Here is a 51,799-nt window from a genome sequence, read left to right on the forward strand (position 1 = left end):
CACCGGCGGCATGACGAAGAAGGGCGAGATGATCATGATGCGCACGATGCCCTGGCCGAAAATGTCATTGTCGAGCAGAAGCGCAATGGCGATGCCGCCAACCACCGTGATCAGCAGCACGCCGCCGACGATCAAAAGCGTGTTCCAGATCGACTGGAAGAAGGCCGGGTCGGTGTAGAAATACTGGTAATTGAACAGACCGGCGAAGCTGACATTGGCCGGGTTGAGGAGATTGTAGTTCTGGAACGAGAACCAGAGCGTCATCGCCAGAGGCACGATCATCCACACCAGCAACAACAGTACCGATGGCGCAAGCATGACCCGCGCTAATCCGCTCGTGTTTCGGGTTGCCATTGCACTCACCTCCCCTTGGGCCGGGGCGTCACGACATGCGCCCGGCATATCCGGAAGAACCGGCTCATTCTTGTGTCGATTTGAAAGGCTTAAACGCCACCGTACAGACCGGCGGCTTTCCATCCCAAGGTTCGCTGCCCGGCATTGGCGCCGGGCAGCGATCTTCGGGAGGATTACTTGATGTAGCCGGCGCGGGTCATTTCACGCGTCGCGGTCGACTGGGCGCCCGCAAGCGCATCGTCAACGCTGGACTGACCGGCAACGACCGCCGAGAACAGCTGACCGACCGTGGTGCCGAGCGCCTGGAATTCAGGGATCGCCACGAACTGACCGCCGGTGTAAGGCACGGGCTTTACGGTCGGCTTGGTGATGTCGGCGGCATCCATTGCGGCAAGCGTCGGCTTGGCGAAGGCGGCGGCCTTTTCATACTCGGCATTCTTGTAAAGCGAGGTGCGGGTGCCCGGAGGCACGTTTGCCCAGCCTTCCTTGGAGGCGACGAGCTCGGTATATTCCTTGCTGGTTGCCCAGGAAATGAATTTCTCGGCCGCTTCCGCCTTCTGCGAGCTCTTCGGGATCGCGAGGTTCCAGGACCACAGCCAGTTGCCGTGGTTCTTCAGCTCGCCATGCGTCGGGAAGATGGCATAACCGACCTTGTCGGCAACGGTGGAATCCTTCGGGTTGGAGACGAAGGAAGCAGCGACCGTGGCGTCGATCCACATGCCGCATTTGCCCTGCTGGAACAGCGTCAGGTTTTCATTGAAGCCGTTGGAGGATGCACCGGAAGGGCCGGCATCTTTCATCAGATCGACGTAGAACTGCAGCGAGCTCTTCCATTCAGGCTGATCGAACTGCGGTTTCCAGTTTTCATCGAACCAGCGGCCGCCGAAGGAGTTGGTCAGCGCGCTGATAAAGGCCATGTTTTCGCCCCAGCCGGCCTTGCCGCGCAGGCAGATGCCGTTGATATCGGCCTTGCGGTCGGTAATCTTGCGGGCGGCGTCGCCGATGAATTCCCAGGTCGGGTTATCGGGCATCTTCAGGCCGGCTTTTTCGAACAGGTCCTTGCGATACATGATCATGGCGGATTCGCCATAGAAGGGCGCGGCGTAAAGCTTGCCTTCGCTGGAGAGGCCACCGCGGATCGCCGGCAGCAGATCGTCGACGTCATATTTGTCGCCGAGCTTCTCGAGCGGCAGCAGCCAGCCCTGCTTGGCCCAGATCGGCACTTCGTAATTGCCGATGGTCATGATGTCGTATTGGCCGCCATTGGTGGCGATATCGGTCGTCACGCGCTCACGCAGGACGTTTTCTTCAAGCGTCACCCACTCGACCTTGATGTCGGGGTTCTTGGTGGTGAAGTCCGAGGTCAGACCCTGCATGCGGATCATATCGCCGTTGTTCACGGTCGCGATGGTCAGCGTCTCGGCGGAAGCAAGGGTCGAAAAGGCGAGTGCCGAGCATGCGCCCAGCAAAATGGTCTTCAATGTCATATCTTCCTCCCAGAAGAAAAATGATGAGCATTCGCTTTGCTCTAGGGCATTTACTCACCTCATCAGCAAAAAAGTCAAGCGACATCCTGTGCTGCGACGCACATGGAAAAACCAAGCCATTGATTTTATGTGTTTAATTTTTGCTCAATGCGTGAGCAAATATTCGCTTGTGACTTCATCGGTGATGAGGCCGTTCAGCAGACCACCCCTCAACGCCGCCAGAATCGAGGCGTTCTTGCGTGCGCCCTGCGCCATGCCGATGACTGTGCAGGTCTCTCTTGAAGGGATGGGAACGGAGGCGACGCGCTCGTTGACGGAATGCTCGAGAATGCGGCCATTGGCATCATACATCCAGCCGCAAATCTCGCCGACGGCACCGCTTGCCATCAGCGCCTTCATCTCATCCACGCCGAGGAAACCATCAACGCAGAGCGGTGCGTTTTCGCCAAGTTCGCCAACACCGACGAAGGTGACATTGGCGGCAGAACCCAGCGCCAGCGTGGAACGCACCATGGACTGGTCGTGCAGCAGTTCCCGCTCTTCCGCAGAAGAACATAGAACCGGCAGCGGCATCGGAAAATGCCGTGCCTTGATGGCATCGGCCATGCTGAAGATGACATTATAATAGGCGGCCGAGCCATCCGGCCCGATATTGCCCGTCAGCGACACGATGCGATGCTGGGGGCATTCCATCGGCGGCAGCTGGTCGACAGCGGCCTTCAATGTACGGCCGGTGCCGATGGCGAGCACGATGGGATCGGCATTCTTCAGCCAGCGCTCGATTTCCGCCGCCCCGGCCTCGGCAATGCCGACAGTGGAGGAGACGCCGGCCGGATCGCTCGGCACCACTTCGATATATCTAAGGTCGAATTTTTCCTTGAGACGTTCAGCTTTTTCGAGACAGGCGGCGATGGGGTGATCGAGCCGGACCTTGATCAGCCGTTCGGCAACAGCAAGCGATACCAGCCGCTGCGCCGATTGCCGGGAAATGCCCATGGCGGCGGCGATCTCATCCTGCGTGCGGCCCGCGACATAATAAAGCCAGCCGGCACGGGCCGCATCGTCCAGCCGTCCATGTGCGTCGTTTCGTCTGGCCATGCCGCTGCCCTTTGAGAATTATGCTTGCGCATTTGCTGGCATTTTTTTGCGTCGGCTGTCAAACGGCGGATGCAGAAGAGAGCACTCAGTGGGCCAAAATCATCTGGCGTGACGGTGCGGCAAATTTCTTCTCCCCGCCGGGGAGAAGGTGGCCCGAAGGGTCGGATGAGGGGGCAACGTTAGCGATATACGGAGAACTTGCCCCCTCATCCCGTTGCCGCGACCTTCTCCCCCACGGGGAGAAGAAATGCGCGGCGACCGCTCGGTTCCTTACCAGCTCTCCGCCCATACCCTCAATCAAGCCGCTTCCTGCACCAGATGCCCGGCGGAAACCTCGCGGTAATGGCGCTGCGGCGGCACATAGTCCACCGGCCGGATCGGGCTTTTGATCTCGTCGGTCGCCATGTTGCGCCGGATCTGCCGCCGCGCCGGGTCCGGCACCGGAACGGCGGACATGAGCTTTTTCGTATAGGGATGCTGCGGATTGTCGAAAACCGCCGCACGCGGGCCGATTTCGACGATCTCGCCGAGATACATCACCGCCACACGATGGCTGACGCGCTCCACCACCGCCATGTCATGGCTGATGAACAGGAAAGCGAGGTTGAGGCTCTGTTGCAGGTCGAGCAGCAGGTTGCAGACCTGCGCCTTGATCGAGACATCGAGCGCGGACACCGCCTCGTCGGCGACGATGACCTTGGGGTCGAGCATCAGCGAGCGGGCGATGGCGATACGCTGGCGCTGTCCGCCGGAAAATTCATGCGGGAAACGCCGCATCATATCCGGGCTGAGGCCCACCTTTTCCAGAAGATCGGCCGCCTTTTCGCGAGCCTGCTGCTTGGTTCCAAGGCGATGCTCGATAAAGGGCTCCATGATCGCCGTGCCGATGCTCATGCGCGGATCGAGCGAGGCGAAGGGGTCCTGGAAGATCATCTGCACGCTGCGGCGCATGGTGCGCAGCGTCGTCTTGTCGAGCTTCAACACCTCGTAACCATCGAGCATGACATTGCCGGATGTCGGCTCGATCAGCCGGGTGATGGAGCGGCCCGTGGTGGACTTGCCGCAGCCCGATTCACCCACGAGAGACAGGGTTTCGCCCTCGGCGAGATCGAAGGAGACCTTTTCCACCGCATGCACGGCGCCGGATTTGCGGCCGAAAAGGCCGGTGCGGATATCGAAACGGGTGGTGAGGTCCTTGACCGAAAGAATGGGCGTGCGGCCGCCGGAGACCGTATCCTTCACCTCCGCGACGGGCTGGCTTTCGCCGGTCTTGATATCGATGATCGGGAAACGGGCCGGCAGCACCCTCTCCTTCATCGAGCCGAGCTTCGGCACCGCCGAAAGCAGCGCCCGCGTATAAGGATGGCGGCCACGATGGAAGATGTCGTCGGTGGTGCCGGTTTCCACCACATCGCCGCGGAACATGACGATGGTGCGGTCCGAGACTTCCGCCACCACGCCCATATCATGGGTGATGAACAGGACCGACATGCCCTCCTCTTCCTGCAGCGTCTTGATGAGGTCGAGAATCTGGCCCTGAATGGTGACGTCGAGCGCCGTTGTCGGCTCGTCGGCGATCAGCAGCTTCGGTTTGGAGGCGAGCGCCATGGCGATCATCACGCGCTGGCGCATGCCGCCGGAAAACTGGTGCGGGTAATCATCGAAACGGTTCTTCGCATTGGGAATACGGACCTTCTCAAGCAGGCGGATGACCTCGGCGCGCGCGGCGGAAGAGGAAATATCCTGATGCACGGTCAGCGCCTCGGCGATCTGCTTGCCGATCGGGAAGATCGGGTTGAGGCTGGTCATCGGCTCCTGGAAGATCATCGAAATGTCCTTGCCGCGAACCTTGCGCATCTCTTCTTCCGGCAGCGCCAGCAGGTCGCGCCCGCCGAGCATGACCTTGCCCTCGATGCGGCTCGTCTTTTTATCGAGGAGCCGCATGATTGAGAGCGAGGTAACGCTTTTGCCCGAGCCGCTTTCGCCGACGATCGCCACCGTTTCGCGCGGCGCGATCTCGAAACTCATATTGCGGACCACGGATTTCCAGCCGCCATCGACGCGGAAGGATGTGGTGAGATTTTGAACCGATAAAACCGGGCTTACCGAACCGCCGGTCTGTTCCATGGACGTTGCCGCCAAAAGCATGCCGATCTCCTGAAAAGCAAAAGGCGGCCATGAAGGCCGCCGGATGTCTTACGCAGCAAGTGCGGTTTCGGCCATCGAAACCCAGTAGCTGATGCCGTAAGGCAGCGCATCGTCGTTGAAATCATAGGCCGCATTGTGCAGCCCGGCGGTATCGCCATTGCCGATGAAGATGAAGGCGCCGGGGCGCGCTTCCAGCATGTAGGAGAAATCTTCCGCCCCCATATGCGGGTTCGGATTGGTGTTGACGGCGTTCGCACCGGCCACGCCCATCGCCACGCCGGTCGCGAATTCGGTCTCGTCACTGTGGTTGAAGGTGACGGGATAACCGCGATGATAATTCACCTCCACGGTGGCGCCATGCGCCATGGCGGTGGCGGTCGCCACTTCCTTCAGGCGCTTTTCGGCGAAATCGCGGGTTTCCGGCAGCAGCGTGCGCACCGTTCCCGTCAGCGTCACCGCACCGGGAATGACATTGACGGCCGTGCCGCCATGGGTGGTGGCGACGGTGACGACCAGCGATTTCAGCGGGTCCGTCTCCCGCGAGACGATGGATTGCAGGGCGATGATGATATGCGCCGAGGTCAGCACCGGATCGATGGAAAGATGTGGGGCGGCCGCATGGCTGCCCTTGCCGGTGATGACGATTTCGAAACTATCCGCCGCCGCCATGGTCGATCCCTTGCGGATGGCGAAATTGCCGACCGGAATGCCCGGCTCGTTATGCATGCCATAGACCTGCGAAATGCCGAATTTCTCCATCATGCCATCGTTCAGCATGGCGAGCGCGCCAGCGCCGCCCTCTTCCGCCGGCTGGAAGATCACCGCCACGGAGCCCTTGAAATTGCGGGTCTCGGCCAGATATTGCGCCGCACCCAAAAGCATGGCGGTGTGCCCGTCATGACCGCAGGAATGGGCCTTGCCCGGCGTCTTCGAAGCCCAGGGCTTGCCGCTTGTCTCAAGGATCGGCAGCGCGTCCATGTCGGAACGGAAACCGATGGTTGGGCCATCCCCGTGCCGGCCCTTTATGATGCCGACTACGCCGGTCTTGCCGATGCCGGTCTCGACGACGTCGCAGCCGAAGGATTTCAGTTTTTCGGCCACGAATTTCGATGTTTCGAAGACATCGTAGAGCAGTTCCGGGTGTTCATGCAGATGGCGCCTCCAGCCGGCAACTTCTTCCTGCATTTCAGCCACACGGTTCAATATCGGCATTCTCTTTTTCCCTTTTTTTGTTCCCCGCCGGGTTGTCGGACGCCATATTGCGTTTGGAATTTCTCGTTTTGCAAGCATGAAATTTGCTGCATGAGCGAAAAATAGGCCCAAAACTGAATGGCTCAATTTTTGTTCATCAAAGGAACATTGGGACTTGCTTTTCAAAAAAACTGACAATAGCATCATCGGGAATGGAGGAATATTCCTTAGCAAAGTCAAATACTTAGAATAAGAGACCTTGCACATGACGACGGGAAAAGCGTCAAACATTCAAACAGATAAAATCCAAAAAGGGGAAAACTACAATGAAGAAGCGCAGCGTTCTCTTTGCCAGCACGGTGGCGGCCATGGCCCTGGCAGGCTCTGCCGCCCATGCCGAGCGTGGCAGTGACGGCGAACTGAAAATCCTGTTCTGGCAGGCTGTATCGACACTTAATCCTTATCTTTCCGGTGGCACGAAGGAAGTCTACAGCTCGTCCATGGTGATTGAGCCGCTGGCGCGCTACGACGAAAAGGGCGAGCTGGTGCCGATGCTGGTCACCGAAATTCCGACGATCGACAATGGCGGCGTCGCGAAGGATTTGCTCAGCATGACCTGGAAGCTGAAAAGCGACGTGAAGTGGTCGGATGGCACGCCGTTCACCGCCGAGGACGTTATTTTCACCTGGAAATATTGCACCGCACCGGATGGCGGCTGCGCGCAGGCGGCGCAATATGAGGGCGTGAAGAATGTCGAGGCCGTCGACGCCCACACCGTCAAGGTCAGCTTCACCGAACCGAAACCTTACCCCTATTCCGCATTCGTCGGCGCACAGTCGCCGGTCATCCAGAAGAAGCAGTTTGAAAAATGCGTCGGCGCTGCCGCGCCCGGCTGCACATCCGCCAATTTCGGCCCCATCGGCACCGGCCCCTTCGTGGTCAAGGATTTCAAGCCGAATGACGTGATCAGCTTCGTCGCCAACACCAATTACCGCGACCCCGCCAAGCCCGCCTTCGCGACGGCGACCCTGAAGGGCGGCGGTGATGCCGCCTCCGCCGCACGCGCCGTGCTGGAAACCGGCGAATTCGACTATGCCTGGAACATGCAGGTGGAGCCGGAAATCCTCGCCACCATGGTGGCCGCAGGTAAAGGCAAGCTTGAGACAGCCTTCGGCACCCAGGTCGAGCGTATCAATCTCAACTGGTACAATGCCGATCCTTCGCTGGGCGACAAGCGCTCCACCAAGCAGGCCGGCCCGCACCCGGCCCTTTCCGATCCCGCCGTGCGCCGTGCATTGTCGCTCGCCATCGACCGCGATGTCATCGACGAAGCGGGTTATGGCGAAGCGGGCAAACCGACCTGCAACATCGTGCCGGCTCCGGAAGCCGTCGCTTCCACCAAGAATGACAGCTGGTGCCTGAAGCAGGATGTGGAAGGCGCAAACAAGCTGCTCGACGATGCCGGCTGGGTGAAGGGCGCCGATGGCATCCGCGCCAAGAATGGCGTAAAGCTCTCCTTCCTCTACCAGACCTCCACCAACTCGGTTCGCCAGGCCACGCAGGAACTGGTGAAGGACATGTGGTCGCAAATTGGCGTTGCCTCCGAACTGCGCAATGTCAGCGCCTCGGTCTTCTTCGGCGGCGACCCGGCAAGCCCGGATACCTTCCAGAAATTTTATGCCGACGTCGAAATGTACACCAACAATTTCGACGGCACGGACCCGGAAAAATATCTGGCGGAATGGCTGTGCGACAAGATTCCGGCCCCGGAAAACGGCTGGCAGGGCCAGAATATTCCGCGTTATTGCAACCCGGAATTCGACAAGCTGGTGGGTGAACTCTCCAAGACCGCCGAGCTTGCCAAGCGCGCGGAAATTTCCAAGCAGCTGAACGACATGCTGACGGAGGAAGGCGCGCATATTCCGCTCATCCACCGCGGCAGCGTTTCCTCGCATTCGCTGACGCTGGAAGGCGTTCGCATGAATGCCTGGGATTCGGAACTCTGGAACGTCGCGGACTGGTCCCGCAAGAAGTAACACGCGGATGCGCCGGCTTCTCCCCCCGGAGAGGCCGGCCTTCTGCATGCCCCTGGACCATGATCTGAAGACACATTTGCCGCGTTAAGGCGAAAACGCTCCCAATTTTCGTCCTGTCGCGCTCTGGGTCTGGAGAGTTTCAGATGTTTACCTTTACGCTCCGGCGGCTTACCTTTGCCGTACCGACGCTGCTTGTCATCAGCTTCGTCATCTTCGCGCTGCTCGATCTTGCGCCGAACGACCCGACCGGCGACCTGCCGCTCACCATCCCGCCGGAAGTGCGCGAGCAAATCCGCGCCTCGCTTGGCCTCGACCAGCCCTTCTTCATCCGCTACCTGATGTGGCTGCAGCAATTCTTCATCAACGAACCGCTGAACCTCATTGAAAGGCTGACCGGCTGGCAGATCGGCGATGGCAGCCGCATGCGGGTGCTTTCCTGGGCGACACGCAGCCCGGTGGTCGATCTCGTCATTCAGCGCATGCCGCAGACATTGTGGGTGGTGGGCCTCGCCTATCTCTTCGGCGCGCTGCTGGCGATCCCGATCGGCGTCATCTCCGCCTATAAACAATATTCGATCTTCGACCAGATCGGCACCTTCGTTTCGATGGTCGGTTATTCGGTGCCGACCTTCTTTACCGGCGTGCTGCTGGTCGTCATCTTCAGCTCCTACCTGCAATGGTTCCCGTCCGTTTACGACACCAACCTTCAGGTGACCGACTGGGGAAGTTTCGTGGCGCAGGTGAAGCAGATGTTCCTGCCGGTACTGGTGCTAACGCTCTACAATGTCTCGCAGATCAGCCGCTTCGTGCGCGCCTCCATGCTCGACAATCTGCATCAGGATTATGTGCGCACCGCGCGCGCCAAGGGCGTGAAGGAAAAATCCGTGCTGCTCATCCACGTGCTGCGCAACAGCCTGATCCCGGTCGTGACCGTGATTGCGCTCGGCGTGCCGACGATCTTTTCCGGCGCCATCATCACCGAGCAAATCTTCCGCGTGAACGGGCTTGGCCAATTGCTGATCACCGCCGTTCAGGGCGCGGATATTCCGCTTGTACAGACGCTGACCTTCATTTTCGCGGTGCTTATCGTGCTCTTCAACCTGATTGCCGACGTGCTGTACGGCATTCTCGACCCGAGGATCCGCTATGACTGACGCCACCATCGCAGCGCCGACGGTTGCGGCCACCCCCACGCAATCCGCCCTTGCCGATATCTGGAAACAGTTCCGCGTTCACAAGGGCGGCGTGGCGGGCCTCATCGTCTTCGTCTTCATCCTGCTGGCGGTCTATGTCGGCCCCTATATCCACACCGTTGCACCCAACGCCATCAATGTGAAGGCGCGCAACCAGTGGCCGTCGCTTGCGCATCCTTTCGGCACCGATAATCTCGGCAAGGACATGCTGGCGCAGGTTCTGGCCGGCGGGCGCATTTCGCTTGCCGTCGGCATCACCGCCATGCTGCTGGCGCTGTTTCTCGGAACGCTGGTGGGCGTGCTGTCCGGCTATTTCCGCAGGCTCGACGGCCCGCTGATGCGGCTGACCGACCTGTTCCTGGCGCTGCCGCTCTTGCCGCTGCTGCTCGTCATCCTGATGCTGTTTCGCGATACGCTGCGCGCCGCCTTCGGGCCGGAAACCGGCATCTTCATCCTCATCGTCTTCGTGATCGGGATAACCAGCTGGATGCATACGGCCCGTATCGTGCGCGGCGATGTGCTGACGATCAAAAGCCAGGAATTCATCATGGCGGCGAAATCGAGCGGCATGCGCGAATACCGCATCATCCTCAGGCATATATTGCCGAATGTGCTGAGCTCGATCATGGTCTCGGCCACGCTCGGCATTGCCGCCGCCATCATCACGGAATCCGCGCTGTCCTTCCTCGGCCTCGGCTTCCCCTCCGATTTCCCGACCTGGGGACGGCTGCTGTTCGATGGCGCCAACTTCCTGCAACTGACGCCCTCGCGCGTGCTGTGGCCGGGGCTGGCGATTTCGCTGACGGTTCTGAGTGTGAATTACATCGGCGATGCCGTGCGTGACGCGCTCGATCCAAGAGCGCTTAAGAGTTGAGCGCTCCCCTTCCCTCATCCCTGTGCTTGTCACAGGGATCCAGCCAGCCCAAGTCCTTGGGCTGAAAGAACTCTCCCCGCCGCGCAGACGCGCGTCGGCTGGATTCCTGTGACAAGCACAGGAATGAGGTTGAGGGGATGCCCCGGCACATAAAAAACGAACGTGCCCTAGTGATAATTCACCTGCTCCGCCTCAATGATCCTGTCCGCATCCAGCGCCGCAATCGGAATATCGCTGCGCGCCGGAATATCGCCGGAAAGCTGAAGTGCCAGATAACGCCCGCAGCAGACCCGCAGGAACGAGGTGAAATTGCCGAGATCGTGCCCGGCATCGATCGATTCATTATAAAGCTTGGCGATGAGCTGCACGCTGTTCATGCCGTCACGCCGCGCGATCTCGTCCAGCGTCGACCAGAAGAAGTTTTCAAGCCTGACACTGGTGACCATGCCATCGATCCTGAGCGACCGCGTATGGCTCTCCCAAAGCGCCGGGTCTGCCTTGATGAAAAGCTTGCACATGGTTTCCTCCCTCACCACGCCTGAAAGATAGGCGGAAAACGGGGCCGGAAAAAGCCCCGTTTCGCCGGTCTCATTTGCCGAGCACGGCCATGAATTGCGAAAGCCAGGCCGGATGTGCCGGCCATGCGGGCGCCGTCACTAGCTTGCCGTCAGTAACGGCCGCATCGATGGCGATATCGGCATAGGTGCCGCCCGCCAGTTCCACTTCAGGGCGGCAGGCGGGATAGGCCGAGCAGGTGCGGCCCTTCAGGACGCCCGCAGCGGCGAGCAATTGTGCGCCATGGCAGACGGCGGCCACCGGCTTGTCGGCCTCGAAGAAATGTTTCACCGCCGAAAGCACGTCCGCGTTGAGCCGCAGATATTCCGGCGCGCGACCGCCGGGAATAACCAGCGCATCGTAATCCGCAACCTTGATATCGGCGAAGGTGGCGTTGAGCGCGAAATTATGGCCGCGTTTTTCCGAATAGGTCTGGTCGCCCTCGAAATCATGGATGGCCGTGGCAATGGTCTGGCCCGCCTTCTTACCCGGGCAGACGGCATGCACCGTGTGGCCGACCGCGAGCAGCGTCTGGAACGGCACCATGGTCTCATAATCCTCGGCAAAATCGCCGGCGATCATCAAAATCTTCTTTGGCATGTCTGCTCCTCCCGTTTTCGAATGCCTTTGGGCACCCTAACAGGCGGGATCGAGATGCGGGTATTATGGCAATACTACAGGGTCGATAAAGCTGGGATCAGCGGGCCTGCGGCGGCGGCGGCCAGCGCCGCACACCGCCGCCCCAATTCTCAAAGGCCTTTGAAAGCTTCAACACGAACAAATCCTCGTAACGCGGCCCGACGATTTGCAAGCCGATGGGCATTCCCGATCTGGAGAAGCCGCAATTGATCGAGGCGGCCGGCTGTTCCGACATGTTCCACGGCACCGTGAAGGCTATATGTTCGAAGGGAAGTTCGGGATCATTGGTGGGCGAGGCCCAGTCAGCCGGATAGGACACGATGGGATTGACGGGAGAAATAACCGCATCAACGGACTGCATCAACCGCCCGCAAGCCTTACGCATTTCCATGGTCTGGTTGAAACCGAAAACGGCGCGCGAACCGGAAATATCCGCCCCCTTCTGCGCCCATTCATGAATATAGGGAAGGATCGCGGCACGGCGGTCCGCGCTCAGCGCCGCCATGTCGCCCCAGAACTTCGCCCGCCAGAAATCGTCCAGCCCGTCCAGCATCTCGCGTGTCAGCACCGGCTCGACCGGGATGACGATGGCGCCAGCCGCCTCGAACAGCTTCGCGGCGGAGAGCACGGCGTCGCGCACCTCTTCGTCCAGCGGCAGGCCGCAGCCGGCATCCAGCATCAGGCCGATTTTCAGGCCCTTCACATTCATATCGAGGTCCATCCAGTCGATATCGTTGGGCGGCAGCGCCGTGCCGTCGCGCCAGTCGGGACGGGAAAGCGTCGCCATTGCATAGGCGGCGTCGGCAACGGTGCGGGTCATCGGTCCGGCGCAGCGGCCGGTATAATAGGGATCGACCGGAATGCGGCCCTGGCTCGGCTTGAAACCGAACAGGCCGGTCCACCCCGCCGGCAACCGCACCGAGCCGCCAATATCCGTGCCGATATGCAGCGTGCCATAACCCGCAGCCCCGGCCGAAGCCGCGCCGGCGCTGGAGCCGCCGGGGTTCTGGGTGGGATCCCACGGATTACGGCTGAGCTTGTGGAAACTGGAAAGGCCGGAGGAAAGCATGCCGTAATCCGGGCAGGTCGTCTTGGCGTAAATAATCGCGCCATCCTCACGGCAGCGGGCGGCCACCGGCGCGTCCTCAACCGCGGGCACCAGTTCCACCGCCCTCGTGCCAAGCGGCACCGGATGGCCTTTCGTGGCGATCAATTCCTTCAACGAGACCGGAATGCCATCGAGGGGCCCGAGCGTTTCGCCCTTTTGCCAACGTTCCGTCGAGGCCAGCGCCTGCCTGCGTGCATCTTCCGGATCATAGGCGTAAAGCGCATTCACCAACGGTTCGAAAGCATCGATGCGCGCCTCCACCGCCTGCCAATACTCCGATGGCGAAAGCTTCCTCTCCCGGTAAAGCGCCAGGATTTCGAGCGTGTTGAGGTCTATGAGATCGGTCATGGCATCGTCTCGTCAGAAAAACAGGAAATAAGGGCGATATCGGCTTGAAACGGTCAGCTGGTATCGCGCGGGTCCAGCAGGTCGCGCAGGCCATCGCCGAGAAGATTGAGGCCGAAGACGGCGAGCGCAATCGCAAGGCCGGGCATGATGGCGAGCCAGGGTGCTGTGCCGAGATAGGTCTGGGCATCGGCCAGCATCCGCCCCCAGGTGGCGGCGGGTGGCGGCATGCCGAGACCGAGGAAAGAAAGGCCTGCTTCCGTCAATATCGCAAGACCGAGCTGGATCGTCACCTGCACGATGATCTGGTTGGATATATTCGGTACGATGTGGAAAAGCGTGATCTTGGCGCGGTTCTGGCCGATGCTGGTGGCGGCGGTGACATATTCCCGCGACCATATCTGCAACGCCGCCCCCAGCGTCAGCCGGGCAAAGACCGGCACCATGAAGGTGGCGATGGCGATGATGGCGGTAAAACGGCCCGTGCCGATGAAGGCGCCCAGCATCATCGCCGACAGGATGGGCGGCACGGCGAAGATGATGTCGCAGATGCGCATGACCATGGTTTCGGTGAAACCGCGCAGCGCTGCAACCGCAACGCCAATGGTCGTGCCGATAAATGCGCCGATGGCGACGGCGGCGATGGAGGTGGAGAGCGAGTTCCACGCGCCGGCCATCAGCATCGACAACACGTCGCGGCCGAAATGATCTGTGCCGAGGCCGCCATAAACGAAGGGCGATTTCAGCTTCTGAACGATCTGCATCTTGGTGGGGGACACCGGCGTCCAGACCAGCGACAGCAGGGCGACTGCGACCAGAAAGACCGTGACGGCGATGCCGACGACAAAGGCGGGGCGGCGGCGGATCAATCGCATCATCGCGCACCTGCCCGCAGTCTCGGATCGATGAAGAGATAGGCGATATCGACCACGAAATTCATGACGATCACCAGCGCCGAGAAAAACAACACGACGGATTGCATGACGACGATATCGCGCTGGGTCAGCGCCTGATAGGCAAGCCGGCCGAGGCCCGGCAGGTTGAAGACATTTTCCACCAGCACCGCGCCGGCAATGAGGAAGGTGAATTGCAGGCCGATCATGGTGACGACAGGGATCATCGCATTCGGCACCGCATGCCGCCACAGCGCCACCCGCTCGCTCAGGCCCTTGGCGCGCGCGGTGCGGACGAAATCCTCATTCATCACTTCCAGCACGGCGGAGCGGCAGACGCGGGTGAGAACACCGGCCTGCGACAGCGCCAGCGCGACCGCCGGAAGGATGAGCGCCGTGAGACCCGCTGAAAAGCTCGGCGTCCAGCCGGGAAAACCGCCGGCCGGCATCCAGCCGAGCGTGGTGGAAAAGACGATGATGAGCAGCAGCCCGACCCAGAAACCGGGCACGGCAATGCCCACATGCGAAAACAGCCCGGCTGCAAAATCCAGCGCCCCGTTGCGGCTCCGCGCCGCCGCCACGCCGAGCGGAATGGCGATGGCCACCGAAAGGCAAACGGCCAGCAGCGCAAGCGGCAAGGTAACGGCCAGCCGCTCCAGGATCAGCCCCGCCACCGGCACGCCATAGGTATAGGATTGCCCGAGATCACCATGAAACACACCGGCCAGCCAGTGGAGATAACGCAGCGGCAGCGGCTGATCGAGGCCCATCTGCTTCTGCAGCGCCCCGAGCGTATCGGGGCTCGCCGAGGTTCCGAGCATGATGGCGGCAGGATCGCCCGGCAGCAGGCCCATGACGACATAGATGATGAGGGAAACGGCAAACAGGGTGATAACGAGGCTTAAAAGACGCCGGATGAGGACGGCTAACATCTGGCATCTTCTCCTTGCGTCGTTTTGTAGCCGGATATCGTGGAGAGATTTGTTGTCATCCCCGCACACTCTTCCCTCATCGCTGTTCCCCGGAACAAGCCCGAGGATGTCACAGGGATCCAGCCGACGCGCGTCCGCGCGGCGGAGAGACTCCTTTCAGCCCAAGGACTTGGGCTGGCTGGATTCCTGTGACAGGCACAGGAATGAGGTGGAGGGGAAAACTGCGCCCTACCCCTCACAACAAACCTATTCTTCCCAATGCACATCCGTCAGCACATTCGAGGGAATGGGCTCGTTTTCCCAAAGCCCCTTCACCTTCTTATCCCAGACGCCGAGTTTCGGCATGACGAAAAGATAAAGGGCGGGTACATCTTCCGCGAGGATTTTCTGGGCTTCGCCATAGAGCTTTTCCTGCTCACCGGCATCCGCTGTCTTTTCGACATTCGCCACGACCTCATTGAAGGCCGGGTTCTTGTAATTGAAATAATAGGGGTCGCGCGCATAGATATCGATATCCATCGGCTCGGCATGGGCAACGATGGTCATGTCGTAATCCGCGCCTTTAAGAACATCCGCCACCCATTTTGCTGGAAACTCGGTGGTCTCGATGGTCATGGTCACGCCGATTTCGGCAAACATCGCCTGCAGGATTTGCGAGGTGCGCTGGGCATAGGCCATTTGCGGGGCTTTGATGGTGAAGCTTAAACCATCCGGATAACCGGCTTCGGCAAGCAGCGCCTTGGCCTTGTCGATATCGTAAGGATGTACCCCGGTCGTATCGATATAGCCGCGGTCATTCGGCGTGTAATGGCTGCCGATGGCCGTGCCGAAGCCGGACCAGGCGCCTTCAATGACAGTGCCGCGATCCACCGCCATCATCAGCGCCTGACGCACGCGCTTGTCATCGAAGGGCTTGCGGGCATTGTTCATGCCCGCCACGACCTTCAGCTCGGTATTGCCGACGAAGGTGCCGAGGCGCGCGTCGCCATCGAAGGAGGTCATCAGTTCCGGAGCGCCGAATTCCGGGAAGGCATCGATATCGCCAGATTTCAGTGCGGCGGCCTGCGCCTGTGGATCGGAGACGAAACGGAAGGTCGCCTTCTCCAGCTTCACCGCCACGGCCTTGTCCCAATAGGCGTCGTTCTTCCGCAGCTCGACCTTGTCGCCCTTGGCCCAGGCCACGAATTTGAACGGGCCGGTGCCGATTGGTGTGGTGCGGTTATTCTCCGCGCTTTTCGGCGCCACCATCACGGAGGCCGGCCAGCCGAGCCAGTAGAGAAGGCTGCCGGCCGGCTGCTTAAGCTTCAGCACCAGCGTTGCGGCATCCGGTGTCTCGATACTTTCTATCGCCGCAAAGAAGCGTTTCTGCGGATTGACCGAGCTTTCGCCACGCGCCCGATCCAGCGAAAATTTGGCGACAGACGAATCGAAAGCCTCGCCATCATGGAAGGTCACGCCCTTGCGCAGCTTGAACGTATAGGTTTTGCCATCAGGGGAAATTTCCCAGCTTTCTGCAAGCTGCGGCTTTACCTTGCCCTCGCGGTCGATCTTCACCAGACCTTCGAAGACATTCTGCCAGGTGACCTGACCGATGGCGACGGGGGCGGCGATGGTCGGATCGAGACCGGCCGGCTCCACCGCCATGCCAAGCGTCAACGCGGTTTTCGGCGCGGCTTCGGCAACCGTTGCCGAAAGCGGCAGCCAGAGCGCCGTGCCCAATGCAAGGGTCAGCGCGGTACGGCGCGAAAGCGTTGCCGCCTGCGAAAGATAAATGCGTGGCATCATTGTCCCCTGTCTGGCGGCCGGGGCATTTTTGCCCTTCCGAAGACCGCCCGTTGCAAAAAGAGTGTCATGTTGCGGGCGCACACACAATCTTGATTTTTGTGTGCTCCGTGTAGCTGAAATGGCTACACGGAAATGCGGATGGAAATCAACCTTCCGGGCGGAAAGACCAAACCGTTCCGCTTATCCCGCCGTCGCCTCGCGCATGAAGCGCTCGATAAAATCGGCAAGTTTGGAGGCGGCGAAGGACAATTGCCGGTCGGGCGCAACGCAGAGATCGATCTGGGTGTGGATGCCCTTCTTGCCGGAGAGCGGAACGGCGACCATCTGCCCGCTGCGGATTTCCCGCGCCACAGAAAGCGCCGGCAAAAGCGTGGCAGCGGCGTGGCCCAGCACCAGCTCCTTCAGCATTTCCAAAGAGCTGGTGATGAAGACAGGATCAAGCTCGATGCCCGCATCGGCAAACAGCGTGTCGAAAGCCTGACGCGCCGCGAAACTCTTGTCCGGCAAAGCAAGCGGCAGGCTGGCCAGCTCTTTGAGCGAGACTTCCGTCTGCCCGGCAAGCGCATGACCGGCGGGAAAGATCGCGTCGTAGCTGATGCGGGTGCGAGAGCGCACTTTCACGCCGGAAAGCTTCGGCGCGAACAGGCTGACGACCAGATCCGCTTCCGCAGCACCCAGCGCCTCCATTGCCTGGCGGGCGCTAGTAATATGCACCTCGAAGCGCAGTTTTGGATATTTCAGGCTGAACTGCGCCAGCACCGGCGCCAGAAGGTTCGCCACCGTCGCACCATTGGCATAGACCGTGACGCGGCCGCGCTGGAGGCCCTTCAGATCGTCGATCAGCTGATGCACATGGTCGAGTTCCCGCAACGTCTTGCCGGCGCGGGCAGCGAGCAGCTCTCCCGCAGCCGTCAGTTTCACGCCCCGGCTGGAACGCTCCACCAGCGGCGAGCCGAAATAATATTCGAGGTTCTCGATCTGCCGGCTCACCGCTGTCGGCGCGACATTCAGGTTTTCCGCCGCGGCGCGCATGGAATTGGTGCGGACCAGTTCGTCGAAATACATCAGGGCGCGCAGTTGCATCGTCTGGATACCTTGTTTTGGCCGACACCGTCCGTCATGCCGGGCTTGACCCGGCATCCAGCGCGATCAAGTCCTTGATCGCAATATAGTCTCTGACCGCGCAGACGCGCGGTCGCTGGATTCCGGCTCAAGGCCGGAATGACGGAAGATGTCATTTGACCCGACTATAGCGGCACCTCAAACGCGCTTGAAGCCCTCGCTCGCCACCAGCAGCTGCCTTGTATAATCCGCGCTGAATTCCCGGCTTTCCAGCGCCTCGGCCTCCAGCATTTCCACCACCCTGCCGCTTTTCATCACCGCAAGGCGATCGCACATATGGCTGATGACGCCGAGATCGTGGCTGACCATGACGAAGGTGAGATTGCGGTCCTTGCGGGCCTGTTCCAGCAGGTTGAGGATTTCCGCCTGAATGGAGGCGTCGAGCGCCGAAGTCGGCTCATCCAGCAGCAGGATTTTCGGCTCGACGATCAGCGCACGCGCAATGGCGATGCGCTGGCGCTGGCCGCCGGAAAGCTGGTGCGAATAACGGAAGCGGAAGCCGGAACCGAGGCCCACCTCGTCCAATGCCCGGGCAATGCGCTGCTCGCGATTGTCTAGACCGTGGATGACCAGCGGCTCGAGCAGCAGCGCATCCACCGTCTGGCGCGGGTGAAGCGAGCCATAGGGGTCCTGAAACACCATCTGCACGTCGCTATAGAAGCTCTTGTCGCGGTGCTTGCCGGTATAGGAGCGTCCGGCCACCATCAAGGAGCCTTCATCGAAATGGTTGAGGCCGGCAATGGCGCGCAGCAGCGTCGATTTGCCGGAGCCGGACTCGCCGACGATGCCGAAGGATTCACCCTCTGCCACATCGATGCTGACGCGGTCGAGCGCGATGTAACCGTCGAAATCGACCACCATGTCGCGAACGGAAAGAACTGAACTCATGCGCGCCACTCCGGCTTACGTTCCAGAACCGGCAGCGGATGCCGGTGGCCGCCGATTTCCGGCAGGCAGTTCAGCAGGCCCTGCGTATAGGGATGTTTCGCTTCCTTCAGATTGGCGGAAGACAGCTCTTCCACCACCTTGCCGGCGTACATGACGAGAACACGGTCGCAGAAAGAGGAGACGAGCCTGAGATCATGGCTGACGAAGATCAGCCCCATGCCACGGTCGCGCACCAGCTTGTCGAGAATGTCGAGCACTTCCAGCTGCACCGTCACGTCGAGCGCCGAAGTGGGTTCGTCGGCGATCAGCAGTTCGGGGCCGCAGACCAGCATCATGGCGATCATGACACGCTGGCCCATGCCGCCCGAAACCTCGTGCGGGTAAAGATCGAAGACACGCTCGGGATCGCGGATCTGCACGGCTTCCAGCATGGCGAGCGTGCGCTGGCGCGCCTCGCCGCCGCCGATCTTTTCATGGGTGCGCAGGGTTTCCATGATCTGGCGGCCGATGGTCATGACCGGGTTCAGCGAATATTTCGGGTCCTGCAGGATCATGGCCATGCGCTTGCCGCGCATGATCCGCCGCTCTTTTGCAGACGCCTTGAGCAGATCAATATCGCCGAAGCGCAGCGCATCCGCCTCGATGCGCGCGTTTTTCGGGGTCAGTCCCATGATGGCGCGGCCTGTCTGCGATTTACCCGAGCCGGATTCGCCGACGATGCCGAGACGCTCGCGCCCGAGCGTGAAGGACACGCCGCGCACCGCCTCCACCAGCCCGGTGCGGGTGGGGAAGGACACGCGCAGGTTCTGAACGGTCAGAAGCGGCGCACTCATTGGCCCGCCTCCTTGGGGTCCAGCGCATCGCGCAACCCGTCGCCCAGGAGATTGAAACCGAGGCTGACGATGAGGATCGCCACGCCGGGCATGGCCGCGACCCACCATTGGTCGAGAATGAAGCGGCGGCCGGAAGCGATCATCGCGCCCCATTCCGGCAGCGGCGGCTGTGCGCCGAGACCGAGGAAGCCGAGGCCTGCGGCGGTAAGGATGATGCCCGCCATATCCAGCGTCACGCGCACGATGAGCGACGACAGGCAGAGCGGCATGACGTGTTTCAGCACGATACGGAAGGGCGACGCGCCCATGAGCTTGACCGCGGCGATGAAATCGGAATTGCGGAAAGTCATGGTTTCGGCGCGCGCGATGCGCGCATAGGGCGGCCATGAGGTGAGCGCGATGGCGAGCACCGCGTTTTCAATGCCCGGCCCAAGCGCCGCGACCAGCGCCAGCGCCAGAACGAGCTTCGGAAAGGCAAGGAAAATATCGGTGATGCGCATCAAAACCGCATCCACCCAGCCGCCGGCATAACCGGAAACCGTGCCGACGATGAGGCCGACGGGGGCTGCGATGATGGCGACCAGAAGCACGACGAAAAGCGTCAGCCGCGAACCGTGAATGAGGCGCGAGAGAATATCGCGGCCCTGATCGTCGGTGCCAAGCAGATAACCTTCCGTACCGGGCGGCAACAGCCGGGCATTGCGCAGATCGCCCTGCACCGGGTTATGCGGGGCCAGAACATCGGCAAACAGCGCCACGAACAGCAGCGCGATGATGATGCCGAGCCCAAGCAGCGCCAGACGGTTTTCCGAAAAGCGCCGCCAGATGACATAGGCACGGCCAAGCCGCGCCTGCCTGCGCGAGGCCGGCCGGTCAGAGAGCAGCCATTCGCGGCTATAGGGTTTGATCGTATCGGTCGAAAGGGTCATCGGCTGCGCGTCCTTGGATCGAGCGTCCGGTAAAGCAGATCGGAGAAGAGATTGATGCCGACGAAGATGGCGCCGATCACGATCGTGCCGCCGAGAACGGCATTCATATCCGCATTCTGCAGGGAATTGGTGATGTAGAGGCCAAGCCCCGGCCAGGCGAAGATGGTTTCGGTGAGCACCGAACCTTCCAGCAGACCGGCATAGGAGAGTGCAATCACTGTCACCAGCGGCACGGCGGCGTTGCGCAGCGCGTGGAACCAGATGATGCGGGTTTCCGAAAGCCCCTTGGCGCGGGCCGCGACGATATATTCCTGGCTAAGCTCGTTCAGCATGAAGGAGCGCGTCATGCGGCTGATATAGGCCAGCGAAAAATAACCGAGCAGACAGGCCGGCAGGATGATGTGGCGGAAGAGATCCCACAACACGTCCCATTGCCGCTGCCAGATCGCGTCGATCAGGAAAAAGCCCGTGACCGGCGTGAAGGTGAATTCATAAACGATATCCATGCGGCCGGGATAAGCCACCCATTGCAGCCGGGCGTAAAACACCAGCAGCGCCAGAAGGCCGAGCCAGAAGATCGGCACGGAATAACCGATGAGGCCGATGACGCGCACCACCTGATCGGCAAAGCTGCCACGCTTGACGGCGGCAAGCACGCCAAGCGGAATGCCGAAGACGGCGCCGATGATGGTGCCGAGCGTGGCGAGTTCTATCGTCGCCGGAAATACCCGCTTGATATCCTCCATCACCGGATTGGTGGTGAGGACGGAGGTGCCGAAATCGCCCGATAGCGCCTGTTTCAGATAAAGGAAGAACTGCTGCCAGAGCGGCAGGTTGAGGCCGAGCTGCTCACGCACCCGCTCGACCACATGCGCAGGCGCACGGTCACCGACGATCGCCAGCGCAGGATCGATCGGCACCACGCGGCCAATGAAGAATGTGACTGCCATCAGCCCCAGAAAGGTGGTGATGACGGTGACGGCGAAGCCGAGAACGGCTTTCACGCGGGCATTGACACGGCGTTTGCCGTGCCTCGCCCTGCTGTTGCTTTCAACCATGCTCAAGAGACCGATCCTTCCGGATCATTCCTTGGAAATGGTGTAGACGAAGTTGGTGTCGAAGCTCGGTCCGAGCTTCAGGCCCTTCAGCTTGGCGGAATATCCTGCCACTTCCGTCTGCTGGAAGATGATGACGAAGGGGCCCTTCGCCAGAACTTCCTTCTGCAGGTTTTCATAGATGGCGGCGCGCTTGGCGCTGTCCTTCTCCAGAAGCGCCGACTGGGTTTCCTTGGTCAGATCGGGAACGTCCCAGGCATTGCGCCAGGCGAGCGTCTTGTTCTTGCCCTCGTCGGAATTGTCGTAGTTGATGGTGAAGGTTTCCGCATTCGAGTTCGGGTCGAAATAGTCCGGACCCCACTGGCCAATGTAGATATCATGCGTGCGGGCGCGATATTTGGTCAGCGTCTGCTTGCCGTCGCCGGGAATGATTTCCAACTTGATGCCGGCCTGCGCCAGCGTCTGCTGCACGCTTTCGGCAATGCCGGTTACCGGCTGTGTGTTGCGCACATCCATAGACACGGTAAAGCCGTCCTTCAGGCCGGCCTTTTCGAGAAGTTCCTTCGCCTTGGCGACGTCGAGCTTGTAGGGGTTCTCGTCAAGCGCGCCGAGCTGGCCCTTCGGCAGGAAGGTCTGGTGAACTTCGCCGATGCCCTTGATGATCGTCGCACCGATGGCGTCGTAGTCCACGAGATATTTGAAGGCTTCGATGACCTCGGGCTTCTTCAGGTTCTCGTTCTTCTGGTTGAGGCTGAAATAATAGACGGTGCCCTTCGGCGCGGAGGTGACGGCAAGGCCTTCCTTCTTGGAAACGGCTTCCATGTCGCCCGGCTCGAGGTTGCGGGCCACATCGATATCGCCGTTTTCAAGCGCCAGGCGCTGGCCCGAGCTTTCCTTCATGTGGCGATAGACGACGCGCTTCAGCTTCGGCTTTTCGCCGTAATAATTCGGGTTGGCCTCAAGAATCACCGCCTCATTGGCCTTCCAGCCGAGGATTTTGTAAGGGCCGGAACCGGCATAGCCAGTCTTCAGGAATTCGTTGCCGAAATCGGTATCGTATTTGTAATCGGCGCTCGGCGTGACCGACTTGGCCTTTTCCGTCACGAATTTCTTGTCGACCACCGAAGCGACGGTTGCGGTCAGCACGTTCAGCACAAAGCTCGGCGCATAGGGCTTGTCGACCGTCAGAACGAAGGTGTTCGCATCCGCGGCCTTCGCCTTTTCGGTGACGTTGTCACCGCTGAGGCCGAACTGCGTCAGCAGGAATGCCGGCGACTTGTCGAGCTTCACGGCACGTTCGAAGGAGAAGGCCACATCATCGGCCGTGACCGGATTGCCCGACGCGAATTTCAGGCCGGATTTCAGCTTGAACGTATAGGTCAGGCCATCCTCGGAGGTCGTCCAGCTTTCGGCCAGATCGCCGATAACCTTGGACGTGTCGTTAAGATCGATGGAAACCAGCTTGCTATAGGTGTTGCCGGTGACTTCGGCGGCGGAAAGTTCGAAAGCCTCGCCCGGATCGAGCGTGATGATGTCATCGATGGCGAAACCTTCGACCAGCGTATCGGCCGGCGTTGCGGCAAAAGCATGGGGCGCGGCCAGCATCATCAGCGACAAAGCGGCGCTGGTGCTCAGAATGCGCATGGATTTGTTGAGCGATTTGATCATAGGATCTCCCCTTTTGTTATAAGCTTGATTTGGTTCGCTTCAGCTCTTCTCAGGCCGCCTCGTGCCAGGCCTGAGACAAAACACGCAGCCAGTTTTCCCGGCATATTTTAGCAAGTTCTCCATCACCGTAGCCCGTCGATTTCAGCGCCGCAACCAGATTGTGATTGCCGCTCGCATCGGCAACGCCGACGGGTATCGTCGCGCCGTCGAAGTCCGATCCCAGCGCCACGCAATCGATGCCCATGCGCTCCACCATGTAATCGATATGGCGCACCATGTCGGAAAGCGGAGTATCGGCAATGTCGCGCGCATCCGCGCGCAGCATGGTCACGGCATAATTAAGCCCCACCAGCCCGCCGCTTTCCCTGATGGCATCCATCTGCCTGTCGGTGAGATTGCGGGCCACGGGGGTAAGCGCATGTGCGTTTGAATGGCTGGCGATCAGCGGCTGGTTGGTAGTCTTCGCCACATCCCAGAAGCCTTTTTCGGTAATATGCGCGAGATCGATGAGAATGCCGAGCCTGTTGCATTCCTTCACCAGCGCAAAACCGGCATCGGTGAGGCCGGGCGCCGTATCGGGAGACATGGGATAAGAGAAAGGAACGCCATGGCCGAAGATATTGTGCCGGCTCCAGACCGGGCCGAGCGAGCGCAGGCCGGCGGCGTAAAACACCTCAAGCGCATCGAGATCGGCGTCGATCGCCTCGCAGCCTTCCATATGCAGCACGGCGGCGAAGATATCCTCGGCAAAGGCCTTGCGGATATCGGCCGTGGAGCGGCAAAGCCGCCACGCGCCGGCGCGGTCGAGCCTCAGCGCAATCGCCGCCTTTTCCATGGCGATATCGAGCGAAGGCTGGCGCTCCAGTGGGGAAGCGAGCGGCGTGTTGTAATGGCCGCTTTCATCCGGTTCCTGCAGGATAAGATCGCCGGAGGGAATATAGATGGCGCAGATGCCGCCGCCGAGACCGCCTGCCCTCGCACGCGGGCCGTCTATATGGCCTTCGCGCGTGCCGTTCCTGAATTCGGCCACCGGATCGGCACCGGCCTTGCTGTTGCGCCACAACCGAAGCAGCACATCATTATGACCGTCGAATACTGCATGCATGGGAAGAAATTCCAGTCATCGGAAAGAACAAAACGGGGGCGGGCAGACGCCGGGATGACACCGCGCGAAAGCAAACCGGCGCATTATTCGCCGACCGCTATTGTCTGTCGGGGGCGATCTTAGGACGATCTCTTCGAGCTTCGCAAGACACAAATTAGGCAGCGGTGAAATTATCACCACTTGCCTTTTGCCGGAATTTGCGCTTCGTCAGGCGCGCCAGCCGCCTTCCGCTTTGGTGAGCAGCGGCGTTGAAAAAACACCCCTCACCCGCTCCGGCCATTCCGGCCCGAAAGCGGCGATTTTTTCCCGCCAGCGATCTGATTGCAGCATGGCCGCGCCGATGACGGCGGGCCGAATGCCGGAGGCGGCGAGAAGGGAAAGACCCGCTATGATGGAGCTGCCGCTGGAGATCACATCATCCACCAGCGCCACCCGCCGGTTCTCGATAAGCGGCAGCATGCGCGGATCGATATAAAGCCGTTTTTCCTGCCTTGTGGTGATGGAGGACATCGGCACCGACAGTTCCTCCAGATACCAGAATTTGCGTGAAGTGCCGAGCGGCACGTAACGGGAATGGCCGAGATGCCGGGCGACGGCGGCGGCGAGCGTCAGCCCCAGCGTCGGCAGGCCGATGACGACATCGGGCTTGAAGGGAAGAAGCTGTACGGCAAGGTCGGCCGCCAGCGCCTCAAGCACCTCGAAAGAGGCCTGATTGACGATAAGCGAGGCGAGCGCATGTTCGCCATCCGCCAGCGGCCTTATCGGCAGGCATATCTGCCTTCCGTCATCCAGCGCCGCCGGAAAAAAGGTGGAATGCGGGCCTGCCGTTTCGAAGCTGCGGAGCGGATGGATCTCCTGCCAGAACTCATGCGGCGCGGCGGGAGAATGGGCGGCAGGCGATGCGGATGGCGGCATCGGTTTTTCCTTTCAGAACCGGGATGGCGCAAGGCGCAGGCGGTTTTCGGCCACGCCAATCCCGTTCGGCAGATTAGTCATTTTAGCAACCACAGAGACACTGCGGGTTCATTTCATTGGCTTTTTCCGCTAGGGTATTTCCGTTTTTATCCGAAACACGGAAATACCCTGGCTCTTTGGTTTACGCATTTCCGAACGCAAAACCGCTACACACTTTTGCTGGAAATGCTCTAGAAGAGAAAAAAGCAACAGGCATTCGGATGAACCCACCTATGACGCGGGTTTTTCTCATATTCAAGGACAAGCTGCCCATGAGACTGCTGGACCGCATCGGCGAGGACCTGCCATTCCTGACGGAGCTTCGCCACGACCTGCACGCGCATCCCGAACTGGGCTTCGAAGAGGAAAGAACCAGCGCCATCGTCGCCGATCTTCTCGAGCGTGCCGGGCTGAAGGTGCATCGCGGTCTCGGCGGCACCGGCGTGGTCGCCACGCTGCAGGTGGGCAACGGCACCCGAAGCATCGGCCTGCGCGCCGACATGGATGCGCTTGCCATGCCGGAAGTTCCCGACCGGCCCTATAAATCGAAATTTCCCGGCAAGATGCATGCCTGCGGCCATGACGGCCATACCGCCATGCTGCTGGGTGCGGCGCGTTACCTCGCAAAGACCCGCGATTTTTCCGGCACCGTGCATTTCATTTTCCAGCCGGCCGAAGAAGGCCGCGGCGGCGCGAAAAAAATGGTGGAGGACGGGCTTTTCACCCTGTTTCCCTGCGATGCGGTCTATGGCCTGCACAATATGCCGGGGCTCGGCATCGACGAAATGGCGGTGGTGGAAGGCCCGCAGCTCGCCTCTTCCGACAGCTGGCGCGTCACGTTCAAAGGCATCGGCACCCACGGCGCCAAGCCGCATCTCGGCCGCGATCCGGTGACGGCGGCGGGCACCTTCCTCGCCTCGCTGCAAACCATCGTCGGCCGCGTCGTCGATCCGCTGCAACCCGCCGTAGTCAGCGCCTGTTCGGTGCAGGCGGGCGACCCGAAGGCGCTCAACGTCATTCCCGACCTCGTCGAAATCGGCGGCACGGCGCGTGCTTATGCGGCTGACGTGCGCGACCAGCTGGAAGCGGAAATCGGCAGGCTGGCAAAGGGCACGGCGGCGATGTTCGGCATCGAAGCAAGTTATGAGTTCATCCGCCGGATTCCACCCGTCATCAACGAGGCGGATGCGACGAAACGGGCGCTGCGCGCCGCAAGAACCGTCTTCGGCAACAGGACCCGCAACGCCTTCCCGCCCTCGACCGCCGGCGACGATTTCGCCTTCTTCGCGGGCGAAGCGCCCGGCTGCTATGTCTGGCTCGGCAACGGTCCGGCGGTGGATGGCGCGCTGCACCACAACACCTCCTACGACTTTAACGATGCGGCCATCGTGCCGGGCGTGGCGTTCTGGGCGACGCTGGTGGAGCAGGAACTGGCGGCGGAGTGAAAGTGGCCTTTCCGGCACAGCTTTCAGATGTGAAGCGTCCGATCAATAATCGCCCCGCGGCATCGGGGCGAAACAATACTGCTTACGCGCAATAATTCTACCCCATATACATCGACATCCAATAGACTCAACCGTTTATTTAGTATACATACACGGTATAGTCGCATTTGTTATTTATTTCCGGTCTAATTTTTCAAACGGGCAAGCATCATGACGAGACTTGTTGTGCCAAAAAGTGCGATCAACGGGCGTCTGGCCTCCAAGTCGCTAAAAAACCTGCCGCCTGACGATTATCGCGACCGTCTTATCAAATATATTCCGGCAGAGTCCGTGGCCCTATATGTTGCAGTCGATAAAATGGTCAATTCCCATTACGGGTTGAGCATGCTGACGGCGGACAGCGTCGTCCCCACGCAGGCCGTGATCGTCAGCTGGGCAATTCTCGCCCTCGGCATCATCGGTACTCCGATCTATCTCTACCGCCGTAAACTCTCGGGCCAGCCATGGGTCTTGAATGCCATCATCTCCACCATCGCCTTCGTGCTCTGGGCCTATACGCTGAGCGGCTCCGTCTTTCTCGTCCACCAGTGGTACAGCGTTTTCGCGGCCGGCCTGCTCGCGCCAATCTTCACCTTTGTGGCCGGGTTTTTCGAACCCAAACCGGAGTAAGCGGCCATGCCGACCTATGAGGACCTGCGCGCCTATTTCGACGCTTCCGAAGCCATGACGCAATTGGCACGGGCGGCCTCGGAAATCCCCATCGTGCATGGCTTCACCCTCGACGTGGATCCGTTATGGATGCTGCTTTACGATATAGAAGATGGCGTCTTGCCGGAAAGCGAACGCTACCGGTATGAGTATCTTCTTGACGGTCGCCCTTTTCGCGACTGGTGGAGATTGCCCCTCGCTTTTCCGGAATGGCCGTTCCAGACGCCCTATCAAGGATATAGGCGCCGCGACCTCAAGCGCAACGTTTCGCTGTGGGACGCAATCCCGCGCCCAACGAGAAGCGGTCCTGTCGTGATGACCATCGTTTACGGTCCACTCAAGACCCCGGCAAAAGCTGCGCCCGAGACTCTGGAGGACGGTAGCGACATTGCGGCGCTTCGCCAATTAACCGCTCTCATTAATGGGAGTGTCGCTTCCGCCCGGATAGAGGAACGTCCAAGGGCAAGGCTTGCCTTTGCGGCCGGCGATGAAATCACCACCAGCGCCGGCGAAACCGGCACCTATGGCGGGACGCTGACCAACGCGCGCAAAAAACAATACGGCATGACCTGCGCCCATGTCGCCAACACCGGTGACGATATTTTAGATGTATCGGGAAAACGGATCGGCACGGTGATACATCATACCAAGCTCCATCCCTTACCGGCGCAGACGGTCTGCGATCCTGTGGTACTGCCGATACCCAATCCCTATCCCGGCAACGATCCGCCTGTGAATATGTTCGACTTCTCGCTGATCGAACTGACCAAAGCACCGGCAGCGTCTTCATTGGGCGGGGTGGCCGCCAGCCTGACGCCGGGGCAAAACGTGACCCTCAGGGGCAAAAGCGGCACCTATAAGTGCAAGCTCGGTTCGCTGGCGATCAGCTACGCCTTCACGGACGGCACGTCGACCTATTGTTTTCGCGACCAGATCGAACTCAAGCCGCAGCCGGTCATTCCGATTGGCGGCGCGCTCGGGCATCTCGTCACGCCCATGCCGACGCAGGGCGATTCAGGCGGCTGGGTTCTGACGGACGATGCGACACCGCTCTGGGCCGGCGTGTTTTTCGGCGAAGACGGCAGTCGCGGTTATTGCTCGCGCGCCAGCTGGGCGCATGACTGGGCCGAAAAGCAGGTAGGCGGCTCCCTCTCTGTTTAACCGCCGCTCGCCTGAACCCATTCACAGGGTCGGAAAAGAGCGCGCAGTAAACGCCTGCGCTCACCCCACCACCGAAATCACCGGGGTTTCCATCACCCTGCCCGTCAACACATCAGCAATGCCCATATCCGTCTGGTGCGGGCCGATATTGCAGGCGAGCGTGGCGCCGAAGCAGGCCTTGAAGACGAGATAGGGCGGCTGCCATTCCACCAGCCTGCCGACGGCTTCGCGCAATTCTTCGAAAGCCTTTGCCACGTCGTCAAGCGGGGCATCGGAAACGAGGCCGGAAAGCGGCAACGGGAGAAGTGCGGTCACCCTGCCTTCGGAAGCGACAGCCATGCCGCCGCCGGCCTTTATCACCGCATTTGCGGCGAGCGCCATGTCCTCCGCATTACCGCCGAAAACGGTGAGGTTGTGGCTGTCATGCGAGACGGTGGTGGCGAAGGCGCCGTTCCAGTTTCCCCAGCCGGTGAGAAAGCCGGTTCTGGTGATCGGCTCGGCCATGCCGTGGCGATGGGTGACGGAAATCATCGTGGCGCCCTCAGGGGGAACGACGAAACCGTCCTTCACCTCGGCTTCCGCCTCGCCCCATTGCGTGAAGCGCGGGCGGTCGATGGTGGCGAGGCGTACCTTTGCCCCTTCGCAGGCAACCCGGAAATCATCGGCTGCGCGCAGCGGCAGCTTCATCGAGCCTTCGAGCGCCGCCGCATCGCAGGCCTGAACGTCGACGAGCATATGCCCGCCTTCCGCAACCGCCCTGCCCTCGGCCAGAACGTGGCGGGCGGCAAAACCGCTCAAATCCTCAAAGACGACGATATCGGCGCGACGGCCGGCGGCGATGAGGCCGAGATCGGCACGGCCGAGCCTTTGCGCGGCATTGAGCGTTGCGGCGCGCAGCGCCCATTCGGGCTTCAGGCCATAACGGACGAGGCGGCGCACCACATCGTCAAGCCCACCGCCTCGTAGCAGATCATCGGGGAAGACGTCGTCGGTACAGAGTGTCACCGTCTGCGGCAGGTGGCCGAGGGCGTTCAGCGCTTCCACGAATTCCGGTAGCAGGTGATCGTGCGAGCCGCGCAACTCAATCGTCATTCCTGCCCGCAGTTTCGCCATCAGGTCTTCGCCCGAGACCAGCTCGTGATCGGAAGAAACGCCCGCCGCCATGAAGGCGTTGAGATCGGCGCCCTTCAGGCCGCGTGCATGGCCGCAGACCAGCTTTTCCGAGGCAAGCCCGGCCTGCACGATGCCGCTCATGCGCGGATCGCGCTCGATGACGCCGCGCATATTCATGATTTCCGCGACACCGCCGACCTGCGGCCACGACAGGATATCGGCGAGAGTGGCAGCGTCGAAATCCGCCCCGCCGCGCTCCAGCCCCGGTGCGGAAGGCACGCAGGAGGGCGCGAGCAGAATGGCGCGCAGGGGCAGGTTCTGGATGGATTTCGCCGCCCAGCGCACCCCTTCCACCCCATGCACATTGCCGAATTCATGCGGGTCCCAGACGATGGTGGTGACGCCACGGGCAACCACGGCTGCCGCATAGGCGGCCGGCGTGACCATCGAGCTTTCGATATGCATATGTGTGTCGATGAGGCCGGGCGAGACATAGGCGCCTGCCGCATCGATGATCCGTGCAGCGTCGCTGCGGCTTGCTCGCTCGTGCACGCTGGCGATCAAAGCGCCGACAATGCCGATATCGGCGGCGCGAAGCTCTCCCGTCACCACATCCACCAATGTTCCGCCGCTGACGAGAACATCGAAAGGTGCATCGCCGCGTGCGGCGGCGACCGCGCGGCTGCGCAGCGCATCATCGGTGAGATCGGCAGGCTCGCGTGTCGGAAAGTTCGCGCTCATCGGGCGGCCTCCCGGCGCAACGCCTCGAGAATCGCCGTCTTCGCACCTTCGGCATCCACCGTTTCGGCGAAATGCGCGTTGAAGGCGTGAGCTTTCTCAGCGCGCGTCTCGACCACGGTTCGCCCGCGCGTCAGCGTCGCCTGAAGCTCGACATCGATCCGCGCATGACGCCAACCGATGAGACCGGAGACGAATGCGACGGCGGCAACGGGATCGTAAAGCGCCATGGCAGCTCTGCCACGGCTGGTGGCGATGCCGATGAAACCTTCCAGCAGATCGGCGATCAGCCCGGCATTCTTGCCGCCGGCATTACGGATCGGCAGCACATCGGCCGGCGAGGCGGTGACTTTGCGGCAGGCGTCCAGATCGACCATGCGCAACGGCAGGCCGTGGGAGAGCACGATGGCCAGCGCTTCCGGATCGGCAAAGGCGTTGAATTCGGCCGAGGCCGTGTGGTTGCCGCTGGTCACGCCACCACCCATCCAGGTGAGATCGGAAATTCTGGCGGCAAGATCAGGCCGGGCAAGGCAAAGCGCGGCGATATTGGTGAGTGGGCCGAGTGCCAGAATGCGCTTCTCACCATCACCCTCAAGCCAGTTGCACAGGGCGGCAAAGGCATCGCTTTTCGGCAAGATCGGCGCATCCGGCAAGTTTTGGCCGACGGTCGGAATGCCGTTATCGCCCAGAATGCATTGCGCGGTTTCGAGTGCACCGAGCACCGGCATGGTGCGGCCCTGATGGATCGGCATCGACCAGCCGAAGGCTGAGACGGCGCCTGCGGCATTGCGGCAGACGGCCTGAAGTGTCGCGTTGCCGAAGACCAGCGAAATGCCGTCGATGGCAAGGCCCGACGATTGCACCACCATGATGGCGGCGATATCGTCGAAGCCCATATCGGTATCGATCCATACACCCATGGTCAGTTGAACACCTTGAGGCTCGCCGCTTTTTCGACCGGCAGGTCGAAGGCGAGCGTATCGCCGATTGCGTGGGAGGTCAGGGCGGCGTCCGTTTCCGCCTTGATGGGGCCAAGCGGCGTATCGAGCAGATATTCGCGGCTGTTGCCGGCAAAGGAGGTGCCGCGCACGGTTCCCTGGAAAGGACCTGAACCGAGGGTGACCATGCGCGGCCGCCAGGCCAGTCCGGATGCTGAAAGGACTGGTCCGGGAAGCGGTGTTGCGCCGTTTGCGGTTTTGAGCGCGCCGCCTTCCAGCGCGAAGATGTTTTCGAAGCCGACGAAATCCGCCACGAAGGATGAAACCGGCGCGTTGTAGATCTCTTCCGGCGTACCGATCTGCTCAATCTTGCCGCCCTTCATGACGACAATGCGGTCGGCGAGCGCCAAAGCCTCGATCTGGTCATGGGTGACGAAGATCATCGTCACGCCGGTTTCCTTCTGCACGCGCTGCAATTCGGTGCGCATTTCAAGGCGCAGGCGGGCATCGAGGTTGGAGAGCGGCTCATCGAGCAAGAGCACCTTCGGCTCCATGACCATGGAGCGCGCCAGCGCCACGCGCTGCTGCTGGCCGCCGGAAAGCTCCGCAGGCTTTCGCGAGGCGAAGCTGGACAAGCCCACCGATTTCAGGCCGGAGGCGACCTTGTCTTCCAGCGCCTTGCCGTTCATGCCCTTGAGCTTCAGGCCGAAGGCGACGTTTTCATAGACCGTCAGATGCGGGAAGAGCGCATAGGACTGGAACACCAGACCCACGGCACGCTTGTTCGCGGCCACCCGGGTAATGTCTGCCCCATCGAGATCGATACGTCCTCCCGCCACCGGCATCAGCCCGGCAATGGCGCGCATCGTCGTGGTCTTGCCGCAGCCGGAAGGCCCGAGAAGCGCGAGCAGCTCGCCCTTGCGGATATCGAGATCGAGGTCCTTGACGGCGACATTGCCGCCATAGGCGAGCGAGACTTTGTTGAGCGAAAGGTAATTTGCGTCAGACATAACGGGAGAACCCCAGAAAACGTTCGGCCATGAAGACGATGCCGATGGAAAGGAAGGCGAGCAGCGAGGAGAGTGCGGCCACGGAAGGATCGAAGACGATTTCCATGTAACCCAGCATGTCGATGGGCAGCGTGCGAACGCCGGGGCCTGACAGGAACAGCGACACCGGCACCTGGTTGAAGCTCGTTACGAAACCGAGAATGAAGGCTGAGAGAATGCCGCCGCGAATATTCGGCAACACGACGCGGAAAAACGCCCCGACCCGCGACGAGCCGAGCAGCACCGCCGCCTCCTCGATATCCGAGCGCAGATTGTTGAGGCTGGCCGACACCACCCGCACCGCATAGGGCAGGATTAGCGCGGTGTGGGCGAGGAACAAAGCAAGCGTGATGCCGATGCCGAAAGGCACGACGAAATAGCGCAGCAGCGCCAAGCCGACGATGATACCCGGCACGATGATCGGCGCGGAAACGATTGTGCGCACCGTCTCGGCAAAAGGTAGCTTGTAGCGCGACATGGCGTAAGAAGCGGGGATGCCGAGGATGAGCGCCGCAAACGTGCCGCCGATGGCGAGGAACATCGACATGGCAAAGCTTTCCCGGAAGCTCTCAACGGTAAAGACCTTGGCGATCCACTTCAGCGAAAAGCCCTGCGGCGGAAAGGCGAGCGTATCGCCGGCCGAAAACGAGGCCGCGACGATGATGAGGAACGGCCCGATCAGGAAACCGACGACAAGCAGAAGCGTGAGCGGAATGAAGAGCTGCCGGGTCATTTCTTGTTCCTTGCGGTGGCGATGCGCTTCAGCAGAATATTGGCGGCAAAGCTCATGACGATCAGGATGAAGGCGATGACGCTCGCGGAGACGAAATTGTTGGAAACCGTCACCTGCTGGTAAAGCAGGGTTTCCAGCATCAGCACCTTCGAGCCGCCGAGAATGGCGGGCGTGATATAGGCCGTGAGCGAACCGGTGAAGACCAGCGTGCCACCGACGACCAACCCTTCCTTGGTGAGCGGCAGGATGACCTTCCAGAACACCTGCAGCCAGCTTGCGCCGAGCACTCGGGCAGCCGCAATCGTATCCTTCGGCATATTCTCAAGCGCACTGATGAGCGAGATGATCATCAATGGCAGGAACAATTGCAGAAGGCCGATGAAGACGGCTGTTTCGGAAAACAGGATACGGATCGGCCCGTCACTCAGGCCGACAGCCTGCAGCGCCTGATTGACGATGCCGGTTCGACCCAGAATGACGATCCAGGCATAGGTGCGGGCGACAGGCGAAATCATCAGCGGCAGCACGACCAGATTGACGACGTGCCCCTTCGCGCCCTGCGACAGGTTGACGATGGCGAAGGCCGCCGCATAACCCACCACCGCCGAGACGATGGTGACAAGCGCGCCGAGCTTCAGGGTGCGCAGGAAAACCGTCTGGTTCAGCGGATCGGTGAAGAAATCGGCATAAGCCGACAACGTCCAGCCGTCGGCGGTGCGGAAGCCCTCCGACAGCAGGATGAAGACCGGCACAAGAAAGACCGCCGCCGCGAAAATTGCGGCAGGCAAGGCAAGCGCCAGCGCTTCGGCCCGGTTCTGAAACATGGGTTTATTCCCTGAACGGCCTGAGGGCCGGTTGTTACGGCAGCCAGACGCGCCGGCCTACGATCAAAAAGGGTGGAAAAGCGGTCAGGGGACGACCGAACCGCTTTTCCGGGAATGGAGCCGCCCTTGCGGACATTTAAATGCCCCATTCCAAACGGTGAATGGGCTTACTGGCCCACCTTCGCGTTCCACTCCGACAGCCACTTGTCGCGGTTATCAAGCGTCACGTCGGACGGAATGAGCTGGAGGCTTTTTGCGGTTTCGTCGCCATAGGTGATGTTATTCGCCACCTCATCGGAAACCTTGACTTCCCTGTTGGTCGGGCTGTCCACCAGCTTTTCGGCCAGCGCCTTCTGAACGTCGGTCGATAGCCAGAAATCCATGAACTGCAACGCCAGATCTTCGTTTTTCGTGCCCTTCGGCACCACGAGCACGTTCATGCCGCCGGTCTGGCCTTCCTTGGGCGTCGCCCAGGCAAGCGGCAGGTCGAGCTTGGTGAAAGGCGCCCAGGAGAAGCGGCCGATCGGGGCTGCCCAGATTTCTTCCTGCTGCATCAACTGCACCAACTGCGAGGATTTGACGTAGAAAGTGACGATGTCGTCCTTCTTTTCGCCCACGGCCTCGATGGCGCCGGAAAGATCGGGCGTGTCCTTGCCGATAGCTTTGCCGAGCATATAAAGCGCCGGCGGGCCCTGATTGGTGGTAACATTCGGGAAGGCGACGTGGTCGACGATATCGTCCTTCAAAAGATCGGCCCAGCTGTCGATCTTCATCTTGTCGGTGCGGTAAACAATTGAGGTGGCGTAGAAATTGACGCCGACGCTCATGCCGTCGCCATTCGGATCCTTGGCGATGTCATAGAGCTTTTCGATATTCGGAACCTTGGAAGCATCGATCTTCTGGATCAGATCCTTGCGGGTGGCCGAAAGCGCATCCGCCATGGAGACGATGGCGAGATCGACCACCGGATTGGCCTTGTTGGCCTCCATCTTGGCCAGACGCTCGACGCTGTTGCCGGTCTCGACGACCAGCTTGCAACCGCATTTCTGCTCAAACGGCGTATAGACCAGTTCCTTGAATTCGTCCTGCGCGAAGGCATAGACGGAAATCGTCAGCGTCTTGTCCTGCGCCTCAGCGGCCCCCATCGTCAGCATCAGGGCGCTGCCCGATGCGAGAATGATCTTTTTCATGGTGTGAGTTCTCCTGCTGTCGTTTTTTTGGCTTCAATCGCATCATGCTTTGCCTTGCCGGTGGAACCGCGCATGATCAGCGCCATCGGTACTTTCGAAATATCCGCGGTCACTTCGCCCGCGATGCCATTTTCAGTGGCGCCCTCTATCGCGCGCAGCAGCGCGGCCACGGCGAGATCGGCGATACGGCCCATATCCATGCGCATGGTCGTCAAGGGTGGGGTGACCACGGCGGAAAAGATGAGATCGTCGAAACCGGTGACGCTTGCTTCTTCCGGCACCTCGATGCCCTCGCGCTGCAACTCGGTCAGCGCCCGCAGCGCATGCAGGTCGGAAATGGCGGCAAAGCCGGTAAAACCATCCGCCACCAGATCGGCAAGCCCCAGCCGGCAACCCGCACCGTCAGCCTCTTCGATGCTGTCGATCCAGAGCGTCCGGGTCACGCAGGCCTTGCCAAGACCATCCCGAATGCCGCCGAGACGGTCATTCTGTACGTTGGAATCGCGGTTCTTGCCCACCAGCACCACCTTGCGGTGGCCAAGGCCTGCCAGATAGTCACCCACCTGCCGGCCACCATCCCAATGGTCGGCGGCGACGGTATTGCCCGGTGTTGACGGGCTGTCGATGACGGCGACCGGGCAATCGACATCGGAAATGCGCGTGCCACGGCGTGGAACGACCACCATACCATCGACCCCGCGCTCAATCAGCCGGTTGATCGCATCCGTCTGCATGGCGATATCGCCACGGGAGTCGGCGATCAGCACGCCGTAACCGGCAGTAACAGCAGCCTTTTCAATGGCCTGCGCGATCTGCGGGAAGAGCGGGTTAGCAATGTCAGGCAGAACCAGCCCCAGAACACCGCTTCTGCCGGTGCGCAACGCCCTGCCCGCCGAACTCGGCACATAACCCAGTTCACTTGCCGTCTTGCGGATACGCTCTACCAGATCAGGTGAAACACGGCCTTTACCCGACAGCGCATTGGACACGGTTGCAACCGACACGCCGAGTGCCGCTGCTATCGCGCTCAGATTGGTGGCAGGCCGTGACGACGCCATGGATGGTCCGGGAAGGCTGATTAAACGTTTAATCAGGATAAGCGAGGCGCGGCCCGCTGTCGAGTCCTGCGCCGGCGAAATACGGCGAAAAGCTGGGCACAAAGGTTAAATGCCCGAAAAAAGAGCGATTATTTTTTACAGGGCCTGAGTGCTGGCGGCGCGATAAGCCTCAACCTGGCGCACCAGCCAATCGCGAAACAGCACGACCGGCACGTGATTGGCACGCGAAAGCGGCGCCACCGCATAATAGGAACTGGGGCTTCTCGCCTGATGATCGAAGGCTTTGACCAGCTGCTTGGATTTCAGTTCGTTATCGATCAGGAACAGCGGCATCAGCGCCACGCCGAGCCCGGCGATGCAGGCCTGCGCCACGCTGGAGAACTGCTCGAAGCGCATGCCCTGCGGCAAGGCGAGCGACAGTCCCAGGCTTTCGAACCAGTGACCCCATGCTCCGGGCCGCGAGGCCATGTGCAGCAACGGCAGGGCGGCGATATCCTCGCCCCTTTCCACCGGGTGGGCGCTGAGGAATTGCGGGCTGCACACCGGCGCGACCATTTCATGCATGAGAAAGGTGCTCTCCGCCCCCGGCCAATCGGCCTGGCCGATATGGATCGCCATATCCAGCTGCTCACGCTCAAAGTCGAATTGGCCGATGCGGGTGGCGAAATTGATGGTGATTTCGGGGTGGTTCGCCACGAAATCCGGGATACGCGGCAGAAGCCAGCGGGTGCCGAAGGTGGGCAACATGGCAAGGTTCAAGGTATTGCCATGCGTTTTGGTCATGATCTGCAGCGACGCAGAGCGTATCTCGCCAAGGGCGGAGGCGATGGATTTTGCATAGGCACGGCCTTCCGCCGTCAGCGCCACGCCGCGCGCGCCGCGCTCGAACAGGCGCACGCCAAGCTGTTCTTCCAGTGACATAACCTGCCGGCTGATCGCCCCCTGCGTCAGGGCAAGCTCATCGGCGGCGGCGGAAAAGCTGCCGAGCCGGGCCACGGAATCGAAGGCGGCGAGCGCACTGGTGGAGGGCAGGAGTTTGCGGCTGAGAGATGTCATGAGCCATTACTATATGTAATGCAAAAATGAGTAAACATGGCTTGTGCCGACTGGCTCGAATACCAATAATCCGGCCAGCAAATCCGGAGGCATCACGTGAGCGAACACGCAGCATTCAATTGGCAGGACCCTTTTCTGCTCGAAGACCAACTGACCGATGACGAGCGGATGATCCGCGACGCCGCCGCCGCCTTCGGCAAATCCGAACTCTTGCCGCGTGTCTCCGAAGCCTATCTTTCCGAGACCACCGAGCCGGAACTGTTCCGCCTGATGGGCCGCACCGGCCTGCTCGGCGTCACCCTGCCGGAAGAATATGGCGCGGCCAATGCCAGCTATGTGGCTTACGGCCTCGTCGCCCGCGAGGTGGAGCGGATCGACAGCGGTTACCGCTCGATGATGAGCGTGCAGTCCTCGCTCGTCATCCATCCGATCTTCGCCTATGGCTCTGACGAGCAGAAGAAGAAATACCTGCCCGGCCTCGTCTCCGGCGAGTTGATCGGCTGTTTCGGCTTGACCGAGCCGGATGCCGGCTCCGATCCCGGCGGCATGAAGACCCGCGCCGAAAAAATTGCCGGCGGCTATCGCCTGCGCGGTTCGAAAATGTGGATTTCCAATGCGCCAATCGCCGATGTCTTCGTCGTCTGGGCGAAATCGGAAGCCCATGACAACCAGATCCGCGGCTTCGTGCTGGAAAAGGGCATGAAGGGCCTCTCCGCTCCCAAAATCGGCGGCAAGCTGTCGCTGCGCGCCTCCATCACCGGTGAGATCGTTCTGGACGGTGTGGAAGTGGGCGAAGACGCACTGCTGCCCAATGTTTCCGGCCTGAAAGGCCCGTTCGGCTGCCTCAACCGCGCCCGTTACGGCATTTCCTGGGGTGTCATGGGGGCTGCGGAAGATTGCTGGCTCCGCGCCCGGCAATATGGTCTCGACCGCAAGCAGTTCGGCAAGCCGCTCGCCGGCATGCAGCTTTACCAGAAGAAGCTCGCCGACATGCAGACCGAAATCGCGCTCGGCCTACAGGCATCGCTCCGCGTCGGCCAACTGATGGACGACCAGAAGATGGCGCCGGAAATGATCTCCATCATCAAGCGCAACAATTGCGGCAAGGCGCTGGATATCGCCCGCCAGGCCCGCGACATGCATGGCGGCAACGGCATCCAGATCGAATATCACGTCATGCGCCACGCCCAGAACCTTGAGACGGTCAACACCTATGAGGGCACGCACGACGTCCACGCGCTGATCCTCGGCCGGGCGCAGACGGGAATTCAGGCGTTTTTCTGAGGCTTTATCCACGTCGGGGATCTCGGCTTTAAAGAGGCCCAAAGCCTCTTCTTCGTCATGCTCGGGCCTGTCCCGAGCATCTGCAACCGATTGTTCTAACGAGACGTGGTTGGATCCTCGGGACAAGCCCGAGGATGACGGCGAGTGCGAGAGAGGGTCAACAGTTCGAGACCTCCGAAAATCATTTCGGAGGTCTCTTCGCTTTTCAACTCAGGTGACAGCTCAGAACGTGCCGCGAATACCGACGCCAAACATGCGCGGTTCAGTCATGCTCGCCTCGATGCCGCCGATGCCGCGGTTTTCCTTCATCAGCGTCGGTGCGCGCTCATCGAAGACGTTCTTGACATAAGCGTAGAATTCAAGCTCCTCCTGGAACTTGTAGCTCGCCCGCACATCTGCAATCGTATAAGGATCGATGGCATAAACGGCCTTGTTATCCGTGTCGGAATAATAGCCGTCGAGATGGCGCACCTGCCCCGAAACGGTAAATTTATCCGTCACGTCCCAGCTTGCTCCGACGGTGAAGCTGTAACCCGGCGACTTGGCGAATTCCTTGCCGACATAGGCGGCATTGCTGGAAATCTCGTCGATCTTCGTCTTCAGCAGACCGGCGCTGGCCTTCAGTGTCAGATTGTCGAGGACCTGATAATCCACGCCGATTTCCAGACCGTAAGCATGAGCTTCTTCGGCATTGACGGTGTAGGACTCGCTGATGCCCGTGGAGACGACGACCGGCACGTTAAACTGGGCGTCCTTCATGTCCATGTAGAACAGGTTACCGTTCACTGTCAGCGTATCGTCCAGCAGGCTGGCGCGGGTGAACAGCTCGTAGTTCCAGATGGTTTCCTTGTCGAAGGTGCGCCATTTGCTGGTCGTCAGGTCGAATGCGACGCCGCCGGGATTGTAACCGCGGCTGATCAGGCCGCCCACCGTCCAGTCGTCATTGATGGCGTAGGCCAGCGACGCCTTGGGCAGGATTTCCGAGAAGGTTTCGTCATAATTGACCGAGCTTCTGCTGGTGGCGGAGAGCGTCCGGTAGCCGGCGCGCTGAATCTGGTCCTGCTGGTAGCGCAGGCCGCCGGTCAGGGTCCATTGATCGGTCAGGCGATAGCTCAATTCGCTGAAGAGGCCGAGATTATCCTTGGTATCGTTGAAGCGCGAGGTTCCGCGCAGATAAAGCACCTCGTCGGCTTTCGTATGCGCGTAATAAATACCCGCGACACCGCTCAGCACGTCTTCCTGATCACCGAAGGTCACGCGTGTTTCGTGAGACGTGTTCTTCAGATCGATTTCGGCGTCACCATTATTCGCAATGCCAACCCGGCGCTCGGCGGAGGAAGAGGAGAACTGCGTCTGGTTGAACAGCTTCACACCGTTCTCGAAATCGTAATTGACGTCGAGGATGCCAGTATTGGTGTATTGGCCGAAACTTGGCATGGTTGTGGTGACGTGGTTCAGGTCCTCGAATGGGCGCGAAGCCGCTTCCTGGCTCGGCCGGTTAGAGGCATTGTAGGAATAGGTTAGCTTTGTCGAAAGACCAGGTATTTCCGAAGGCTCCCACAGAAGCTTGAAGCGACCGTTGAACTCCTTGAAATTCTGGTCCGTACCGGTATGGGCGAAGGCGGAATTGATGTAGTCGATGAAGGTGTCGCGGCCGGAATAATCGATTGCCACACGCGCCGCCAGTTCATCCTCGATCAGCGGACCGGAAAAGGCGAAGGAACCGCGCTTCTGGTGATAATTGCCGATTTCCGCCTGATAGCTGGCTTCCGGCGTAAAGGTCGGGTCCTTGGTGTTGACAAGGATCGCGCCGGCAATGGCGTTGGCGCCCTGCGAGGTGGTCTGCGGTCCGCGGAACACCTCGATGCTTTCGACATCCCAGATGGAGCTCGCGCCATAGATGAACTCGTTATAACCGAGATAATGGCCGTCGACATTGATCGTCGCGCGCGGCACCGTGCCGGTGAAGAAGGCGATGGAGCCGGTATTCGGTCCCTGCGTGTCCTGTCCGCGAATAATCGGGGCGCTGACATTGTCGGTGTAAACGACGTTCGGAATATCCTTGATCGCTTCCGATACGGTCGGGTCGCCGGTCTTTTCCTTCTTGATTTTATCCCCGGATATGACCGAAACGGACGACGCCGTGTTCTTCATGTCGCGCGCCACTTTTTCACCGGTCACGACGATCGGCTTCAGGACGGTGGTGCCCGCCGTCGTTGCCTGCTGATCCTGACCGAGAACCGGCGTCACAAACAATGTCGCCAGCGTCAGAGCGCTGACCCCGCTCATCAAACGACCGTTAGAGCTAAACCCCATCACACACCCCTAATAAACATGAGTATTAAAGTCATATTCAAGTAACGGAAGCGTTATCCGTTTCGCAATAGAGAATGCGTTCTGTATTGCGGACAAAAAGGCTTCCGTAACGGGATGTGCCATATTTACAACAAAGTTTACCGACCACCGTTTGCTCACCCGCAGCGTTTCGAAAGGAAACAGCATAGTTCCGTCCGCAGAAATCCATTCCGATTTCCGGTGCGATGCGTTAGGCATGCTCAACAAAACGGGGGAACGCGCTTGAACGCCATGGATGACGATTCGGACAATCTGCCGGAAAACGAGGGCGAAAAGCGCTCTGCCCTCATTCAGTCGGTATCGATCGCGGCGCGTTTCCTCAATCTTCTCGCCAGATCGGACAGGGCGCTGGCACTTGGCGAACTGGCCAAACGCGCCGGCACCGGCCGCTCCACGGCGCATCGCTACATGCAAAGCCTCGTGCGGGAGAGGCTGGTGATACAGGACCCCGCAAGCGGCAGTTACGACCTCGGACCTGCGGCGCTCGGAATAGGCATAAGCGCGCTCAGGCGAATCAATCCGGTCGAAACCGCGGGCCGCCAGATGAATGCGCTTGCCTCCGAGATCGGCGCCAGCTGCGGCGTGGCGATCTGGACCGAACGCGGCCCGACCGTGGTGCGGTGGGCGAGAAGCGCCAGCTTTTCCATCAGCACCGTAGCGCTCGGCGATGTTCTGCCGCTGGACAACAGCGCCTGCGGGCTGGTTTTTCAGGCCTACCTGCCACCGGACAGGATAGCCGCCGTGCGCAGGCTGCAACCGGCCGCCTTTCGTGGCTCCCGTCCCGATGCCGGCATTCTGGAAACCATTCGTGAGGTCGGCGGCGCGGAACTCAATGAACATCTGTTCTCCGCCCTGACGGGCAAGGCGGCGCCGGTTTTCGACGCCCAGGGCGAACTCTGTTGTGTCGTCACCACCGTATCCTTCGTGGCCACCGCCGAGACCGAACGGCATTTTTCACGGCTGATCGAAGCCGCCGAACAGGCGACCGCCGAATCCGGCGGAGCGTAAGCCTATTCGGCCAGATGTTCAGCAAAGGTGCGGCCGGAATAAGCCGTGCGGAAAAGCCCGGCATCGGCGAGCTTCGGCAACAGCCGCTCCAGCACCAGCCGCATGGATGCCACCGAACCGCCGGGCACCGCGACGAAACCGTCGATCGCACCGGCAGCCGCCCATTCGCGGATGGCCTCAAGGGCATCTTCAACAGTACCGATGATCTGCCAATGGCCCGACCCCATCACTTCCGGACGTCGCAATAATTCCGCAACACTCAGCGTCTCCCGCTCGATCAGCCGGCGCAGCAGGCCGGCATGGGTGCGGCTTCTCGGTGTCTCCGGCGGCGGCGGCAGGTCGGAGGCGGTAACGATCCGCGTGAGCGGCCAGTCCGTGAGATCAAGACCCGTCATATCGCGAATGGAGGCAAAAGCGCGGGCGCGGTTGGCGCGGGCATGGGTCTCCGCGAAGAGTTCCAGCGCCTCCCTGCCGGTCTCCGCGAGATAGAGGCTGAGGCCCGGCATCAGCTTCACGCCGTCGGGGTTGCGACCGTGGCCCTCGGCACGCCGCCGCAAATCCGCCCTGAGTTCGATGGCCGCCTGCATATCCGGCGTCGAGGCAAAGACAGCATCGGCCACCGACGAGGCGAAATCACGGCCCTCGGGAGAAGCGCCCGCCTGCACCAGCGGAATGCGGCTGACATGGGACGGCAGGTTGAGCGGGCCTTTGACGCTGAAATGCCTACCCTCATGCGCCACCGGCCGCACCAACGAGGAATCCGCGAACCGACCGCTTTCCCGGTCGAGTTTGAGAGCTTCGTTCGGAAAGCTCGCCCAGAGCTGCTGTACTACCTGCGTGAATTCGGCGGCGCGCTCGTAACGCTCCTGCGGCGAAGGCATCTCTTTCAGGCCGAAATTTTCGTGCCCCTCAAGCGCCGTCACGATATTCCACCCTGCCCTGCCATTGCTCAGCCAGTTCAGCGACTGGATCTGGCGGGCCACCACATAGGGCGGCAGAAATGTGGTCGAAACGGTGGACAACAGCCCGACATGGCTGGTTTCCCGCGCAATGGCCGCAAGAAGCATGGTCGGGTCCATGCTGGCAAATCCGCCGCCGGTCTCCAGCCCCTCGGTGCGCAGAAAAAGCGTATCCGGCCGAAACACGAAATCCACATGCGCAGCTTCCGCGCGCTGCGCCAGATCGACGAAATAATCGCTGGAAAACACCCCGCTTATATCGCTGTCCGCGCGCCGCCATGCCTCGCCGCTGAGCCAGGTTGGGGCCAGCGACATGCCGATATGAAGCTTGGCTGCGACTGACATGATGCACCTCGACTGAAATAACCGGCAGGAAATCTGCACGTTGAATCGGCAAATTTCGATTTGTGGAGAGTTTTACTATAGTTTAGTGTCGCTTCAAGACCACACCGTCGCGCCTGCCGGAAAGAAATGCTTTTTCCACGGGTTAGACGTTTAAATTCAAACACTTATAAAGACCGTGCGGCGTCTCGACGCATGGGCGCATGAATAACAGGAGTTGTATCCGGTGCTTGAAGCCACGGACCTTCACGCCAGCTATGGACATGTTCCCGTCCTGCGGGGGCTTTCCGCCCGTTTCAGATCAGGCCGCGTCACCGCGCTGGTCGGCCCCAATGGCTGCGGCAAGTCGACGCTGTTGAAGACCATTATGGGTTTCGTGCCTTTGTCATCGGGCGCGATAAGGCTCCGCGAGCGTTCGATCGGCGAGATCGGACGCCGCGAACTGGCGCGGCGCATCGCCTATCTGCCGCAGGAGTGCCATTGCCCCGACTATATGACGCTCGGTGAGCTGATCGAGCTTGCCGGTTATGCCCGCTACGGTCTTGCGGGCGGCCCGACCGAACGCGACCGCGCGCTTTTTGCCGAGGCGATGAAGACCGTCGGGCTGGAAGACAAGGCGAGAGCGCAGGTCAACACGCTTTCCGGCGGCCAGCGCCAGCGCGCCTTCATCGCCATGGTGCTGGCGCAGGATACGGACATGATCCTGATGGACGAGCCGGTCAATCATCTCGACATGAAATATCAATATGCCGTTCTCAGCCTCGTGCGCGAACTGACGGACAGGCATGGCAAGACTGTCATCGTCGTGCTGCACGATCTCAACCTTGCCTCCACCTTCGCCGATGATGTCATCATGCTGAAAGCCGGGCGGGTTCTGGCGTCCGGGCCGGTGAAAACAACGGTAACGCCCGAAAATGTCGCCGAGGTCTTCGATCTCGAAGCCGATATCTTCTCCCGGCAGGGGCGGCTCATCTGCGTGCCCCGGCTGGAGCGGCAGGAACAGGCCATCCCGGCATGACCCCGAAGATAACGCTGATTTTCGCCGCCGCGCTGCTGCTGGCTGCCATCCTCGCCATCAATCTGCTGGTAATGTCAGGCGACATGCCGCCTGCCGAAATCCTGTCGACGCTCTGGCGCAGCGAGGCCGACAGCTATGAGCAGTCGGTGCTTCTCTATCAGCAAATCCCACGCTCGCTGATTGCGATCTATGTGGGGGCGACGACGGCCGTCAGCGGTTGTGTGCTGCAGGGGCTTGTGCGCAATCCCCTCGCCTCGCCCTCCACCCTGGGGCTGAATGCCGGCGCGACGCTTTTTGTGATTGCCGGCGCGCTGGTGTTCGATTTCTCTCCGGAAATACAGGGCCTTGCCGCGCTCGCGGGCGCCGGCTTCGGTTTTACCGCCTGCTTCGTCGTCGCGCGTCTCGCCGGGCGGGCGAACGATCCGCGCGGTCTGTCGCTCATCCTTTCCGGCGCGCTGGTTTCCATGCTGCTGATCGGCGTGACCAACGCCCTGCTTCTCTCCAACCCCACACGCCGCGCCGAGTTCCTCAGCTGGGTGGGCGGCAATATCAACCACGTCTATGCCGAGCGCCTCACCGATTTCTGGTGGATCGGCGCAATTGCGCTCGTCATGTTGTGGGCGCTCGCCCGGCCGCTGACGCTGGTTCTGCTGGGCGCGGAAAAGGCCGCCTCCGCCGGTGTGAATGTCACACGCATTTCCCGGGTCGCGCTCTTCGCCACCATGCTGGCCTCGGGTTCGGCGGTGGCGATCTGCGGCCCCATCGGCTTCGTCGGCCTCATCGTGCCGCATATGATCCGGCCGCTGGTCGGGGTGAATTTCACGCTTGCCCTGCCGGCCTCCGCGCTTGTCGGCGCGGGTCTCTGCGTGCTGGCCGATCTTGGCGCGCAAACCCTGTTTGCGCCCTATGTGGTCAATACCGGGCTGTTCATGGACCTGCTTGGCGGTCTCGTCTTCATTGTCATCGTCAAGCGCTTCTATCTGTCGCCTTCGGCAAGGGGGCTGTCATGAAGGGGGCTTTCATGAAACGGCATTTCGCCACCGACGGCAAAGCCGTCCTCCGGCTTCCGAGCGGCCTGCAGATCGGCATCGGAAATCTGAAGGCCGGCCTTGCGCTGATGGTGCTGGCGCTGGCGCTCGCCGCCCTGTCCGTCAGCCTCGGCAATACCGAAACAGGCCTCGCCGATCTCCTGCGCGGATTGGTGGGCGGGCATCTCGGCGACGATCAGGCCTATGCACTGTGGACGGTGCGGCTGCCGCGTATCCTGCTCGGTTTCATGGCCGGCTGGAGCGTGGCGCTGGCGGGCGCCATGCTGCAATCCGTCGCCCGCAATCCGCTCGCCGATCCCGGCCTGTTCGGTCTAAGCCAGGGGTCGATGACCACCATCATGCTGCTTCTGGTGCTGGTGCCAGCCGCACCCAAGACGCTGGTGGCGCTTGCGGCCGTCGGCGGCGGTCTGGCCGTCGCCTTTCTTCTCATCGCCCTCGTCGGGCGGGAACGCTCGAGCGGCCTAGCCATACTGCTGATGGGCATCGCAATTGAATCGGCGCTTTCCTCCGTCTCCTCCGTGCTTCTGCTCTACACACCGGCCGAAACCTCGCTGTCGCTGGCCGACTGGATGGCGGGTTCGCTGTTTCAGGCCAGCTGGTCGACCATACTCGTTTTCGCCCCCCTCTTCGCCGCAAGCCTTGTGGGCATTTTTCTCATCGGCCGGGCGCTTGCGGTCTTCGATCTCGGCAATGAAATGGCCATGGCGCTCGGCGAAACTGTCAGACATTCGCGCCCGCTCGTCATTGTTTTTGCTGTCATCCTCAGCGCTTCCTCGGTTACGGCCGTCGGCCCGCTGACCTTTCTCGGCGTTATCGCCCCGCATCTCGCCACCTTCGTTTCGCCCGCCGTCGGGCGCGCCAGGCTTTTCCTGTCGGGGCTTACCGGCGGCATTCTGGTCGTCACCGCCGATGCCCTGTCCCGCGGACTGGTGGCCGATACGCCGATGCCGATCGGCCTTGCGCTGACGCTGATCGGCGTGCCGCTTTTCATCCTCACGCTGCGCCTTCAGGCGCTGCGCAGAACCAACAGCCACTGAAGACATCGAATAAAGGAAATGCCATGCGAATTGCCATGCTCATCGCCGCACTTCTGGCCGCCGGAACGAGCCTCGCCGCCGAGCGCAGCGTGACCGATGCCGCCGGCCGCAGCGTCTCCGTTCCTGAAAAGCCACAGCGCATCGTCGTCATGCACGAGCCGCTGCTCGGCGTGCCGCTGATGGATCTCGACGCCAATGTGGTCGGCGCCTATGGCCGCAACAGCGACGGCAAATTCGCCACCGCTGTCGATTTCGTCGACACCGTTCTCGGTGAAGGCCGCACGAAACCGAAGGGTTTCGGCGCGGTTGGCCAGATCGACCTCGAAAAACTGCGGGCGCTGCAACCAGACCTGATCGTCGCCACGGAAATGGATGGCGGCAAGGCCGAACAGCTCTCCACCGTCGCCCCCGTCTATCTGCAAAAAGTCAGCACCGGCCATGCCTATGGTTTCAGCGTCGAAGAAAACCTTGCCGCCCTGGTCGGGCGAAGCGATGTCTTTGCCGAGCGCCGGAAGACCTATGACACGAAGCTCGCCGCCGTCAAAAAGACGCTGGGCGACGATATCAAGGGCAAGACCTATCTCGCGATCCTGCTGACCGACCAGATCAATGCGGTGGGCGACATGTCCGGCGCGGTGCAGGCATTGGAGGATCTGGGTTATACCCGCCTGAAGATCGACAACGCCGCCTCTTCGGGCGGCATGGGCTCGACCCTGATGATGCCGCTGAGCGCCGATGCCTTCGGCAAGCTCAATCCCGATCTGCTGGTGGTGATGAACAGCTACACCAGCCCCGCCCGCGGCGAGGCCGGAACGCGCGCCGCCCTTGAAAAGATCATTCCCGGCTGGGAACGTTTCGTAAAACCGGCGCGCGAGAAAAGGATCGTTTTCCTCGATTCCACCAGGGTCACGACGCCTTCAATCCCGAGCGCCCTGCACACACTGGATGAGGTGGAAAGCTGGGCAGGCCGCCGCTGAACGGCTTTATCCAAAGCCAATCCCGGCACGATTTACGTGCCGGGTATAAACTTGAGTTTTTGGAGAAAGTTATATTGCCGGGGCCGAAACCGCCTGTTATGGTTCGCGCATCTTGACGCAACGACGCCGGAATATCGCGCCGGACGAGACTCCCCAATGCGCGATCCTCCGGCACGCCGACCCGGGACAGCGAAACCGCCGAACCCGTCGGCGATATCCCAGGAAAGACAACAGCATGAGCATGCCAGAAACCATAGATTCCCCCATTCCGGACCGCACTCCCAAACGCCATCGCCACCCCGTCGCGCTGCGCGCGCTCAATGTCGCGCGCGTCGAAAAGCTCAGCCGGTCCATGGTCCGCATCGTCCTGACCGGGCCGGAACTGGAGGGCTTTGCGAGCCTCGGTTTCGACGACCACGTCAAGATGTTCTTTGCCCAGTCCGGCGAAACGGAACCGAGCCTGCCGGTGATCGGCCCGAACGGCATTGAATTCCCGGAAGGCGCACCACGCCCGCTGGCGCGCGACTACACGCCGCGCAGCTTCGACGCCGAAAAGGGCGAACTCGCCATCGATTTCGCCACCCATCACGACGGCCCCGCCAGCAACTGGGCGAAAGCCGCCAAAGCGGGTGACAAAGCGTGGATCGCCGGTCCGCGCGGCTCTTTCACCGTCCCCTTCACCTACGACTGGCATCTGCTGATTGCCGACGATACCGGCCTTCCCGCGCTGGCGCGGCGGCTGCAGGAAATGCCTGAGGGCACCCGCGTCGTGGCGCTGATCGAGGTAGAGACGGATGCCGACCGGCTGGAACTCACGACGAAGGCGGATGCGTCTATTGTCTGGGTGACGCAGAAGACGGAAAACGGAACCGACCACGACGCGCTGGTGGGCGCCCTGCGCAAGCTCGAACTGCCGAAGGGCGATTTCTTCAGCTGGGTCGCCTGCGAATCGAAGGCTGCAAAGGAGGTTCGCGCCCTTCTGGTCGAAGAATTCGGCGCCAACCCCAAATGGACTCGCGCTTCCGGTTACTGGCGGCGCGGCGCCAGCGGCGTTCACGATCATTTCGATGAGTGAACCGGCAATCGCGGCGGACACCATGCCGGAGGCGGAAACGATGATGACGGAACTCAAGGCCCTTATCGCCAGGGTTCTCGACGATGAAGTGCGCGACATCGAACCGGGGGACAACCTGTTCGGTCGCGGGCTTCATTCGCTTGCCCTCATGCGGCTGATGCCACCGCTTTCCCAGCTTGCCGGGACGCGGCTCGATTATGAGGATCTGGCCCGGCAGCCCACGCTTGCCGCCTGGCAGGCGCTCATCGAACGGTCGCGCGCGGGACATTGATCCCGCGACGCAGCACTTTTCGCGCCGGAGCGCGATTCCCGAATATTTCCAAGGAGAGGACCATGGCAGCAGACAATACGCGTATGCTCGCACGTCGCGTCGAAGAAACTTTCGACAGGGGGGATGCAGCCCCGCCCAGCCAATACGAAGAACGGGTCTGGTTCGAGCAGTTTCAGGATCCCGATCAGGTCTTCCGCGCCCTTCTCGCCTATCGCATCGGTGAAGAGTGCGATCTGCTGCGCCTGACCTCGGCGCTGAAGACGCTTTGCGAAGTCTGGCCCGAACTTCGTGCACGCTTTGCCTTCGGCCAGGACGGCACGCTTGCCAAGAGCATCGAGGCCCCGTCCGCATCCATCGTGCAACTGCTGCATGTTCCATCGGCAGGCGAGGCCCTGACTTTGCTACACGACCTTCAGGCAAGGCCCTTCGATGCCGAGACCGACCCGCCGTTTCAGGCCGTCGTGCTTTTGAGCGAGGGAGAAATCCTGCTGGCATTTCTGGTCCACGGCCTGCTCGGCGAAGTCCTCTCGCCGCAAATCCTGCTGGAAGGCATTACGGCGGCCTATGCCGGTGAGACACCGAAACCGCTTTCGCCGCGCGCGGTCGAAAGTAACAGTGTCGACCCGCTTCCGCTCGGCTGGCTGCAACGTCCGGCCTCCGGCTCGACCGTCGTGGCGCTGCGGCAAAACGGGGTCGACAGGCCGGCGAGCCACAGCCACGGCATCGATCTTCCCGCCACCCTGCTCGGCCTTAACAGCTCCACGGCGACGAATGCGCTTCTGGCCCGCGCCGGATCGCGTTTTGCCCTTTTCCTCGCGAAAACCGGCGGTCCCGAGACAGTAACCCTGCGCTTGGAGCCCGGTGTCAGCGCTTCGATGCCGATGTCAGCGGAGGCTGCGGCACGGGTAGCGATCTCCCGCGACCAATCACCCGAACAGGCTGAAAAAGCCGTGCTGTCCGGTCTGGAGCAGCGAAACGACAATGAAGGCGGAACCGCAACCTTCACGCTGCAGGCGCTTGCGACACCCGTTCAGGCCATATCGGAGCATGGGCTCCAGTTTGAGCACCTGCCCCTGCCCTCCCTGCAATCCGGTCTCGGCCTGACGCTTGCCGCCGGCCCGACAGCCGCCGGCGATATCCGCCTCGAACTGACGGGCGGCAGGGAGACATCGCCGCATGCGACGGCCTTCCTGCTGGAGCGCTTCGTCAACCATCTCGAAGGCGGCACGGATTTTTCCGGCATCGTCCCCCAAAACGTCGCGACAGCACCGCAGCAGCCTGCTTCGGGTGAAAACGATGACAACACCGTCGCAACGATCCTTGCGGAATTCCGTGAAGCGCTCGTTTCGCCCGACATGGGGCCGGATGACGATTTCTTCGACTTCGGCGGCCATTCGCTGATTGCGACGCGCATCATCGGACGTCTTCTCAGCAACCACGGCATCGAGCTGCGCTTCAACGACCTGTTCAGCTACCCGACCGCCGCCTCGCTCGCAAAACAGGCGACCCGGCTCGAAACCGCAGCACCCGCGCAGGCCGAAGCGACGGCGAGCGGCTCGCTCACCGCGCCGCTTTCGCTGGCGCAGATGTCGCTCTGGAAGGCCTATGCCGCCTTCGGCTTCGGCGAAATCTTCAACATTCCCTTCGCGCTCGATTTCCTCGATCCGGTGGATGAGAATGCCTTCGAATGCGCCTTCCTCGATATCATCGAGCGCCATCCCGGCCTGCGGACCCATTTCTACGTCGAAGACAATACGGTTCTGCAGAAGATCGTGCCGATGCACGACCTGCCCGGTTACAAATGGTTCTGGACCAGCGAAGAAAGCGAAGGTGTGGACCGGCACGCGGAGGCCGGCTGGCGGTTCGATCTTGCGCGTGAACTGCCGATGCGGCTGCGCTTCCTTAAGGATGCGCAGACCGGCCGTCAGGTGCTTTCCTTCCTTTTCCATCACATCGTACTCGACGAATGGTCGGTGAACCTGATGATGGACGAGCTGACCGAGGCCTACCGGGCAAGGGCGGCGGGCAAGGCCCCGGTCTTTGCCACCAAGCCGGCGCCCTTCCATGAATTTGCGAGAAAACAGGTCGCGTCAGGCGTCAATGCCGGCCACCTCGCCTACTGGACCGATATGCTGCGGGATGCGCCGAAAGGCCTTACCCTCAACGGACAGGACAGCACGCCGCACGAGGCATCGCAGGACGAAGCACCGGCGGGCGGCTGGATCGAATTCAAGCTGGAAAAACATGTCAGCGACGGGCTTTACGCCATTGCCAAGCAGAACAGCGCCTCGCTGTTCAACGTGGTTTACGCCGCCATTGCCGCATCGCTGCGCCATCTCGGCGGGTTAAGCGATCTCGTGGTCGGCACCTCGGCTTCAGGCCGCACCGATAGCGGTTATTTCGATACGATCGGCTATTTCACCACGGTTGTCGCCCATCGCGTGCGTTTCGGCGAGACAATGACCGTCGGCGACCTGATTTCTTCGGTGAAGAACACCATCAACGGCTCGCTGGAACATAGCGAAATCCCGATCGATCTCGTCGAGGAAGCGCTGGGCATGACGCCCGGCCGCGACCATCTGTTCGAGGTCTTTATCCAGATCCACGCCAAGAACAAGCTGAACGGCACTCTTGCCGGGCCGGATGGCAAACCGGTGGAGTTCCGCCAGATCGACCCCGACAAGCATGAATCCATGCTGGGACTGCAATTCGAGGTGATGGAAGAGATGATCGGCGGCGAGCGCTCCATTCGCGTGCTGATGAGCTACCGTTCGGACCGCTACGGCCCGCAGGATGTCGAACGGCTGCGCAACACCACCAGCGGCGTCTTCAGCCGCTTTGCCGAAGCCGGCGCTTCGAGCCGCGCGCTGACGACACTCGCCTGAGCTGGAATTGGGCAAGAAAAACCCGGCTTCGCCTTAGCGGAGCCGGGTTCAATTTGTTGGCAAAATCCCGAAAGCCCACCTCCGTCATGCTCGGGTCTGTCCCACTGCTGTCCGGTTTAAATTTGGTGGACATGGCGCACGGTGTTGATTCTACTGGTATTCGAGCGTTTGGCGACGATCTCGGACACGAAAGAGGAGCAACACCGTGCGGCACAAGAATAGGGTCTTTCATGATCTTTTGAAGCGTATTCCCTGGGCGGCGTTTGAGCGGCTTGTGGATGAACACGGGGCTGACAAGCATGTCCGCCGGCTGTCGACCAAAAGCCAGTTCGTC

Annotated in this window: 45 protein-coding genes; 16 read left to right on the plus strand and 29 right to left on the minus strand. The window is 61.0% G+C overall.

Features of this window, described 5'->3' with window-relative positions:
• The 5 genes from PIB16_RS24870 to PIB16_RS24890 form a co-directional block, all read right to left on the minus strand.
• The coding region (locus PIB16_RS24870) for a carbohydrate ABC transporter permease (protein WP_271046458.1) at positions 1 to 354 on the minus strand (354 nt) is incomplete at its 3' end.
• A gap of 173 nt (positions 355 to 527) precedes the next feature.
• Entirely contained in the window at positions 528 to 1,841 is a 1,314-nt protein-coding gene (locus tag PIB16_RS24875) for an ABC transporter substrate-binding protein (RefSeq protein WP_065655300.1), read from the minus strand.
• Positions 1,842 to 1,985: 144 nt separating this feature from the next.
• Entirely contained in the window at positions 1,986 to 2,939 is a 954-nt protein-coding gene (locus tag PIB16_RS24880; protein ID WP_080857879.1) for a sugar-binding transcriptional regulator, read from the minus strand.
• 297 nt (positions 2,940 to 3,236) lie between these two features.
• Positions 3,237 to 5,087, minus strand: coding sequence for an ABC transporter ATP-binding protein (locus PIB16_RS24885; protein WP_065655299.1), 1,851 nt, complete (start codon positions 5,085 to 5,087; stop codon positions 3,237 to 3,239).
• A gap of 48 nt (positions 5,088 to 5,135) precedes the next feature.
• The gene (locus PIB16_RS24890; protein WP_125146488.1) at positions 5,136 to 6,299 is read right to left on the minus strand and encodes a M20 aminoacylase family protein; all 1,164 of its coding nucleotides are present in this window, start codon (positions 6,297 to 6,299) and stop codon (positions 5,136 to 5,138) included.
• 305 nt (positions 6,300 to 6,604) lie between these two features.
• Between PIB16_RS24890 and PIB16_RS24895 the strand changes: the two genes are divergently transcribed.
• From PIB16_RS24895 to PIB16_RS24905, 3 genes are all read left to right on the plus strand, one after another.
• Positions 6,605 to 8,314, plus strand: a complete 1,710-nt coding sequence (locus tag PIB16_RS24895; RefSeq protein WP_065655297.1) for a peptide ABC transporter substrate-binding protein — start codon at positions 6,605 to 6,607, stop codon at positions 8,312 to 8,314.
• 143 nt (positions 8,315 to 8,457) lie between these two features.
• Positions 8,458 to 9,468 carry an ABC transporter permease gene (locus PIB16_RS24900; RefSeq protein ID WP_142845231.1) on the plus strand — a complete coding sequence of 337 codons (1,011 nt, stop codon included), beginning with the start codon at positions 8,458 to 8,460 and terminating at the stop codon, positions 9,466 to 9,468.
• Entirely contained in the window at positions 9,461 to 10,381 is a 921-nt protein-coding gene (locus PIB16_RS24905; protein ID WP_078053234.1) for an ABC transporter permease, read from the plus strand. Before PIB16_RS24900 ends, PIB16_RS24905 begins: the two co-directional genes overlap by 8 nt.
• 167 nt (positions 10,382 to 10,548) lie before the next feature.
• Here the strand turns inward: PIB16_RS24905 and PIB16_RS24910 are convergent, their stop codons facing one another.
• The 14 genes from PIB16_RS24910 to PIB16_RS24975 form a co-directional block, all read right to left on the minus strand.
• On the minus strand, positions 10,549 to 10,899 hold the full coding sequence (locus PIB16_RS24910) for a ribbon-helix-helix domain-containing protein (protein ID WP_271046540.1): 351 nt from the start codon (positions 10,897 to 10,899) through the stop codon (positions 10,549 to 10,551).
• Between the two features lie 70 nt (positions 10,900 to 10,969).
• The gene (locus PIB16_RS24915) at positions 10,970 to 11,536 is read right to left on the minus strand and encodes a DJ-1/PfpI family protein (protein WP_003523156.1); all 567 of its coding nucleotides are present in this window, start codon (positions 11,534 to 11,536) and stop codon (positions 10,970 to 10,972) included.
• A 97-nt stretch (positions 11,537 to 11,633) separates the two neighbouring features.
• The gene (locus tag PIB16_RS24920; RefSeq protein WP_271046541.1) at positions 11,634 to 13,031 is read right to left on the minus strand and encodes an amidase; all 1,398 of its coding nucleotides are present in this window, start codon (positions 13,029 to 13,031) and stop codon (positions 11,634 to 11,636) included.
• 53 nt (positions 13,032 to 13,084) lie between these two features.
• Positions 13,085 to 13,906, minus strand: coding sequence for an ABC transporter permease (locus PIB16_RS24925; protein WP_271046542.1), 822 nt, complete (start codon positions 13,904 to 13,906; stop codon positions 13,085 to 13,087).
• Complete coding sequence (locus PIB16_RS24930) at positions 13,903 to 14,853, minus strand: ABC transporter permease (protein ID WP_271046543.1); 951 nt, start codon at positions 14,851 to 14,853, stop codon at positions 13,903 to 13,905. Before PIB16_RS24930 ends, PIB16_RS24925 begins: the two co-directional genes overlap by 4 nt.
• A gap of 246 nt (positions 14,854 to 15,099) precedes the next feature.
• A complete protein-coding gene (locus PIB16_RS24935) occupies positions 15,100 to 16,635 on the minus strand; it encodes an ABC transporter substrate-binding protein (RefSeq protein ID WP_271046544.1) in 1,536 nt (511 codons plus the stop codon).
• Between the two features lie 183 nt (positions 16,636 to 16,818).
• A complete protein-coding gene (locus PIB16_RS24940) occupies positions 16,819 to 17,721 on the minus strand; it encodes a LysR family transcriptional regulator (protein WP_080857874.1) in 903 nt (300 codons plus the stop codon).
• 177 nt (positions 17,722 to 17,898) lie between these two features.
• Positions 17,899 to 18,648, minus strand: coding sequence for an ABC transporter ATP-binding protein (locus PIB16_RS24945; protein WP_080858207.1), 750 nt, complete (start codon positions 18,646 to 18,648; stop codon positions 17,899 to 17,901).
• The gene (locus PIB16_RS24950) at positions 18,645 to 19,481 is read right to left on the minus strand and encodes an ABC transporter ATP-binding protein (RefSeq protein ID WP_080857873.1); all 837 of its coding nucleotides are present in this window, start codon (positions 19,479 to 19,481) and stop codon (positions 18,645 to 18,647) included. Before PIB16_RS24950 ends, PIB16_RS24945 begins: the two co-directional genes overlap by 4 nt.
• Positions 19,478 to 20,410, minus strand: a complete 933-nt coding sequence (locus PIB16_RS24955; protein WP_080857872.1) for an ABC transporter permease — start codon at positions 20,408 to 20,410, stop codon at positions 19,478 to 19,480. Before PIB16_RS24955 ends, PIB16_RS24950 begins: the two co-directional genes overlap by 4 nt.
• Complete coding sequence (locus PIB16_RS24960; protein WP_137005550.1) at positions 20,407 to 21,474, minus strand: ABC transporter permease; 1,068 nt, start codon at positions 21,472 to 21,474, stop codon at positions 20,407 to 20,409. Before PIB16_RS24960 ends, PIB16_RS24955 begins: the two co-directional genes overlap by 4 nt.
• 18 nt (positions 21,475 to 21,492) lie before the next feature.
• Positions 21,493 to 23,133: an ABC transporter substrate-binding protein gene (locus tag PIB16_RS24965; RefSeq protein WP_271046545.1), complete on the minus strand. Its 1,641-nt coding sequence runs from the start codon at positions 23,131 to 23,133 to the stop codon at positions 21,493 to 21,495.
• 49 nt (positions 23,134 to 23,182) lie between these two features.
• Positions 23,183 to 24,238 carry a dipeptidase gene (locus PIB16_RS24970; protein ID WP_271046546.1) on the minus strand — a complete coding sequence of 352 codons (1,056 nt, stop codon included), beginning with the start codon at positions 24,236 to 24,238 and terminating at the stop codon, positions 23,183 to 23,185.
• 207 nt (positions 24,239 to 24,445) lie between these two features.
• Positions 24,446 to 25,153 carry a phosphoribosyltransferase gene (locus PIB16_RS24975; protein ID WP_271046547.1) on the minus strand — a complete coding sequence of 236 codons (708 nt, stop codon included), beginning with the start codon at positions 25,151 to 25,153 and terminating at the stop codon, positions 24,446 to 24,448.
• Between the two features lie 311 nt (positions 25,154 to 25,464).
• Here PIB16_RS24975 and PIB16_RS24980 point away from each other — a divergent pair, with 311 nt between their 5' ends.
• From PIB16_RS24980 to PIB16_RS24990, 3 genes are all read left to right on the plus strand, one after another.
• The gene (locus PIB16_RS24980; RefSeq protein WP_271046548.1) at positions 25,465 to 26,637 is read left to right on the plus strand and encodes a M20 aminoacylase family protein; all 1,173 of its coding nucleotides are present in this window, start codon (positions 25,465 to 25,467) and stop codon (positions 26,635 to 26,637) included.
• 210 nt (positions 26,638 to 26,847) lie between these two features.
• Positions 26,848 to 27,306, plus strand: coding sequence for a hypothetical protein (locus PIB16_RS24985; protein WP_078053243.1), 459 nt, complete (start codon positions 26,848 to 26,850; stop codon positions 27,304 to 27,306).
• A gap of 6 nt (positions 27,307 to 27,312) precedes the next feature.
• On the plus strand, positions 27,313 to 28,506 hold the full coding sequence (locus PIB16_RS24990; RefSeq protein ID WP_174037613.1) for a hypothetical protein: 1,194 nt from the start codon (positions 27,313 to 27,315) through the stop codon (positions 28,504 to 28,506).
• A 60-nt stretch (positions 28,507 to 28,566) separates the two neighbouring features.
• Here PIB16_RS24990 and PIB16_RS24995 read toward each other — a convergent pair whose 3' ends face one another.
• The 8 genes from PIB16_RS24995 to PIB16_RS25030 all read right to left on the minus strand — a co-directional run bounded on the left by PIB16_RS24995 (position 28,567) and on the right by PIB16_RS25030 (position 37,205).
• Positions 28,567 to 30,360, minus strand: coding sequence for an adenine deaminase (locus PIB16_RS24995; RefSeq protein WP_271046549.1), 1,794 nt, complete (start codon positions 30,358 to 30,360; stop codon positions 28,567 to 28,569).
• Entirely contained in the window at positions 30,357 to 31,277 is a 921-nt protein-coding gene (locus tag PIB16_RS25000) for a nucleoside hydrolase (RefSeq protein WP_078053246.1), read from the minus strand. Before PIB16_RS25000 ends, PIB16_RS24995 begins: the two co-directional genes overlap by 4 nt.
• A 2-nt stretch (positions 31,278 to 31,279) precedes the next feature.
• Positions 31,280 to 32,305, minus strand: a complete 1,026-nt coding sequence (locus tag PIB16_RS25005) for an ABC transporter ATP-binding protein (RefSeq protein WP_078053247.1) — start codon at positions 32,303 to 32,305, stop codon at positions 31,280 to 31,282.
• Positions 32,298 to 33,077 carry an ABC transporter permease gene (locus PIB16_RS25010; protein ID WP_065655279.1) on the minus strand — a complete coding sequence of 260 codons (780 nt, stop codon included), beginning with the start codon at positions 33,075 to 33,077 and terminating at the stop codon, positions 32,298 to 32,300. The genes PIB16_RS25005 and PIB16_RS25010 overlap by 8 nt, the downstream gene beginning before the upstream one ends.
• Complete coding sequence (locus PIB16_RS25015) at positions 33,074 to 33,901, minus strand: ABC transporter permease (protein WP_078053248.1); 828 nt, start codon at positions 33,899 to 33,901, stop codon at positions 33,074 to 33,076. Before PIB16_RS25015 ends, PIB16_RS25010 begins: the two co-directional genes overlap by 4 nt.
• 167 nt (positions 33,902 to 34,068) lie before the next feature.
• Positions 34,069 to 35,091, minus strand: a complete 1,023-nt coding sequence (locus PIB16_RS25020) for an ABC transporter substrate-binding protein (protein ID WP_078053249.1) — start codon at positions 35,089 to 35,091, stop codon at positions 34,069 to 34,071.
• Complete coding sequence (locus PIB16_RS25025; protein ID WP_271046550.1) at positions 35,088 to 36,149, minus strand: LacI family DNA-binding transcriptional regulator; 1,062 nt, start codon at positions 36,147 to 36,149, stop codon at positions 35,088 to 35,090. Before PIB16_RS25025 ends, PIB16_RS25020 begins: the two co-directional genes overlap by 4 nt.
• A gap of 135 nt (positions 36,150 to 36,284) precedes the next feature.
• Positions 36,285 to 37,205, minus strand: a complete 921-nt coding sequence (locus tag PIB16_RS25030; protein ID WP_065655275.1) for a LysR family transcriptional regulator — start codon at positions 37,203 to 37,205, stop codon at positions 36,285 to 36,287.
• 96 nt (positions 37,206 to 37,301) lie between these two features.
• On the opposite strand from PIB16_RS25030, the gene PIB16_RS25035 reads away from it, so the two are divergent.
• Positions 37,302 to 38,489 (plus strand): acyl-CoA dehydrogenase, encoded by a 1,188-nt coding sequence (locus PIB16_RS25035; RefSeq protein WP_078053252.1) that lies wholly within the window; start codon positions 37,302 to 37,304, stop codon positions 38,487 to 38,489.
• 222 nt (positions 38,490 to 38,711) lie between these two features.
• On the opposite strand, the gene PIB16_RS25040 is transcribed toward PIB16_RS25035, so the two are convergent.
• Entirely contained in the window at positions 38,712 to 40,778 is a 2,067-nt protein-coding gene (locus tag PIB16_RS25040) for a TonB-dependent receptor (RefSeq protein ID WP_142845245.1), read from the minus strand.
• 297 nt (positions 40,779 to 41,075) lie between these two features.
• On the opposite strand from PIB16_RS25040, the gene PIB16_RS25045 reads away from it, so the two are divergent.
• Entirely contained in the window at positions 41,076 to 41,852 is a 777-nt protein-coding gene (locus tag PIB16_RS25045; RefSeq protein WP_271046553.1) for an IclR family transcriptional regulator, read from the plus strand.
• Positions 41,853 to 41,854: 2 nt separating this feature from the next.
• On the opposite strand, the gene PIB16_RS25050 is transcribed toward PIB16_RS25045, so the two are convergent.
• Positions 41,855 to 43,156, minus strand: coding sequence for an NtaA/DmoA family FMN-dependent monooxygenase (locus tag PIB16_RS25050; RefSeq protein ID WP_271046551.1), 1,302 nt, complete (start codon positions 43,154 to 43,156; stop codon positions 41,855 to 41,857).
• A gap of 214 nt (positions 43,157 to 43,370) precedes the next feature.
• Here PIB16_RS25050 and PIB16_RS25055 point away from each other — a divergent pair, with 214 nt between their 5' ends.
• The 8 genes from PIB16_RS25055 to PIB16_RS25090 all read left to right on the plus strand — a co-directional run.
• The gene (locus PIB16_RS25055) at positions 43,371 to 44,171 is read left to right on the plus strand and encodes an ABC transporter ATP-binding protein (RefSeq protein WP_174040387.1); all 801 of its coding nucleotides are present in this window, start codon (positions 43,371 to 43,373) and stop codon (positions 44,169 to 44,171) included.
• On the plus strand, positions 44,168 to 45,181 hold the full coding sequence (locus PIB16_RS25060; RefSeq protein WP_271046552.1) for a FecCD family ABC transporter permease: 1,014 nt from the start codon (positions 44,168 to 44,170) through the stop codon (positions 45,179 to 45,181). The genes PIB16_RS25055 and PIB16_RS25060 overlap by 4 nt, the downstream gene beginning before the upstream one ends.
• A gap of 11 nt (positions 45,182 to 45,192) precedes the next feature.
• Positions 45,193 to 46,257, plus strand: a complete 1,065-nt coding sequence (locus PIB16_RS25065) for a FecCD family ABC transporter permease (RefSeq protein WP_174046283.1) — start codon at positions 45,193 to 45,195, stop codon at positions 46,255 to 46,257.
• Between the two features lie 23 nt (positions 46,258 to 46,280).
• A complete protein-coding gene (locus PIB16_RS25070) occupies positions 46,281 to 47,234 on the plus strand; it encodes an ABC transporter substrate-binding protein (protein ID WP_065655268.1) in 954 nt (317 codons plus the stop codon).
• Between the two features lie 235 nt (positions 47,235 to 47,469).
• The gene (locus tag PIB16_RS25075; protein WP_078053259.1) at positions 47,470 to 48,309 is read left to right on the plus strand and encodes a siderophore-interacting protein; all 840 of its coding nucleotides are present in this window, start codon (positions 47,470 to 47,472) and stop codon (positions 48,307 to 48,309) included.
• Positions 48,302 to 48,580, plus strand: coding sequence for a phosphopantetheine-binding protein (locus PIB16_RS25080; protein ID WP_078053260.1), 279 nt, complete (start codon positions 48,302 to 48,304; stop codon positions 48,578 to 48,580). Before PIB16_RS25075 ends, PIB16_RS25080 begins: the two co-directional genes overlap by 8 nt.
• Positions 48,581 to 48,642: 62 nt before the next feature.
• Entirely contained in the window at positions 48,643 to 51,465 is a 2,823-nt protein-coding gene (locus tag PIB16_RS25085; protein ID WP_142845252.1) for a condensation domain-containing protein, read from the plus strand.
• Between the two features lie 205 nt (positions 51,466 to 51,670).
• Positions 51,671 to 51,799: DUF4372 domain-containing protein (locus PIB16_RS25090; protein WP_271046554.1), on the plus strand; the 129-nt coding region annotated here is incomplete at its 3' end.

The organism is Agrobacterium sp. ST15.13.015 (assembly GCF_027871645.1).
Lineage (GTDB): Bacteria > Pseudomonadota > Alphaproteobacteria > Rhizobiales > Rhizobiaceae > Agrobacterium > Agrobacterium leguminum.

What these genes read in the sequence shown, in the direction of transcription:
- PIB16_RS24875 (WP_065655300.1), bottom strand. Translation starts at nt 1,841, where the DNA reads ATGACATTGAAGACCATTTTGCTGGGCGCATGCTCGGCACTCGCCTTT.
- PIB16_RS24880 (WP_080857879.1), bottom strand. Translation starts at nt 2,939, where the DNA reads ATGGCCAGACGAAACGACGCACATGGACGGCTGGACGATGCGGCCCGT.
- PIB16_RS24885 (WP_065655299.1), bottom strand. Translation starts at nt 5,087, where the DNA reads ATGCTTTTGGCGGCAACGTCCATGGAACAGACCGGCGGTTCGGTAAGC.
- PIB16_RS24890 (WP_125146488.1), bottom strand. Translation starts at nt 6,299, where the DNA reads ATGCCGATATTGAACCGTGTGGCTGAAATGCAGGAAGAAGTTGCCGGC.
- PIB16_RS24895 (WP_065655297.1), top strand. Translation starts at nt 6,605, where the DNA reads ATGAAGAAGCGCAGCGTTCTCTTTGCCAGCACGGTGGCGGCCATGGCC.
- PIB16_RS24900 (WP_142845231.1), top strand. Translation starts at nt 8,458, where the DNA reads ATGTTTACCTTTACGCTCCGGCGGCTTACCTTTGCCGTACCGACGCTG.
- PIB16_RS24905 (WP_078053234.1), top strand. Translation starts at nt 9,461, where the DNA reads ATGACTGACGCCACCATCGCAGCGCCGACGGTTGCGGCCACCCCCACG.
- PIB16_RS24910 (WP_271046540.1), bottom strand. Translation starts at nt 10,899, where the DNA reads ATGTGCAAGCTTTTCATCAAGGCAGACCCGGCGCTTTGGGAGAGCCAT.
- PIB16_RS24915 (WP_003523156.1), bottom strand. Translation starts at nt 11,536, where the DNA reads ATGCCAAAGAAGATTTTGATGATCGCCGGCGATTTTGCCGAGGATTAT.
- PIB16_RS24920 (WP_271046541.1), bottom strand. Translation starts at nt 13,031, where the DNA reads ATGACCGATCTCATAGACCTCAACACGCTCGAAATCCTGGCGCTTTAC.
- PIB16_RS24925 (WP_271046542.1), bottom strand. Translation starts at nt 13,906, where the DNA reads ATGATGCGATTGATCCGCCGCCGCCCCGCCTTTGTCGTCGGCATCGCC.
- PIB16_RS24930 (WP_271046543.1), bottom strand. Translation starts at nt 14,853, where the DNA reads ATGTTAGCCGTCCTCATCCGGCGTCTTTTAAGCCTCGTTATCACCCTG.
- PIB16_RS24935 (WP_271046544.1), bottom strand. Translation starts at nt 16,635, where the DNA reads ATGCCACGCATTTATCTTTCGCAGGCGGCAACGCTTTCGCGCCGTACC.
- PIB16_RS24940 (WP_080857874.1), bottom strand. Translation starts at nt 17,721, where the DNA reads ATGCAACTGCGCGCCCTGATGTATTTCGACGAACTGGTCCGCACCAAT.
- PIB16_RS24945 (WP_080858207.1), bottom strand. Translation starts at nt 18,648, where the DNA reads ATGAGTTCAGTTCTTTCCGTTCGCGACATGGTGGTCGATTTCGACGGT.
- PIB16_RS24950 (WP_080857873.1), bottom strand. Translation starts at nt 19,481, where the DNA reads ATGAGTGCGCCGCTTCTGACCGTTCAGAACCTGCGCGTGTCCTTCCCC.
- PIB16_RS24955 (WP_080857872.1), bottom strand. Translation starts at nt 20,410, where the DNA reads ATGACCCTTTCGACCGATACGATCAAACCCTATAGCCGCGAATGGCTG.
- PIB16_RS24965 (WP_271046545.1), bottom strand. Translation starts at nt 23,133, where the DNA reads ATGATCAAATCGCTCAACAAATCCATGCGCATTCTGAGCACCAGCGCC.
- PIB16_RS24970 (WP_271046546.1), bottom strand. Translation starts at nt 24,238, where the DNA reads ATGCATGCAGTATTCGACGGTCATAATGATGTGCTGCTTCGGTTGTGG.
- PIB16_RS24975 (WP_271046547.1), bottom strand. Translation starts at nt 25,153, where the DNA reads ATGCCGCCATCCGCATCGCCTGCCGCCCATTCTCCCGCCGCGCCGCAT.
- PIB16_RS24980 (WP_271046548.1), top strand. Translation starts at nt 25,465, where the DNA reads ATGAGACTGCTGGACCGCATCGGCGAGGACCTGCCATTCCTGACGGAG.
- PIB16_RS24985 (WP_078053243.1), top strand. Translation starts at nt 26,848, where the DNA reads ATGACGAGACTTGTTGTGCCAAAAAGTGCGATCAACGGGCGTCTGGCC.
- PIB16_RS24990 (WP_174037613.1), top strand. Translation starts at nt 27,313, where the DNA reads ATGCCGACCTATGAGGACCTGCGCGCCTATTTCGACGCTTCCGAAGCC.
- PIB16_RS24995 (WP_271046549.1), bottom strand. Translation starts at nt 30,360, where the DNA reads ATGAGCGCGAACTTTCCGACACGCGAGCCTGCCGATCTCACCGATGAT.
- PIB16_RS25000 (WP_078053246.1), bottom strand. Translation starts at nt 31,277, where the DNA reads ATGGGTGTATGGATCGATACCGATATGGGCTTCGACGATATCGCCGCC.
- PIB16_RS25005 (WP_078053247.1), bottom strand. Translation starts at nt 32,305, where the DNA reads ATGTCTGACGCAAATTACCTTTCGCTCAACAAAGTCTCGCTCGCCTAT.
- PIB16_RS25010 (WP_065655279.1), bottom strand. Translation starts at nt 33,077, where the DNA reads ATGACCCGGCAGCTCTTCATTCCGCTCACGCTTCTGCTTGTCGTCGGT.
- PIB16_RS25015 (WP_078053248.1), bottom strand. Translation starts at nt 33,901, where the DNA reads ATGTTTCAGAACCGGGCCGAAGCGCTGGCGCTTGCCTTGCCTGCCGCA.
- PIB16_RS25020 (WP_078053249.1), bottom strand. Translation starts at nt 35,091, where the DNA reads ATGAAAAAGATCATTCTCGCATCGGGCAGCGCCCTGATGCTGACGATG.
- PIB16_RS25025 (WP_271046550.1), bottom strand. Translation starts at nt 36,149, where the DNA reads ATGGCGTCGTCACGGCCTGCCACCAATCTGAGCGCGATAGCAGCGGCA.
- PIB16_RS25030 (WP_065655275.1), bottom strand. Translation starts at nt 37,205, where the DNA reads ATGACATCTCTCAGCCGCAAACTCCTGCCCTCCACCAGTGCGCTCGCC.
- PIB16_RS25040 (WP_142845245.1), bottom strand. Translation starts at nt 40,778, where the DNA reads ATGAGCGGGGTCAGCGCTCTGACGCTGGCGACATTGTTTGTGACGCCG.
- PIB16_RS25045 (WP_271046553.1), top strand. Translation starts at nt 41,076, where the DNA reads ATGGATGACGATTCGGACAATCTGCCGGAAAACGAGGGCGAAAAGCGC.
- PIB16_RS25050 (WP_271046551.1), bottom strand. Translation starts at nt 43,156, where the DNA reads ATGTCAGTCGCAGCCAAGCTTCATATCGGCATGTCGCTGGCCCCAACC.
- PIB16_RS25060 (WP_271046552.1), top strand. Translation starts at nt 44,168, where the DNA reads ATGACCCCGAAGATAACGCTGATTTTCGCCGCCGCGCTGCTGCTGGCT.
- PIB16_RS25065 (WP_174046283.1), top strand. Translation starts at nt 45,193, where the DNA reads ATGAAACGGCATTTCGCCACCGACGGCAAAGCCGTCCTCCGGCTTCCG.
- PIB16_RS25070 (WP_065655268.1), top strand. Translation starts at nt 46,281, where the DNA reads ATGCGAATTGCCATGCTCATCGCCGCACTTCTGGCCGCCGGAACGAGC.
- PIB16_RS25075 (WP_078053259.1), top strand. Translation starts at nt 47,470, where the DNA reads ATGAGCATGCCAGAAACCATAGATTCCCCCATTCCGGACCGCACTCCC.
- PIB16_RS25080 (WP_078053260.1), top strand. Translation starts at nt 48,302, where the DNA reads ATGAGTGAACCGGCAATCGCGGCGGACACCATGCCGGAGGCGGAAACG.
- PIB16_RS25085 (WP_142845252.1), top strand. Translation starts at nt 48,643, where the DNA reads ATGGCAGCAGACAATACGCGTATGCTCGCACGTCGCGTCGAAGAAACT.